Raw genomic sequence first — 50,785 nt, 5'->3', positions numbered from 1 at the left:
TAAAAAGGCCGACAGGATATATCGCATCAACAACGATATCAAGTTTGGCGGCAACGATCAGTCGTACGCCAGTTCGCCCGCGCCGCTGGCGGCAGCTTTAGTGGCCGATTTGCCCGAAGTAGAGAAAACCGTGCGGCTAATAAACAGGGGAGGCTACAATGTAAAGAAAGGCATCCAGAATATTAAGGAAAACCAGATGCTGTTTGCCGATGCCACACTTTTTGATGTGTTTACATTCCCGATGATGGCCGGCGACCCGCATAAGGCTTTGGTCGACCCGCATACCGTGGTAATTAATGAAACCGTTGCCAGGCGTTATTTTAATGATCCGTTACTGGCGGTTGGCAAAACGCTTACGTTTAACGAGAGCATACTTTATAAAGTAACCGGGGTTATAAAAGATATTCCGAAGCAGTCGCACTTTAATTTCGGTTTCTTTTTATCAATGAGCACCCTTACCGAAAGTAAGGATGATGCCTGGTTCAGCAATAATTTTAACACCTACGTTTTATTGCGTGACGGGGCCGATCCGCAGAAATTTAAAGCCAAACTGCCATTGCTCATGCGTAAGTATGCCGGTCCGCAGTTACAAAGCATATTGCATATTACATTCGACCAGTTTGAAAAAGCCGGTAATAAGTACCAGCTTAATTTAATTGCATTAAAAGACATTCACCTAAAATCAAACGCAGTATCAGAACTTGCACCCAATGGCAATATACTGTACGTATACATTTTTACAGCAGTGGCTATTTTTATATTGCTGATAGCCTGTGTAAACTTTATGAACCTATCTACTGCCCGCTCATCAAACCGGGCGCGCGAGGTTGGGGTACGTAAAGTGCTGGGCTCGCCACGTAAATACCTTATTTTTCAGTTTTTGGCCGAGTCGGTGATGGTTACGTTTATAGCGGCGGTGCTGGCTATAATTACGGCTTATTTATTTATGCCCGTGTTTAACAACATGGCCGATAAATCATTTAGCTTCAATATCAGCGCATTAAGCTGGCTGTTGCCGGGCATGCTGGCGGCAGTATTAATTATTGGCTGTTTGGCCGGTTTTTATCCGGCTTTTTTCCTTTCGGCATTTCAGCCTATCGAGGTATTAAAAGGTAAGCTGGCTAATGGTTTTAAAGGCGGCTGGTTAAGAAGTTTCCTGGTAGTGTTCCAGTTTTCAATATCTATTTTCCTGATTATTGGCACCCTGGTTATTTATAACCAGTTAAAATATATCCAAAGTAAAGATCTGGGCTATAGCCGTAACCAGGTATTGATTATACATGGTATTTATGAAATGGGCGCACAGGCCGCCACATTTAAAAACGAAGTAAAGCAGTTGCCGGGCGTAACTAACGCCACCATGACCGGCTTTTTGCCAACTATGGACTACCGTAACAGCAGCAGCGTTTTCCCTGATCGTAACCTGGACCAAAAGAAGGCAGTGCTGGCGCAAACCTGGACCGTTGACGAAGAATACATAGGCACACTTGGTTTGAAACTGGTAAAGGGCCGCAATTTTAATAAGCAAATGGGCACAGATACGGCATCGATGATCATCAACGAGACGACGGCAAAACTGATGGATGTGGCCGATCCGGTTAACAAGATGCTGTACGTTCCGCAGGATAATATGGCCAAGGTTTGGAAGGGATACCGGATAGTTGGGGTGATAAAAGATTTTAACTTCAATTCATTAAAAACCAACATCAGCCCGGTAGTATTGATGTACGGCGAAGACAGAGGGGCCTTAAGCCTGAAAGTAAATACGGCCAACATTACAACACTGATGGGTCTTGTCAAAAGCAAATGGAAATCTGTTGCGCCCAACCGGGAGTTTAACTACTCCTTTATGGACGATGACTTTGATGCCACTTACCGCGCCGAGCAGCGCATGGGCACCATAGCCATTGTGTTTACCACGCTGGCCATTATTATTGCCTGCCTTGGTCTGTTTGGCCTTGCTGCCTATGCTGCTGAACAGCGCAGCAAAGAAATAGGCATCCGCAAAGTATTGGGTGCCGAAGTAAGTACCATTGTAGCTATGCTGAGCAAAGATTTTATTAAACTGGTACTGATAGCCATTTTGGTGGCAACGCCCTTAGCCTGGCTGGCTATGCACTGGTGGCTGCAAGGCTTTGCCTACCGCCAAAACATACAATGGTGGGTAATTGCGGTATCGGCTTTCCTGGCTGTTTTTATAGCTTTTGCTACTATCAGTTTTCAATCCATCAAAGCGGCTTTGAGTAACCCTGTGAAGAGCCTTCGTAGTGAGTAATGAGTGGGCAGTTGTGAGTTTGCAGTAAGCAGCGGGGAGCTCACTACAAAGTTATGAAGCGATAAGTACCAATGAACTAATGAACCAGTGAACTAATGAACAAATAAAATGATACGTAATTATTTAAAAATAGCCTGGCGAAACCTTTATAAGCAAAAGGTTTTTTCGCTGATCCATATCCTGGGGTTAACCATGGGCATTACGGTGTGCCTCATGATTTTCCTGTATATTATGAATGAGTTTAGTGTAGATAAATTTCATAAGCAGGGCAAAAATATTTACCGGGTAATGCGTGGCTTCGATCCGGCGAAACCGAGGGTTCCATACCTGTCGGGCCCGTATGCGCCGGCGTTGCTGAACGATTATCCGCAGGATATTAAGATGGCAGTGCGGGTATCGCCGCAAAATAACCTGGTATCTTTTGGCGAAAAAGCTTTTAATGAAAAGAAGGTGTATGCCGTAGATGCCGGCTTTTTTAAGCTGTTTACTTTCCCGCTTCTTAAAGGTGATGCCGCCACAGCGCTTGATAATCCCAATAGCGTGGTACTTACCGAGACTACTGCCAAAAAATACTTCGGCTCGGCCGATAATGCCATGGGTAAGGTAGTGCAGTTTGATAAGCAGCTGAACCTGAAAGTTACGGGCGTTGCCAAGGACGTGCCGTCAAACTCGCACCTTGATTTTGATTTGGTGATGCCGATAGCAAATTATACTAAAAACCAAGGTTTTAATGTGTGGATTAATAACGGACTGTTTGTATATGTGCTTTTGAACGAGCATACCAGCAAAACAGCGCTCGAGAGCCAGTTTAAGCAGTTCATGGATAAATATATGGGCAAGGATATGCAAAAATTCGGCGCCAAATTCGACCTGGGTTTAACCCCGCTCAACGACATTTACTTTGAGCAATATTCGGCCTTTGACAATGTTAAGCATGGCGATAAAACGGTAGTATTCATCTTTATATCTATAGCGGCACTTATTATGCTTATTGCCTGTATCAACTTCATGAACCTGGCCACCATAAGGGCGGTTGAGCGTTCAAAAGAGGTTGGTATGCGCAAGGTAATGGGGGCGTTGCGTAACCATTTAATCTGGCAGTTTATTGGCGAGTCGTTGATGTTGGCGCTCATTTCGTGCGCATTGTCAATCGGTTTATTGTTACTGCTTATGCCTTTTTACAATCAATTGTTAGGCTATTCCTTAACCGTGTCATGGAATAGCGCACCTATCTGGCTGTTCCTGTTTGGAGTTATCTTGATAGTGGGCGTTTTAGCGGGAAGTTATCCGGCCATATTTATGTCGGCGTTTTCGCCTATCCAGGCTTTAAAAGGTAAATTGAAGCTGGGCAAAGGCGGCAGCATTTTCAGGCAGGGATTGGTGGTGCTGCAATTCAGTATTTCGGTGATGCTTATCATCGGTACTATTGTTATTGTAAACCAGATGCGGTATATCAAAAGCAAATCATTAGGGTATGATAAGGAACAAACGCTGGTGATAAAAATTGATAACAACGATATTTATGATCACCGCAAAGCCTTTAAGGATGAATTGCAAAATTCGGGTGCTGTATCATCAGTGTCCCTGATGTCGGGCGAGCCAGGTGGGTTTTATGATGTGCACGCCTTTGATGCTGAAGGGCAACAGTCCGTTTTTAAATCGCGCACCGAATTTGCCGATTTTGAATACGTAAAAACTTTAGGTTTAAAGGTAATTGCCGGCCGCGACTTTTCGCCGGAATTTGCTACAGATACTACTAACTCGGTGCTCATTAACCGCACCTGTGCCAAGGACTTGGGTTTCTCGCCACAGCAGGCTATAGGCAAGTGGATAAAAAACAGGGGCAGGGATGATAAAAAGCGTAATGTAGTGGGCGTGGTTGAGGATTTTAATTACCTTTCCCTTAAAGAAAACATGGATGCGCTCGTCATTGCGCCAAATGACGACAGGAGGGTAATTGTTATCAAACTAAAACCAGGCAATATACCCGCATCGGTGGCGGCTGTGAAAAATATTTATACCAAAGTGGCGCCGGTTTACCCTTTTGAATACACTTTTTTGGATCAGAAGTTTGATACCACATATAAAACAGACATCAGGCAGCAAACCATGCTGACTATCTTTTCGGGCCTGGCTATTTTTATTGCCTGCCTTGGTTTATTTGGCCTGGCTTCGTTTACTGCCACAAAACGCACCAAAGAAATTGGTGTACGCAAAGTATTAGGATCATCGGTGCAAAACATCCTTATTCTAATCTCGAAAGACCTGCTTAAACCGGTATTACTGGCAACAGTTATTGCAATGCCAATTGGTTATTATTGCATGAGTAAATGGCTGCAAACCTTTGCTTACAAAACCCCGCTTCACTGGTGGATATTTGTGCTGGCTGCATTTTTAACTTTTGTTATCGCCCTTGTTACCATTAGTTTTCAATCGCTTAAAGCAGCGTTGATGAACCCGGTAAAGAGTTTGAGGAGCGAATAATTAGTTTATTGGTTCACTGGTTCATTAGTTTATTGGTGAAAAGTTCGAAAACTTGAAATTTAGAGTTTAGGATTTTTCTTTTTAGAGTTTAGAAATTAGAATTTAGAGTTTAACCGTTATCATTTAGAATTTTAGCAAATATGAATACCAAATTAGCGTGGCGTAATTTAAAAAAGAACAAGTTGTATGCGTTCATCAACATACTGGGTTTAACGGTGGGGATTGCCAGTTGCCTGCTTATAGGCATCTACATTAAGCACGAAACAAGTTACGATAAGTTTCACGTTAACGCCGATAGGATAGTGCGGGCAACTATGGAATATAACACGGCTGATGGGCCACAAAGCATAGCCGTAAGTGGTACTAAAGCTGGTCCGGAATTTAAGCGGGTGTTGCCGGGCGTGAAGGACTATGTACGAACGTTTAAATCAAACAGGGTAATTGGTTATAATAACCAGGTATTCGACGAAAAAAGCATTTTGTATGCTGATCCAAATTTCTTCAAAGTATTTTCATTTAATTTAGTTAAAGGCGATATCTCATCGGCTTTAAGTGCTCCGGATAAAATTGTGATCACTCAAAAATCGGCTGCGAAATATTTTGGCAACCATGATGTATTGGGCAAAGTATTGAAAGTTGGCTCAAAAAACTTCACTGTGTCGGCAATAGCAGAAAATGTGCCCAGTAATTCGCAAATACAGTTTGATTTTGTACTGCCATTTAGTCTTTATATGGATATGAACGGGCCGGAGCAATGGTGGACAGCCAATAACATGACTTATTTGCTGCTTAACGATAAAGCTTCACCTGCTGAATTGCAAAAACAGGTATCGGCTTACATGGTGAATACGGTAAGCAAAAAAGAACTAAAAATGGATGGCAACCATTATCTTACTTACAATTTGCAGCCTTTAACAGATATACATTTAAAATCAAACCTGGCTGATGAATTTGAGCCGGTTGGCAGCATAACATACATCTACGTTCTTTTAATTGTAGCCTTATTAATATTGATAATAGGTTGTGTAAATTATGTTAACCTTGCTATCGCCCAATCCGCAGGCCGGGGTGCCGAAATTGGTGTACGCAAAGTTATGGGTGCCGGCAATGGCGAATTATTTTGGCAATTCATTGTTGAATCCGTGTTTACAGCGGTTATAGCTGCACTATTGGCCATTGTGCTGGCGGCGTTGATTTTGCCTTTGTTCAACCAAATATCGGGCAAACAACTTGAAGCTGCCACCTTAGTCAACCCCTTCATACTTTTGGGCCTTGTGGCATTAAGTTTATTGGTTGGTTTTGCGGCGGGGGCTTATCCTGCATTGTTATTATCAAATGCTAAGCTGGTAAAAATATTAAAATCGGGGTTCTCATTTACATCCGGTCAAAACGTACGTAAATCGTTAATAGTTTTCCAGTTTGCGATCTCGGTGTTTTTGATCATATCTACCATCGTAATACTGCAGCAATTATCATACATCCGCAATAAGGATATTGGTTACAGCAAAAGCAACATGGTAGTACTGCCTATAGATGCGAAGATGTTACCGCAGCTGGATGCAATAAAAAAAGCGATGAGCGGTATTCCCGGCGTGCAATCAGTAGCTGCTGCTAATGACGAACCTATAAATGTTGGCTGGGGCGATGGTATAAACACCAATGATGGTAAAAATATTTCTGTAAATGCTATCCCTGTTGACGAGGATTTTATAAAAACAATGCAGCTCAAACTAATTTCGGGAAGTGATTATACCCATGCGGATTTGCTATTGCTGGATACGACAAATCAACGTAAAAATTATCATTACACCTTTATGCTGAATGAGTCGGCGGTAAAAGCATTAGGCTGGACTCCAGAGCAGGCTATTGGCAAAACTATATCAAAGGGGGTAACCGGAACAATAAAAGGCGTGATAAAAGACTTTAATTTTAAATCATTCCATGACCAGATCACGCCCCTGATCTTATTCCTGGACAACGAGCAGCTACACCGGATGTTTGTGAAGATAGATGGGAATAGCACAGCCGCAACGTTGGCACAAATTGGTAAGGTATGGAAAGATAGGGTTAGCCACCGCCCGTTTGATTATCGCTTTTTGGATGATGATTATGATGCCCTATACCGCACCGAACAACGTACAGCAGGGGTATTCACTACATTTTCTGCACTGGCCATCATACTGGCCTGCTTAGGCCTATTTGCCATAACAGCCTTTGCCGTAGTGCAGCGCACCAAAGAGATTGGTATTCGTAAAGTACTGGGTGCGGGTGTTGTAAATATTATCATGCTGATTGCTAAAGATTTTTTAACGCTGGTGATTATAGCTACCGTTATCGCATCGCCCATTGCCTGGTACATATCCGGCAAATGGCTGCAGAATTTTGCCTATCGTATTGATATACAATGGTGGGTGTTTATAGTAACAGGTGTTGCAGCCTTATTGGTAGCCGCCGTTACGGTAAGCATACAATCAACCAAAGCCGCATTGGCCAATCCGGTGAAAAGCCTGAAGAGTGAGTAGGCAGTTGTGAGTTGTGAGTTGTGAGTTGTGAGTTGTGAGTTGTGAGTTGTGGGTTGTGGGTAAATTGGTGCTTAAATTAGGATTTAGAGTTTGAATTTTAGGGTTTAGAATTTAGAAATTAGGATTTATGTTGCGTAACCACATTAAGATTGCATTCAGGAGTTTAAGCAGGAATAAGGGGTTCACCTTTATCAATATAACAGGTTTGGCAGTTGGCCTGGCCGTTTGTATCATGATTATGCTGTATGTAACCCATGAAATGAGTTACGATAGTTTCCACAAAAACGGGAAGCGGATCTATAACCTCCGGGCATCTATAAAGATGGGGGGGAATGTCATGAATATGGCCTATATGAGTTACACTGCCGGGCCTATCGTAAAGCAAAACAATCCTGTAGTGGAGGATTACATGCGAACAATGGTTTATTTCAGGCCAATGGTGGTGAGCAATCCTGCATCACCCGAAAATAAGTTCGCAGAAAATAAACTGATCTTCGCGGATGCGGGTTTCTTTAATTTTTATTCTTTTAAGTTGTTGTCAGGAGAAGCATCGGAAGCACTTAAAGCGCCATTCTCTGTTGTAATTTCAAAGGATATCGCAAAAAAATACTTCGGTAACACGAATCCTGTGGGCGAAACACTTATTATAAAAACAGATAGTGCCTATACTTACCACATTACCGGGGTAGCCGAAAATGCCCCGTCAAATTCATCTATCGACTTCAACTTTGTAGCGTCTAACACAAGTTTGCTTTCAATGAAAGAAGCATCAATGTATACAGGTTCGCAAGAGATAAGTTTTGGCTCATTTGGGTTGAATTTGCTTTTAAAACATGCTTCGGACACTGCCGCGTTGAGGCGTAACCTGCAGGCAATGGCCAAAAAAGACAAAAGCCTGGGCGAGATGATTTATACTTTATCGCCAATAACTGATACCCACCTGCACATGAACTTTGGTGATTCATCTAACACCAGGTATTTAAAGATTTTTCCGTTGGTGGCTGTGTTGATATTACTGCTGGCATTGGTTAATTACATGAGCCTTTCTACTGCGAGGGCTACGTTAAGGGCCAAGGAAGTGGGGGTGCGCAAGGTGTCTGGGGCAAGCCGTATTAGTATTGCTATGCAGTTTTATGTAGAGTCTGCCTTGTTTGCGGGCATTTCATTCGTGCTGGGTTATTGCCTCTGTTACCTTTGCAAGCCCTGGTTTTTAAATGTGTTGCAGTTAAAGATCGATAACTCGTTTTTATATAGCCCGGTAGTTTTGGGGCTGTTGTTTGCTCTGCTGGTATTAACTGTGTTAATAGCTGGTAGTTATCCATCGCTGGTTTTGTCGGCATTCAAGCCGGTGGTTACACTCAAAGGCAAAATGAGCAGGCAGGCCGGCGGTACCGCGGTACGCAAAGTATTTACCACTTTGCAATTTGCTATATCGGTAGGGCTGATTATTTGTGGTATTATTATCGACCGGCAACTTTACTATTTCAGGCATGCTGATACTGGTATCAACCGGGATAATATTGTAATGTTGCCCGTAGGTACCAACCTGGTGAAAAATTACCAGGCTTTTAAAAAAGACATTGGTGATTTGGCAGGTGTCGGTGAGGTAGCTACATCACATTATGCCATGTACAAGGGTTATGATATGTTTTTTGCTGCGGGTAAAACCAAAGAAGAGAAAAGTATACCTATAGCCAATTTAGTTGCCGATAATAACTTTATCCCTGTTCTTGGCTTAAAATGGAAATATCCGCCTGCGCCAAATACCGAAATTACCGGCCGCAATAAAGTGGTTATTAACGAACTGGCTATAGGGAAGCTGCATTTACCCGCAAACCCGGTAGGCAGTTTCATTAGTGATGGCAATAACAATCTCCAGGTTATGGGTGTACTTAAAAATTTCAACTTTAGCTCAATGGCAGATGAGTTAAGGCCCTTTGCTTTAATTACACTTCCCGATACCTCATCCTTTTGGAAAAAGACCGGATGCAGCCTTTTCGTCAAAATAAATCCCCATACCAATTTGCCAACCCTGTTAGCCAAAATGCAGGGCATATATAAAAGATATGACCAGGATACGCCTTTTGAATACACTTTCATGGACGATGCCTTTAACCTGCAATACAAGGCCGAGGACAGATTAGCCGCGATTTTTAGTTTATTCACTTACATTACTGTGATATTGGCCACCATGGGCTTGTTTGGGCTTGCTGCGTTCACTATTGAACAGCGCACCAAAGAGATTGGCATCCGCAAAATATTAGGTGCCAGCTTGTCAAAAATAAGTACACTGCTTTCTTTGGATTTTTTAAAACTGGTGCTTTTGTCTGTTATTATAGCTTCGCCGGTAGCCTGGTGGGCAATGCACAACTGGCTGCAGAATTTTGCTAACCGTATCACCATACCCTGGTGGGTATTTACTGCCGCAGGCGGCATTGCTGTATTAGCGGCCATTATTACCGTCAGCTACCATGCAATTAAAGCTGCGCTGGCAAATCCGGTGGATAGTTTGAGATCAGAGTAGGAGCCTCACCCTGCCCTCTCCAAAGGCTACCCCTTACCCAAATTTTAAATAAAGTGGGTTAAAACTGATATTTGGAAAAATAATTCCATGCATCAGGTAAGTATAAAGGATTTCCCAGATTTGGATCTTGGCGATATTCGTCGGAATGAGCGTTTTGTATCTATAATTAATAATTTAAGCAGTAACCCTGGCAGCAGTATTCCAGGGCAGAATGGTGGCTGGTATTCTACGAAGGCTACCTATGAGTTTTACAAGAATGAAGATGTAAGCCTTCAGGCACTTGAGCAAATTATATCAAGTTATGGAAGCAGCCAGGTTGCTGGAACAGATAAAGTATTGGTTGCTCATGATTTTTGCCAGATTAGTTATAATGATAGTGCAGCATCGGGTCTCGGATATCTGGCTAATACGGAGGCAAGGGGCATTATCGCTTACAACAGTATAGCTATCAGCACCACAGGAGTTCCCCTATCATTACTTTATCAGCATAATTTCGTACGTCCATTAGAAGAATTGGGCAAGTCTAAAAAGAGATCATATACACCCTTTGAAGATAAAGAGAGTTATCATTGGTATAAGGGAATAACTACAGTCAACGAGCTTTTAGGGAATACCATACACAAAATACACATCGCAGACAGGGAAGCAGATATCTATGAATTGTTCTTTTGCGCTTATGAAGAAAATACCGATTTACTAATCCGGGCAAAGCATAATCGTAAGCTAAATGATAAAAGCCTGCTTTGGGATGCAGTTGCAGCGGAGCCCTTAGCAGCAAAAACAACATTGAATATCCCGGATAAAACAGGTAAAAAGACAGCTGCAATTGAAGTTGAAATCCGTTATCACCAAATAGAAATACTTCGTCCTCAGGGAAGCAGTAATCAATATGAAAGCGTGTCGATGTCAGCCATTGAACTTAAACAGATTTCAGCAAAGCAGGACTGGCAGGAAGAGGTGCTGTATTGGAAACTATTGACTACTTTACCGGTTAACACCGTAACAGAAGCCCTGCAATGTGTAAAATGGTATTGTTACAGGTGGCTGATAGAGCGTTTTCATTACGTGCTTAAAAGTGGTACACAGGTAGAAGAATTACAGCTAAAGAAAGCCTCTTCTTTGCAAAAAGCGATACACTTATACAGCATATCGGCTATGCGGATGATGCAGTTGGTTTATCAGTCAAGACAAAGCCCAAATGTGAGTTGCGAGCTTGTACTGACTAAAGACCAATGGGTTGTTCTGTACATGCTAATACACAAATCGAATAAAGTGACAAGCCAACCGCCGACATTAGCAGAAGCCGCCGCATGGATAGGTAAACTGGGAGGGCATCTGGGTAGAAAATCTGATGGACCTCCCGGTTTAAAAGCTATATGGACCGGTTACCGACGATTGATCGACGCTGTGAAAACTTATCAAATCTTGAATCAACAAAATTTGGGTAAGGGGTAGCTCCAAAGGAGAGGGTTCTGATTTGCATGCGGGAAATGTTAAATGTAGTTTTTAAGTCCTCTCCTTTGGAGAGGATTTAGGTGAGGCTTTTATTTTCTTTTGCGTGCAACGTATTTCTCCATCCTGTTGTCTTATTAATAAACCAAACTAAAACATTATGAAAAAGCACTTACTGTTATTTTTTGTTGCCTGCCAAAGCTGTGTTGTTTTTGCGCAGGACTCCAAAACCCCATACATGACCAAACCCATTTCCGGAGCTGTTAAAGATGTTTTTGTAAACACATCTGGCGGAAGTATTACCGTAAGCGGTGCCGCCGGCGAGTCGCCGCGCGTTGAAGTTTATATCCAGGGAAACAATAGCATCGGCAATATATCAAAAGAAGAAATTCAAAAGCGTTTGGAAAACTACGAACTAAGCGTTACCGTTACTGGCGGCGAAGTTCACGCGACGGCCAAAAACAAACACAATTTTTCAAACTGGCGAAATTCGTTAAGTATTGGCTTCAAGGTATTTGTACCAAAAAATGTTAACACCAGCCTTAATACCAGCGGTGGCAGCATACATCTGGATAATTTGGATGGTACCGAAAAATTTGAAACAAGCGGTGGCAGTTTGCATGTTGATAAATTAACGGGGATGATTAAAGGCCAAACATCGGGAGGCAGCATTCATGTAAGCAATTCGGGATCGAGCATTGATTTGGAAACAAGCGGTGGCAGTATCGAGGCAAGTAACTGCAATGGTAAAATTCACCTGGAAACTTCAGGCGGCTCATTGCATCTTACCGATTTAAAAGGAACTATTGATGCCAATACCAGCGGTGGCAGCATCAGCGCCAACAATATTGCAGGCGAGTTAAAAACAGGTACATCAGGCGGCAGCATCAACCTTAATGGCCTGGCTTGCGCGTTGGATGCTTCAACCAGTGGCGGCAGCTTTCATGCACAATTTGCCAGTGTGGGCAAATATGTTAAAATTGATGTAAGCTCGGGCCACATTGATATCTCGGTGCCATCAAAATCGGCCCTTGATCTTGATCTGCGTGCCGATAAGGTAGAAGCCAACTTTACTTCAAACTTTAGCGGCACTAAAGAGAAGGAGAGGATAGAAGGCAAATTGAATGGTGGCGGTTCATCCTTCGAGGTAAGAGGCAACAACCGTATCAATCTTAATCTTAACTAAGATCTATATAAAGTAAACGAGTATGCACAAGGGCCTGTTGTTTAACGCGACAGGCCCTTTGTGTGTTAAGTCATAAGCTATAAGTCGTAAGTCCCGAGCCGTAAGTCTTAAGTTTCTAAACCTGAAATGACTTCAGACTTTGGACTTCAGACTAAATACTCCCGGTAACGCTTCTTGAGTAGCTCCATCATCCCTACATTGATACCCCATTGGTTAGCCACCGGCATTTTTGTATACGGTAGCGCAGGCATATAGGGGTGTGGTCCAAACTCGGGGGTAATGGTTAGCAAGTCGGCGCCGCTTTGCAAACGCGAACTTACTATTGCATCCCACCATTGCAAATGGGCTTCGAGCTCTGCATGCCATTCCGGAGCGGCAGGGTCCGAAACCTGGGCCGACTCGGCGTGGCCCACACGGGCGTGAATATGAACAGTGCGGCTAATGGCTATTTTAACAGCCTCTGCCTGTTGTTCCAGCAGGCTTTCAGATACGTTACACCAGTGCGAAAAATCTGCCGTTATCAAAACATTGGGGTTATCTGTAAGTAATTGCCTGGCAACATGAGCAGCGAACAAAGCTTTATTTCGATGGGTTTCGTGGGCAATGGTAATGCCGCTTGCGACGGCAATCTCGTTGGCTATAGCAAAAAGCGCTTTGTTTTGGTCGTTTGTGAAATAATCCTTTCCTGTTTGCGAATCAATTAAAACCGGTCGCGCTTTCACTGTATTTTCCAGGTGCTTGCGGAAGCTGATTTTATGCGCCTCAAAATCTTCTTCGAACGACTGGTAATATTGGCCAATCAATAACAGGTCATGCTTTTTAAGCGCATTTAAAATGATGTCTTTTTCCTGTTCATCAAAAGGTACAGATGCTTCAACACCCTGGTAACCGGCTTCTTTTACTTTAAAACAAAATTCATCCCAGGATAAATGCTCAGAACCCCAGCGCGGGCAAAAAAACTTTAAATTCATTTTATTAATTTATTCAAAGGTAAAATAGGTTTGTCGGGTTAAATAGTTACGATATAAATATATGATTATTTGCCCCACTCGTTACCTTGTAATGCCGGGTCCTCTTCTTTTTTCAAAAAATCAGCTTTAACTTTCTCCTCAGTTTTCCATTCCATAATTGCCTCGTTAGGGACAACCTGTACCGGCGTTTTCCATGAGGTAGATTTTTCATTATAAGCAAGGTTAGTTTGCAGGCTGTAGCAGGATATAATTGACCATCTGGGGTAATCGGATAAATTGGCCTCTGACCGGTGCAATAAATTACTATGGAAAAACAGGGCATCGCCCGGTTCCAGTTCAGCATAAATCAATTCCATTGATTTTAGTGAGTTTTCCACCATTACCATGTCGGCACCAACTTGTTCGCCCGCGTAACCGTGGTTCACTCTGCCCATTTTGTGCGAGCCTTTAATTACCTGCAGACAACCGTTTTCTTTATTGGCAGTGGTAAGTGCAATCATTACGCTAATCAGCTGGTCGGGAAACATAAACTGGTTTTTATACCAATACCCATAATCCTGGTGCCACTCCCAGGCACCGCCAACTTTCGGCTCTTTCTGCATCAGTTTTGAATGGAAATGACATACCTCTGATTGATCGCCAAGCAGTTGTGCAACCGAACCCACCATCTTTTGACTCCTGGTTAAATACCCGAAAACATCATTGCCGGGCGTAAACCATAAAGACAGTTTAGTTTTTTTGCCCGATTGATCGTTCAAATCAAGCGCGTTGTTCAGCATGTTATCGTCGGCGGTTGCGGTTTTGTACATCTTCTCAACCTCCGGTTTACTAAAAAAAACTTTTACTACTACATAGCCATCTTTGTGGTATTGGCTAACTTGTTCTGCCGTTAAATTAATACTTGTCATACAATTGGTTTTAATATCCCAAAGGTCAAAATCTTTGCGGGCGGCCGCCACATCACATCTGTTAAAAACCGGTACTTTTCTGACATGCAGAATGGATAGTTAAGTAAAATAGCTTATTATTGGGTATGAAACCAGTACTCGAATACTTGCCCCGTAACGCAGGCGAATCATTTGTTACCAAATATTTTGATTACAATTTTTTCCCAACGCCCTGGCATTTCCATCCCGAATACGAACTTGTACTGGTTACCGAAAGTGCCGGAAAACGTTTTATCGGCGACCACATCAGCGAATTTGAGCCGGGCGACATGGTGCTTATCGGCCCATATCTGCCGCATACTTACCAAAATGATGCGGCTTACCTGGAAGAACATTCAGTATTAAGAGCTAAATCGATAGTTGTTCATTTCAAGGACGATTCCTTTGGCTACGGCTTTTTTGCATTGCCCGAAGCTCAAAAAATTTCGACTTTACTCCAACGCTCGGTTAAAGGGCTAAGCATTGCAGGTAAAACCAATAGGTTGATAACGGCAAAGCTGGATGCTTTATTAACCGCCGAAGGGTTTACAAAATGGCTGGTATTAGTTGATATATTAAATATCCTATCGGACAGTGACGATTTGCAGGAAATTTGCCATAAAGTGATTACCGGACAAAACCCCGCCGAAACAAAAAGGATGAATGATATATTAAATTTTGTCCTCAATAACTTTAAACGCGAAATTACTATTGCAGAAGTCGCCGGTTTGGCCAACATGGCCGAAAATTCTTTTTCAAGATATTTTAGTAAGCGCACAAGAAAATCATTTACAGCATTCCTGAATGAGGTGAGGCTAAATTACGCTGCCAATCTGTTGATTGAAACCCCGGCCAGTGTAACGGCCATTTGCCTTGATTGTGGCTTTAACAATTTATCCAATTTTAACCGCCAGTTCAGGGCGGTATACCATAACAACCCATTAAACTTTAGGAAGTTATATCAGCGGCAAGCAGTTTAATGATACCTGGTTTAAAAACGCACACCCGTTGTAACGTTTCCGTACGGTTAAAATAATTGCATGTTTTGCAAATTACTGATTATTAAAATATTATATATTTGGCACGTGCTTTTTAGGTATAGTGGCATATTCACATCACCATGATAAAAAATCACTTCAAAATAGCCTGGCGTAATCTTATTAACAAAAAAGGGTTTTCGTTTATTAATATCACCGGGCTTGCCGTGGGTATGGCCGGCGCCATCCTGATTTGGGCCTGGGTGCAAAACGAGTATAGTTTTGAAGACTTCCAAAAAAATAAGAATAACCTTTATAAAGTTTGGAACAGGGGAACCGACGGAACAAACGTTTACACGTTTGATGTTACTTCATCGCCCATGGGCAAAACCTTAAAGCAGGAGTTTCCGGAGGTTAAAAATTACGCGCGGCAATATTGGAGTATCGACCGCCTTTTTAATTTTGGCGATAATTCTATAAAAGCCAAAGGAAACGATGTGGATAAGGGTTTTTTAACGATGTTCAGTTTTTCGTTTTTACAAGGCAGCCCCGAACACGCGTTGGATGGTGTTACCGATATTGTGATAACCAAACACCTGGCTAAGAAGATATTTGGCGATGCCGACCCTATGAATAAGCTGATTAAGCTGGAGAATAAAATAAGCTACAAGGTAACCGGTGTTTTAAACGATTTACCAAACAACACCACTTTCGATTTTGAATACCTGGTTTCGCTGGCCGCAAACGAAAATACCTACACCAATGGATCCTGGGGCGATAACAGCTACAATACATATGTACAGCTACAGCCTAATGTTGATATCAACAAGTTTGCTGATAAGATAAAAAATATTGTAAAAGCACATGACCCGAAGGCATCACTCGAGGTGTTTTTACATCCCATGACCAAATGGCGCTTGTATTCAACCTTCGAAAACGGAAAAATTGTTGGCGGGCGCATCGAGATAGTTCACCTGCTGCTTGGTATTGCCGGTATATTACTGCTTATTGCCTGCATCAATTTTATGAACTTAAGTACCGCCCGAAGCCAGAAACGGGCGAGGGAAGTGGGTGTTAGGAAAGTGATTGGCGCGGGCAGGTTAAGCCTCATAGGTCAGTTTTTAAGCGAATCCATATTGATTACTTTTATAGCCGGGCTTGTATCCTTGGTATTGGTGCAGCTGTGTTTACCGGCATTTAACCAGCTAACCGGCAAAGCATTGATTGTTAATTATATCGATCCGGCATTTTTATTAGCTTTCTTTGGCTTCATCATCGTAACAGGTTTGCTTGCGGGCAGCTATCCGGCATTTTTCCTTTCAGGTTTCAGGCCTGTTAAAGTTTTGAAGGGAACTTTTAAGGATACCCAGAAATTCATTAGCCCGCGTAAGGTGCTGGTTGTATTGCAGTTTACGGTGGCTATTGTATTGGTTGTTGCTACCATTGTGGTTTACAGGCAAATTAAGTTTGCCCAAAACCGCGATATTGGTTACAAGGAAAATAACCTGATAGAAGTGCCTATGGAAGGCGACATCAGTAAAAACTACGACCTGATTAAAAACGACCTGATCAATAGCGGTGCTGTTACCGCCATGAGTAAAACAGGTTATACTGTAACCATAGAAGGCAGCCGTACAGATGGTTTTAAATGGGAGGGCAACGATGCCAACCAGGACAAAATGGGGTTTTCGAGACTGGGTACAGCCGGCGATTTTGTGAAAACAATGGGCCTTAAACTCGTAGCAGGCAGGGATGTTGATTTTAATGCTTTCCCCGGCGATAGCGCATCTGTTATGCTAAATGAAACGGCGGTTAAAGCGATGAACCTAAAAAATCCGGTTGGTAAATTTATTACCAGGGGCAATGAGAAATTGCAGATCATTGGCGTGTTTAAGGATTTTATTATCAGATCGCCCTATGCCAATGTAGATCCAATGATTGTTTTTGCATCCAAATATTGGGCATACAATACAGTTATTCGTTTGAATGAAAAAAATAACATGGCTAAAAATCTTGAATTGGCAGGAGAAATCTTTAAAAAATATAACCCGGCCTATCCGTTCACCTATGAATTTGTCGACCATGAGTTTGGCAAGAAATTTAATGATCAGCAGCAAACCGGCTCCCTGTCTTTTGTTTTTGCCGGGCTTACCATTTTCATATCCTGCCTTGGTTTATTCGGACTGGCAGCTTATATGGCCGAAAACCGCGCCAAGGAGATAGGTATTCGCAAGGTGTTAGGCGCAAGTGTAGCCAGCATTACCCAAATGCTAACAAAGGAATTTGTTGCTTTGGTATTGGTAGCTATAATTATAGCTACTCCATTTGCCTACTATGCCATGAATAAATGGTTACAGGATTTTACTTACCGAATAGATATTGGCTGGTTAACATTTGTACTGGCAGGTTTAGTTGCTATTATAATTGCCGTATTAACGGTAAGCTTTCAATCGGTTAAAGCTGCAATAGCCAACCCGGTTAAAAGTATCCAGGCAGAATAATTTAGTTTTATGCCGGAAGTCGTTAGTTTTAAGTCTTTAGTTCGAAGAAGAAAATGAAGCTTAACGCTTTAACGGCAGACTTAGAACTTCAGACTTTAATAAAAATCTTCCAAACCTGAGAAATTTGGATTTAGTTGATTAGTAATATGCGTTCCGGGATGAGATCCGGGACGCACTTTTTTTAGGGCTGACTTCTTTCGGGCACGATAACAATATCCAGATCTGTTATCTTTTTTACATACAGCTCATCAACCAAAATCATCACAATAGCAAGTAAAGGCACGGCCAGTATAATACCTAAAACGCCCGATAATGTACCCATTAATACCTGCGCCAATATGGTTAAAGCGGGTGGTATGTTAATCATCTTGTTTTGAATAATGGGGGTTACAATGTTGCTTACTATAGTTTGTATAACTATGTACATTAATGCTACTATGATAGCCGTGTTTGTGCTGATGGTTAAAGCCAGCAACACACCGGGTATCATGGCTGCCAATGATCCAAAGTTGGGGATTAACTTCAGTAGGCCCGTAAGCAGGGCAAGTACCAAAGCCACAGGGATGCTCATAATGCCCAACCCGATGGATAGTAAAATAAATACCAGCACCATGGATAACATCATTCCTTTCAGCCACCCCTTAAGCGCGAAACTAATCCTGTCAATCACCTGGTGCGCGAGTGGTTTTCGGGTCTCGGGCACCAATTTTATCACGCCATCCTTATACATATTTGGATTACTGGTGAAAAATATGGCCAGGAAAAGGATAATATAAATATTACCCAGCACACCAAAGCTGGTGCTAAAGAATGATTTGGCAGTTGTCATCAAAGCATCCGAGTTGTCGTCTGCCAGGTATTCCAATATCTTCCTGCCGATAGGGGTTTCGTTCATCTTTACTTTGGCGTTGCTGATGGTGTGTGGCAAAGTATCGCTCAATACAGCTACCTGGTTAGATATTTTAGATCCCATAAACCAAAACAAAACCCCAAGCAGCACAAATGTTCCGCCAATAGAAATAACCATGCAAATCCGGCGTCGCCATTGAGTTTTGCGTTGTATCATATCGCCCAGACCATGAAAATAAACTGATATCAATACACCGGCCAGCACCATTAGTAGTACGTTAAACGCCACGCGGGCAATCAATATGGTTACTACCAATAAAGCTACGATGGCTACAGTATGCCATACTTTTTGAATATAGGTGAGCTCCGTTTGGATTATTTTATTGGTGTATTTATCATCAATTGGGGGCATACGGTATTGATTGAAATGGGTTCAGATAAGGTGACAATAAATACACTTAAAAGTTTTAACAATTTGATAATACTGTATTAATTTAGGTTGGGTAATGGATTATATAAGCGCAGGATCTCCGGAAGCGGCGCCTCCTTTTATGTGGAATGCCGAGTTGGAGAGGTAAAGTAATAGCGACATAGGTAGTCGCAAAAGAATTACGCTAATATATTACCAAAGTAGAAATTGAGCGAGCGGGAAGCACGACCTGCGATTTAAAGCTTCCCCTGGAAAATTGCATGTTCTTGTCCTTGTCGCCCGTGGTTAAATAGGTATCCAGTGTTTTGTATGCCCTTTTGTTATTACTTAAGCCAAGTTTTACAGATGTATCCGTGGCGCCGCGGTTAATGGCTACTATTACCAATTTATTGTTTTTATCCTTCCAGGCCGATATCAGTACCTTATTATCTGTATTATCTGTCGAATGTTCGACGCCGGTATATACACGAACCATTCCCGGGCGAACGAATAAGCTGTAATGCCCCAAAGCCCAAAGGTTTTTGGTTACCGTAAATTCGCCATCTTTATAATCGGGTTGTGGCTTTAAGGCGATAAGGTAGTAGCGGGTATTAAATTCGGCGCTGCCTGGCTCGTAGGAGTTCCAGAATTGCCAGGCGGTGGCGTTGCCTGCGGTAAGGTCGGCATGAATAACTTTGGCCAGGAACAGCGCGCAGTCCATCGCGCTTCTGTCGCCTTTTGCACCTTCTTTAAAACCATCTGCCAGCATGCTATACTCAGATTCCCAATAGCTCACGTTATACTTTTTGGCAGTATCGGCCAGGTGGATACGGGTTGCAATCAGTGTGCTGTCGTTACCTTCGGTAAAGTAGCTGTGGCCGGCAATTATCGGCGGTACATGGTTCAGTGCTTTAACAGATAATGAACTGCCGGGGCCGAAGAAATGTTGGATCTGGCTTGAGGAATTGCCCTTGCCCGAATACAGGTAATTGAGCATGCCGGCTTCGCTTATCAATATTTTGGTATCCAGCTTTTCCTTGTTCAGTGTGCCGTTGAGTTCTTTAACTACATGGTAAATTTCGTCGTTTTTCCATGCCGAACCTTCCTGGTCGGCTTGTTTGTAAGGATGCGACCAATCCCACTGCGGCTCATTAACCGGGCTTATGTAGCTGAAATGAAGGCCCTGCTGATCAAAATGACGTATCACTTTGGCCAAAAAATCAACATAGGAGTTGTACGCATCGGCTTTTAAATTACTGGTATAATCCTTTTCTGTTTTGTAACCCAGCCCATTCCGGGTAAATTGTACTGGCGGGCTGTTTGAAAAAGCTATCAGGGTTTCCACCCCATAGTCATGTGCTTTTTTTAAAAAGAATTGATACCCCGCCTGCTTGCTCCAATCATAGCTGCCATTGGGATTTAAAAAGCATTCCGTTCTTTTTCTGAAATCCTTAATGCCGCTACTGTCGCCCTGTTCAGTTGTGCCGGCGCCTATGTTAAAGCGCCATGCTGATAGGCCTATCCCCACGGGGTTGCCTTGCTTATCTTTTTCTTTGCTGAATAATAAACGCGCGATAGCTTCCCTTTTTTCGGCAGGCCAGTATTTGCCTATCCCTTCAGAAAACCAACAGCCCGATGCACCTATATTTTCAATTACCTGCGCGGTATTGTTTAAATCGATGTGTATTGTTATGGTGGTATCGGTAGTTTGGGCAATTACCGGGTAGCTAAAAGTAGTTGTTAATAGCAATGCAATGCTTATCCGTTTTAAAAAGCTTTTGGTTGGTTTCATTTCCACAAATATAAACGCCAACTTACATTATAGCTATTTCATTGCCTCGAAATAATAAAAAAACGTCGATAACTAACAAGTTGCAGTTTTAAACCAGCTGCTTATACATGTCATATTATTCCTTTAATTTGTAACCAATTAATTACCCCTTTAGGATGAACCGTATTTGCCTTGTTGAAGATGAAGAAAAAGTAGCCGCCTTTATTTCAAAAGGATTGCAGGAACATGATTATGAGGTAACACATGCTATTGACGGCTTTACGGCGATTGACCTGTTGGCCGGGCATTCTTTTGATCTTATAATCCTTGATTTGATGCTGCCTGATATTAATGGTATCGACCTTTGTCGCCGCATCCGCAGAGATAATAAACAGCTGCCCATATTAATGCTTACTGCGCTGGATAGAGTAGACGACAAGGTAAACGGCCTGCAGGCAGGTGCTGATGATTACCTGGTAAAACCGTTTCATTTTAACGAGCTTTTGGCGCGGATAAGCGCCCTGCTAAGGCGTTCACGACAGGAAATGCCCCAGGAAAAAGGTTTATTAACCTTTAGCGACCTGAAACTAAACACCTTTACTAAAACTGCCGAGCGCGCAGGTACCGAAATTACCCTGACCACCAAGGAGTACCATTTGCTGGAATTGTTTTTGCGTAACCCCAACAAAACATTATCAAGGGATTATATTGCCGAAAAGGTTTGGGATATCCAGTTTGATACGGGCACCAACTTTATTGATGTATACGTAAATTACCTGCGCAAAAAAATAGAGAAAGGTGCACAACCTAAGCTTATTCATACAGTAATAGGTATGGGGTATATTTTAAAGGAAAAATAAGGCTGTATGAAAATTAAAAACCGGCTTGCCTTGAATTTTACGATCCTCAGCTCGGCCATGCTGCTGGTTATTATGGCGAGCATGTACCTGGCATTTGCCGATTTTTTCAGAACAGATTTCTATGGGCATTTAAAAGACAGGGCAAAAGTTGCCGCGCAGCTATACCTCGAAGCCGACGAAATATCGTCCGACTCCTTAAACCACGTTCGTGAACGCATGCTGGAGCAACTGCCCAACGAGGTGATCAGGGTTTACAATGCCAACAACATAGCCTCGTTTATAAAAGATAAGGCGCAATATTGGAGTTTTAATACTATTGAAGAAGTCCGCTCAAAAAAATACATCAGTTTTAGGGAGGGCGAACGCCAAACAATAGGTATTTACTATCATGATAACCAGGGGAATTTCGTGATCCTGGCCTCCGCGTATGACCAGCAGGCGAAGGTGCGCCTATCAGGTATCATCCGCATTATGATCATTATTTTAATAGTGGTAAACAGCGTTTTGTTTTTTATAGGCAGGTGGTTTGCAAAGCGATCATTGATGCCCATTGATGGCCTTATCAAACAAATGAAGCAAATTAATGCCAGCAGTTTACATGTAAGGGTTGATGAAGGAAAAGGTAAGGACGAAATAAGTGCCCTTGCGCTTAATTTTAACCGCCTGCTTAGTCATCTTCAAAATTCGTTTGAGTTACAGCAAACCTTTGTTGCCAATGCATCGCATGAGTTGCGCACCCCCGTTACAAGTATTATTGGCGAAGTTGAGGTTGCCCTGAACAAACAACGCAGTATTGTAGATTATGAACAACTGCTAAATTCGGTATTAAACGATGCCGGGCGGCTTAGTGATACCATCGGCAGCCTGATGGAACTGGCGCAAACGGATATGGAATATACCCGCGCAAAACTGGAACCCATCCAGATTGATGAACAAATATGGGAGTTGCAGCATCATTGGGCTATGTCGGCCGGGCACCCCCAACTGCAGGTGCAAATTGATCATTTGCCCGACGATCAGCAGGCACTTTTTATTAATGCCAATCCCACGTTGCTTAAAATAGCCTTTAATAATATCATTGGCAATGCGTTCAAATTCTCGCGCAGTCAACCCGTTATCTGCCGTTTAAATGCCGATGATCAATCCATAGTGATTACAATTGTTGATAAGGGCATCGGCATCCCGCCTGACGACCAGGAAAAAATATTTACCCCGTTTTACCGCAGCGCAAACGGGCGCTTATTTGATGGCAATGGGGTAGGGTTGTATGTAGCTTTTAAAATTATCCAGCTGTTTAATGGCACCATCAGTATACAATCGGTAGTTGGGCAGGGCACAACTTTTACCATTAGTTTCGTTCCTTTTTTCTAATCTCTTTCTAATCTCGCTTTAATGCTGGTCTAATTTGGGTGGTATAGTTTTGCGCCAAACAAATAAACTATGCACCGAAAATTTGTTATCGTTCTTTTTTCAATTCAACTATTACTATGGTGTATAGCTGTCGGGGGCCCGGTTTACGGGCAACCCTCCGGCGGCGATACCCTCAGGATGTCATTGAAAGAGACAGAAGCCCAATTCTTAAAAAATAATCTCGACCTCATTATTCAGCATTATAGCGTTGACCAGGCGCAGGCGCAAATAATTACTGCACGCTTGTTCAATAATCCCGATTTTAGTTTTGCCAATGTTTTATACAACCCGCAAACCAAACGCTTTTTTGATACCAGCCATGATGGCGGCGAATATTCGGCCCAGCTATCGCAGCTTATCCAAACCGCGGGCAAGCGTAATAAAAATATCCAGCTGGCGCAGATAAGTGCACAGCAGGCACAGTATCAGCTTTTTGACTTGTTACGAACGCTAAGGTATACGCTCAGGAACGACTTTTATAAGATTTATTTCCAGGAGCAGTCGGCACAGGTTTACCAGGAAGAGATTAATTCGCTGGCGAAAACGCTTAAGGCTTTCCAGGAACAATATACCAAAGGCAATATCGCCCAAAAGGAAGTGCTGCGCATCCAGTCGCAGTTGTACTCGCTGCAATCGGAACTAAATGACCTGATGGACAGCATTGATGATACCCAAAGCGAGTTGAAACTGATGATCCGCGCCAAACCGGCAAGCTTCGTGTTGCCCCAGGTTGATATTAACCTGGAAGGAAAAAATATGGTGTCAGAGGTACTTTACCAGCGCCTTATAGATTCTGCCAATGCCAACCGTTACGATCTTAAAGTTGCCCGTTCGGTTGTTGATTATAATAATATTAACCTGAAGCTGCAAAAGGCGACAGCAATACCCGATGTTACCCTTTCATTGGCCTATGATAAGCAGGGTAGTTATATCCGCGATTATTCAAGTGCGGGCATAGCGTTTTCGCTACCATTTTTTAACCGCAACCAGGGCGGCATAAAGCAGGCGCGTATTGCGGTTGATGCCAGTAAGGTGCAATTGCAAAGCCAGCAGGACCAGCTGGAAAGCGAACTGGCTAATGACTATAAAGGCGCTTTACGCCTCGAAAATCTGTACAATAGCTTCGATCCTAAGTTTAAGCAGGATTTTAACCACCTGATACAGGAAGTGTTTAAAAACTACCAGAAACACAACATCGGCCTGTTGGAGTTTCTTGATTTTTATGATTCATATAAAACCAATACGCTGCAGTTAAATAACCTGCAACTCAATCGCATCAGCTCGTTAGAGCAATTGAATTTTGCTACCGGCACACCATTCTTTAATCAATAAAATAACACACAGATCATGTATCGCCCATATAAAATAGTTGTTTTTAGTATTATTCCGGCCCTCATGTTATCCATATCGGCCTGTTCGCATCACCCGGACGAAGCTGCAAAGGATACCCGTTTCGAAGTAACGGATACCTTGTTGCGCAGCCTGGTTATTGATACCGTGAAGGCCGAAAACGCAGTGTCGGAAATTACGCTGACCGGCAGCATAGCACCGGATGAAAGCAAAATGGTGAAAATTTTCCCGATGGTGAGCGGTATAGCGCAGTCGGTGCATGTGCAGTTGGGCGATGTGGTTAAAAAAGGCCAGGTGCTTACTACCATGAAAAGCGCCGAGATTGCCGGCTTCAGCCGCGATTTGATTTCGGCACAGGCCGATCTGCGGAATGCCAAACGCCAGCTGGAAACCACGCAAGACCTTTATAAAAGCGGCCTGTCATCCGAGAAAGACCTGGAGCAGGCAAAATCAGATTATCAAAAGGCTACTGCCGAAAACAGTAGGGCCGGTTCTATCATGTCTATCAATAAAAGCAACGGCAAGGGTTATGAAATCCAGGCGCCGCTAAGTGGTTACATTATCGAAAAAAATGTGACAGACGACATGCAGGTACGCGCGGATAATAACCAAAACCTGTTTACCATTGCCGATTTGTCGTCGGTATTTGTGCTCATTAACATGTATGAGTCGGACATTGCCAGTGTAAAAGTTGGCGATGCAGTACAAATAACCACGCTGGCTTATCCGGATAAAGTATTCACCGGCAAAATTGATAAGCTTTTTGACGTGCTCGATCCGGATAATAAAGTAATGCGTGCCAGGGTGATGATCAGCAACCCGGATAATATGCTTAAACCGGGCATGTTTACCAATGTAAAAATCCAGGCCAAATCGGGCATGAACCTGCCGGCTATTAAAACAGATGCCATTGTGTTTGATAATAATAAAAATTATGTAGTTGTTGTAGATGGGCCAGCCAAAGTACATATCCAGCCTGTTGAAATAGCCAAACGGGTAGAAGATGTGGCCTACATCAGCAAAGGGTTAAAGCCGGGGCAGCGTGTGGTTGCTTCAAGGCAGGTTTACCTGTACGAATCGTTAAAGGAGTAAAGAACCTCACCCTGCCCTCTCCAAAGGAGAAGGTTCTGATTGGCATGGGGCAACCTTAACCAACATTCTAATAATAGAGTCTGGAAAATAAAAAAACACGCAAATCAAAAGTCCTCTCTTTTAGGAGAGGATTTAGGTGAGGCTTTTAAAACGAACAGATGAACAAGTTCATAAAAGGAGTGCTGTCTTTTGCACTTAAAAATAAGATTTTTATATTTTTTGTTACCCTGCTTATGGCGGTGGCCGGCTATATCAGCTTTAAAACCATCGCTATAGATGCCTTTCCGGATGTAACCAATACATCGGTAACTATTATAACCCAGTGGCCCGGCCGCAGCGCCGAGGAAGTGGAGAAGTTTGTAACCCGCCCCATAGAACTGGCCATGAACCCGGCCGAGAAAAAGACCAGTGTGCGCTCGTCGTCGTTGTTTGGCCTGTCGGTAGTAAAAATTACATTTGATGATGATGTAGACTATGCGTTTGCCCGTTTACAGATCAACAACCACCTTGACGAGGCCAATTTGCCAGATGGCATTACCCCCGAAATTGAGCCCCCTTACGGACCGACAGGCGAAATTTACCGTTACACCTTAACCAGTAATAAACGGTCGGTACGCGAATTGAAAACCATACAGGATTGGGTGGTAAGCCGCGAGATAAGGGCTGTGCCGGGCGTAGCCGATGTAAACAGCTTTGGCGGCGAGGTAAAAACCTACCAGATAACCATAAACCCCGAAAAGGCGGTTCAGTACGATATTACCCCCTTGCAGTTATTTGACGCTGTCTCCAAAAGCAACGTAAACGTAGGCGGCGATGTGATACAGCAAAGCGGGCAGGCCTACGTGGTGCGCGGCATAGGGTTGCTCAACAACATTAGCGAGATAAAGAACATCGTGGTTAATAACGTAAAAGGCACGCCTATTTACGTAAAGACAATTGCCGAAGTAACCGAATCGTCATTGCCCAGGCTGGGCCAGGTGGGCCGCGATGTTGACCCGGATGTTGTAGAAGGTATAGTGGTGATGCGCAAAGGCGAGAACCCCAGTGTTGTTATTGCCGGCCTTAAAGATAAGATCAAAGAACTGAACGGTACGATACTGCCTGAGGATGTTAAGATCAATACCTTTTACGACCGCGAAAACCTGGTTGATTTTGCAACACATACCGTGTTGCACAACATGGCCGAGGGGATCATATTTGTAACAGTGATTGTATTACTGTTTATGGCCGATTGGCGCACCACGGTTATTGTTGCTATTATTATCCCGTTGGCTTTGCTGTTTGCATTCATGTGCCTGAAGTTAAAAGGTATGTCGGCCAATTTGCTCTCGATGGGCGCTATCGACTTTGGTATCATCATAGATGGGGCCGTGGTAATGGTAGAGGGGATTTTTGTACTGCTTGACCATAAGGCCAAGGAAATGGGGATGGAGAATTTTAACAAACTCAGCAAGCTTGGGTTAATCCGCCAGGCCAGTTTGGTAAACGGTAAGGGCATCTTTTTTGCCAAAGCCATTATCATTACCGGTTTGTTACCCATCTTCAGCTTTCAAAAGGTAGAGGGAAAAATGTTTTCGCCCCTGGCCTGGACGTTGAGCTTCGCGCTTTTGGGTGCCTTGTTGTTAACTTTTACATTGGTGCCTGCACTGTGCAGCATCCTGTTACGTAAAAATGTAAAGGAACGTCATAACATATTTGTTGAGTTTATCACCAAAAATGCACTTCGCTTTTATACCCGGTGTTTTAAACGCCGCAAAATAGTTTTCCCGATAGCAGTTACTGCATTGGTTATTAGTTTAGGCTGTTTTACATTATTAGGTACCGAGTTTTTACCGGAATTAAACGAAGGATCGATATATGTGCGGGCAACGGGCCCGTTAAGTACCTCGCTGGAAGAATCGGTTAAGCTATCCAACGAGATGCGCCGGATTTTCCTGAGTTTTGACGAGGTTAAGCAGGTGATATCGCAAACCGGCAGGCCAAATGATGGTACCGATGCTACCGGCTTTTACAACATTGAGTTTCATGTTGATATTTATCCGCAGGATGAATGGAAACGTAAAGAAACCAAAGAAGAGCTCATTGCCCGGATGCAGGATAAGCTGAAGTTTTATCCCGGTGTCGACCTCAACTTCTCGCAACCTATATCAGATAACGTGGAAGAAGCGGTATCGGGGGTAAAGGGTTCTATCGTGGTAAAAATGTTTGGCGATAATTATCCTTATATCGAGAGCAGGGAAGAGCAGATTTACAAGATTCTGAAAGGTGTACGCGGTATCGAAGATTTGGGCATCTTACGCAACATGGGCCAGCCCGAGTTACAGATAAACCTTAACCAGGATAAAATGGCCCAATACGGTGTTACAGCTGCCGACGCTAACGCGGTAATAGAAACCGCAATTGGCGGGCGCGCTGCAACCCAGATTTACGAAGGTGAAAAGAAATTCGACCTCCGCATCCGTTACCCGGAGGATTTCAGGAACAATGCAACCGCCATAGGCGATTTGCGTGTACCTACTTTAAATGGCGGTAAAGTTCCGCTAAGGGAGATAGCCGATATTGGTAAAATAACGGGCATCAGTATGATATACCGCGATAAAAACAGTCGGTACGGCGCTATCAAGTTCTCTATCCGCGGCAGGGATATGGGCAGCACCATTGCCGAAGCACAGGCTAAGGTAAATGAGCAAATTAAGCTGCCTAAAGATTATCGCCTGGAATGGGCCGGTGATTTTGAAAACCAGCAACGTGCTACGCAAAGGTTATCGCAGGCGGTGCCGGTAAGCTTGCTTATTATCTTCTTTATCCTGTTTATCCTTTTCGGCAACTTCAGGGATTCGCTGCTGGTATTAAACAACGTGCCCTTTGCTATTATGGGTGGCATCCTGGCTTTGTTGATTACCGGGGTTAACTTTAATATATCGGCAGGGATAGGGTTTATAGCATTGTTTGGTATCTGCGTGCAGAATGGCGTCATCCTGATCTCGAAATTTAAATCGAACATTAAGGAGCTGCGCCATCATCAATTTACCGATTTTACCGAGGCTTTGAAAAACGGCGTTGCCGATAGGATGCGCCCGGTTATCATGACGGCCATGATGGCTGCCATTGGTTTGCTGCCGGCTGCATTGTCCGCAGGCATCGGTTCCGAGGCTTCAAAACCATTGGCGATAGTGGTAATTGGCGGCTTAATTACCAATACCATTTTTAACCTGTTTGTATTCCCCATCGTGTTTTACTGGACTTACCGTAAACGCGTAGAAAGCGGAGACACCGGAAGATTATAACAAGGAACTTTCCCCAATTTCTCTATATAACCGAGCTCCCGTTGTAATGACGGGGGCTTTTTTAACAGGGTAAACACGTCTAAAGTGGGTTAACATAACTTAACACATTTCAGATATATTTTTTGTAAATATTTGATATACAATATATTGTATATAATTATGGTTAATACTAAACTGATCGCGCAATTTTGGCGCATCCAATATTTGTGCCTTTTGTTGGCCAATTCAGGTACCGAAGGGGCCTGGCTCTTTTAATCAGTTTGCCCTGCTTTTTAACCACGAGGTTCCCGCAGCATTACCCAATAAGTGGCATTGGTAACCGGCTCTAAAAAGGATGCGCTTTCTTTATATCCCAGCCTGTTATAAAATGATATGTTCCTGGGCGTAAAAGTTTCCAGGTAGGTGGGCAAACCCAATTTGTCGGTTTCTGCCAATACATCAGTGATTAGGCCGGCACCTAAACCTTTACCCTGGAATTCCGGTTTGATGCCAACGATGGAAAGGTACCATGATTCTGGTGCAATTAAACCCTCCAATTGCGCCGACATAAAATCTACCATCTGCACGTAGGCATCAAGCACGCCATCACCTAAACTGGTTTTCAGGAATGTCTTCTTTTCGCGGCCTTTTTCTGATTCCGTCTCTGCTGCTAATGGCTTGCTCCATACAGACGCGCCATACCTGTGTTGGCCGGGAATAAACAGCAGGCCGTATTTTTCGGCCTCGTACATCGAATAATCGAGATAGCTTATTAAAGCCTCCCGTTTCTGCTTATCGCCGGGGATTGATTGTAATAACCTGATATAAAATGGATCGGGCTGTAATGCCTGGTATAAGGCCTCAGAAAATTCCTGGTATTTAAGCGTGTACATGGCCGGTAAATATCGGAAATTATGCGGCGTGCTAACAGATAAAAATTGATTTATGGTTGAATAGCCCCCCGGTGTCCACAAATCAAAAACAGCCCGAAGATTTTGTCCCCGGGCTGTTCTTTTATGGCTTTCAGCCTACTTCTTCATTACCTTATTTACAATATCATTTCCAAAAACAAATACCATCAGCGTAACCAGTATTACAAAACCAACAATTTGAGCGCGCTCCAGGAACTTATCGCTCAGTGGCTTACCTTTTATCATTTCCACTATCAGGAACACAGCATGCCCACCGTCAAGTGCCGGGATAGGCAACAGGTTCATCAGCGCCAATACCATTGATAAAAAGCCAACCAGGCTCCAAAAGTGCACCCAGTCAATAGTACCGCCAAACAGGTTTGCTATAGCAACTGGCCCGCTTACCGCTTTGTTAAACTTAACATCGCCTTTAAATATTTTACCCAGTCCTTTGGCGTTGTCAGTAAATGTACTGATAGCTCTTGCCGCACCGATAGGGAAAGATTGAAAGAAACCGTATTTTATGGTTTTTACTTCCGGGAAATCGCTTTTGGGCCTTGCAAAACCAATAGTGCCATCGGCAGTTACCTGGGCTTTTATTGGCAAAATTGCGCTATTGCGTTTTACGCTCAGGTCAACCATCTTGCCTTTGTTTGCCGCAAGCTGGCTTTGGATCTCGTCAAAAAATACCACAGGCTGGCCGTTTACTGCCACCACGCTATCGCCTTTTTTTAGGCCTGCTTTTTTAGCATTGCCGTAAACCGAATCGACAGAAAACTTGGTACGTGGTACGCGGCTTATAAATTCTTCGATACCATGATCGGCCAAATCATTTAATATGGTATGTGGCACTGTAATGCTTAATGTTTGGGCACCGCGCACAACGGTAAATACCGTGTTTTCGAGCAATACTTTTGGGCTTGTTAAATCGTCAAAACGTACAATTTCTTTACCATTAACAGCGGTAATTTTATCGCCCGGCAATAAGCCTATCTTTTTTCCAACTACGCCGGGTACAATCCCAAATTTGGCGCTGGCATTAGGGATATAGCTTTCGCCAAAACGGATGGTCAGGATCCAAAATATAACGATACCTAAAACAATGTTAACCGTAACACCGCCCAGCATTACAATTAAACGCTGCCAGGCTGGTTTTGAGCGGAACTCCCAGGGTTGCGGCGGACCGGCCATCTGGTCGGTATCCATCGATTCATCTATCATACCGGCAATTTTAACATAGCCGCCTAAAGGCAGCCAGCCAATGCCATATTCAACACCTTTATATGTAAACTTAAACAGGCTGATATTCCACGCGTCAAAAAACAGGTAAAATTTATCTACTTTAATTCCGAAAGCCCGGGCCGTTAAAAAGTGCCCCAGTTCGTGCAGGATGATTAAAATTGAAAGGCCCAGTACAAGCTGGCCTACCATGATCACTATACTCATTCGTTATATTTATCTATTAATAGTTTATTGCCTTTAACGGCAGTTTTTGTATAAAATTTTGCGCAAAGATGCGTGTTTCTTTGTCGGTATTCAAATAATCGGTTATGGTTGGTTGCGATACGTAGGCGATTTGCTGCATACACTCTTCAATCAAATCGCTCATGGCCAGGAAACCGATGCTGTTGTTTAAAAAACCCGCAACGGCAATCTCGTTGGCTGCATTAATAATACAAGGCATGTTACCTCCCTGTTTTAACGCAGCATAAGCTAAACCAAGATTACGAAAAGTTTCCAGGTCTGGTTTTTCGAAAGTCAGGTTAGGGTAGGCGGTAAAATCAAAGCGCTTAAAATCGTTTTGAACGCGGTTAGGGTAGGTAAGGGCGTACTGGATAGGTAGTTTCATATCAGGCAAACCCATTTGGGCTTTGATTGATCCGTCCCTGAATTGCACCATCGAGTGGATGATGGATTGCGGGTGAACCACCACGTCAATTTGATCTGCATCTACATCAAAGAGCCATTTTGCCTCAATCACCTCCAGGCCCTTATTCATGAGCGATGCCGAATCGATGGTGATTTTGGCGCCCATTACCCAGTTGGGGTGTTTTAACGCGTCTTCGCGGCTTACACCGGTCAAGAAATCAAGGCTGCGGCCACGGAAAGGCCCGCCCGATGCGGTGATGATCAGTTTTTCTACCGGGTTATTTTCCTCGCCTGTAAGGCATTGGAATATGGCTGAGTGTTCAGAATCTACCGGCAGGATATTAACCCCATGCTGTTTGGCTAAGGTGGTTACAATTTCACCGGCTACAACTAAAGTTTCTTTATTAGCCAGGGCGATATCTTTACCCGCTTTTATAGCCGCAATCGTCGGCTCCAAACCTGCAAAGCCAACCATTGCTGTGAGTACAACATCAATATCAGGATGAGTAACGGTATCAATAATAGCCTGGTGGCCTGCAAGTACCTCGATAGGCAGATGCGCCAGGGCCTCCTTAACCTGCAGGTATTTGCCGGCATCGCATATAATGGCATACGCCGGCACAAACTCGATAGCCTGGCTAATTAATAGCCCGGCGTTGGAGTGCGCTGTAAGTAAAAAAGCCCTGAACAGGTTACTGTTACCCTTTATCACCTCAAGTGTTTGGGTACCTATGCTGCCTGTTGAGCCTAAAATGGCAATGTTTTTTATCTGGTTACTCAATTACGTTTTTATATTTAAAATCGTCATTGCTTCATTTCTTATAATGACGTATTTGTAAGTTATTGACTATCAATATTAAATATCCGTCATTGCGAGGTACGAAGCAATCCCCGACATGCTAAGTCCCAAATAGTTCGGGATTGCTTCGTACCTCGCAATGACGTTAGTTCAGAACACTCGTTTAACTATATTCGTTGCACATCATAACGATTTTTCTTCAGGTTTTGCCTGATTGATCCTCGCAATGACGGCCGGTACTTTTTTATTTGCTAATATACGCTTTTAAGCCATCTGCTATCTTCCTGTCGTTTGATAGCCTTGGCACTTTATTTTGTCCTCCCAGTTTTCCTTCCGATCGCATGTAATTTATAAACGCGTTTTTTTGTAGGCCTTGGATGATCAAAGGTTGCAAAATGTTACCTTCAATCAGGTCAAAATAGTAAATATTTTTCTTTTGCAGGGCTTTATCCACTTTTATGGCAAAAGCCTGAAGGTCGGCCGGCGGTGTTCCAAACTCAACAAACCATTCGTGGTAGGGGAGCTGCCCGGCCGGCGGGTTAACCTGCGGGGCTACGGTAAATTCAATTACATCAACACCCTCGGCCTTTGCTACGCTCATTAAAGCATGTTCCACTTCTTCGCCAATAACATGTTCGCCAAAGGCTGATATATAGTGTTTAATACGGCCGGTTACAATGATCTTATACGGGTTTTTAGATATGAATTTAATGGTATCCCCTAAGCTATAACCCCACAAGCCGGCGCTGGTGTTCATGATGAGCGCGTAGTTTTTCTCCAGTTCCACATCTTTGATATTGATACGGGTTGGATGCTCGTTAAAATATTCTTCGGATGGGATGAATTCATAAAACACTCCTGAGTCAACCAATAGCAATAGCCCGTTCTCCTTTTGCGAATCCTGGAAAGCGATAAAGCCCTCTGATGCGGGATAAGTTTCAATAGAATCAATTTTGAAACCAATACTTTCTTCCATCCGGGCGCGGTAAGGTTCGTAGTTTACGCCCCCATGCACGTACAATTTGAAGTTGGGGAAAATATCTTTCACCTTTTTGCCGCCGGCCTTTGCCGAAAGCCTGTCGAAATACATCTGGCACCAGGGTGGGATGCCGCTGATGAGGCGCATATCCTCATTAAAAGTTTCGTCAACTATGGCGTCAACCTTTTGCTCCCAATCTTCAATGCAATTGGTTTCGTAGCTTGGCAGCCTGTTTTTTTGAAGGTAAGCGGGCACATGGTGTGCCACTATGCCCGAAAGCCTCCCGGTTGATACGCCATTCTTTTCGGCTAAAACCGGGCTTCCCTGCAGGAATATCATTTTACCATCAACAAAATCGGCGTTGCCGGTTTCATGAATATAGGCAAGCAAGGCATTGCGGGCAGCTTTAATATGCTGGGGCATGCTTTCTTTTGATATCGGGATATATTTTACACCCGATGTAGTGCCCGATGTTTTGGCCAGGTACTTTGGCTTGCCCGGCCATAACACATTATCTTCGCCTTTTACAACCCGGTCTATATAGGGGCGCAGGTCTTCATAATCGTGGATAGGTACATTTCGTTTAAAATCTTCGTAGCTATTGATTTGTGAAAAATTATGCGCTTTACCAAAGGCGGTATCCTTAGCCTGGTGGATAAGACTACTAAATGTATTTTGTTGCAGTGCAAGGGCGTTTTTACGCAGCTGATTAAGCTCCCTGTTTACCAGGGCTGCAAAAACTTTGCTTAATACAGATTTAAGGCCCATTGGTTAATTGGTTTCGGACAGGTCATCGTCTACATCCAGGTGGCTGTAAACCAATTTACGGTAGGTTGCTATCAGAATGATATTCACAAAAGGGATCACAAATAAAATACCGAGAATGGTTAAGGATCCAACGAATATTAAAGCCTCTATGATGATAAATATTAAAAAGTATTTTAAGAAATTCCCTCGTATCAGGTGAAAGCTTTGCACCACTGATTCAATAGGGCCCGAAGCGTCATCAACTATAAAGCAAGTACAGATCGGGAAATAGAAAAGGAAAAAAAATTGGACAAAAATACCAATGGCTACGCCAAATACATCCTTGGTATAACCTTTGGCAACGCTTTCTATTAAATGGGTAACAAGTACGGCCAGCGTACTAACCAATACTAATAAAGCCAGGTAGCTTGCCAACATTTTAATTGTAGGCACAACTTCGCTAAAATCAAAATCATAGTATTCTTTATCAATCAGTCTGAAAACTAATTTATTGAAGGCCAGAAAAATAAAGCTTATTTCGGTAAGCAAAATGAAAAAGCCTCCCAGTCCGAATACGGCGCCATCGTCAAAAAAATAATATACGGCAAAACCTGATATAATAACGACCAGGAACCCGACAACAGAGAATACAGAAATTGTGGCGAAATTTCGTTTGAAAATATTCCATGCAGTTCTAAATGTTTCTGCAACAGAAAAGGCGTGGTACATAGGTTATTATGATCTGTTAAAAATTACCCGCTTCCAAAAATCCTGCATAAATCCTATCCCGTAGGCTGTTAGTTGAGTGAAGGCAGCTATAATGCTCAAAAATGCGATTTTTGCTGATTTATTTTTCCACCAAGCATGAAAAAATATTAACAAAATGAGAAACAACACCATATAATTCCCCAGTTTGGCAATCTGCCAGCTCAATAGGTTGAAAATGAGCGTAAAAAGCAGGAACAGTGTGAACGCCGCCGGGAAAAAGTGCACCGCCTTTAATTCCCCCGGGAAAAACTTATAAATGTTAATGCGTGCCCTGCCAAAAAAGTGCAGCTGCTTAAAAAACTGTACAAAATTGGTACGACGTTTATGAAAAACGATAGCGTCGGGTATCAGCCCGATTTTAAAACCCATGGAATGGATGCGGATGCTGTATTCAATATCCTCGCCCAGGCGGGTGATAATAAAGCCGCCTGCTTTTTCCCATACCTGCCTTGATACACCCATGTTAAAACTGCGTGGATGAAACTGCCCAATCCCTTTTTTATTACCGCGGATGCCGCCGGTTGTAAAAGGGGAGGTCATGCTATAGCTGATGGCCTTTTGCGTAGGCGTAAATGAAGCGTGTGCTCCGTCGGGGCCGCCGTAGGCATCAAGGTAATTTGCGGTTAACGAATTATTCACAATCTGCAGGTAATCTGCAGGGATCAAACAATCCGAATCGAATATGATAAAGTAGTCGCCCCTGGCGCGCTCAAATCCAAAATTGCGTGTAAAACCCTGCCCTTCGTTTGCTTTTTTAAAATAGCGGACATCCAACTGTCCAACAAAGCTGCTTACGATAGCTTCGGCGTCATTAACCGATCCATCTTCAATCACCAAAACCTCAAAATTCCGGTACGTTTGCAGCACCAGGGTCTCCAGTAATTCTTTGATCTCCTGCGGGCGGTTGTATAAAGGAATGATGATGGAAAAAAACATAGTTTTCAGATGTGAGATATGAGATATGAGATATGAGACAAAGATTGTTTAATCGATAGCTCAAATTTCATATCCCATATCCGGTTTTGTATGTAGTGATATCAGATAGCGACCGGCTTAGTCTCAAATCTCATATCTCACGTCTCATATCTATTTAAATTACTTCCTCTACCTGGTAATGGTTACGTTCGCTTGAGCTACGCGAAACCAACTCGGCAACAAAGCCGGTTAAAAATAGCTGCGAGCCTAAAATGATGGCCACAATGGCTATATAAAACCAGGGGTTATCTGTCGGCTGCCTTTCTTTAATATGATGCGAGAGGTTATAAAGCTTGTCGGCCATTATCCATATCGCTATTACCAATCCTGTAAAAAAGCTTAATGTGCCCATTGTGCCAAAAAAGTGCATGGGGCGCTTGCCAAACTTGCCTACAAAAAATATCGAGAGCAAATCAAGAAAGCCATTTACAAAGCGGCTCATACCAAATTTGGTTTTTCCGTATTTGCGGGCGCGGTGCTCAACTACCTGCTCGCCAATTTTGGTGAAACCAGCCCATTTGGCCAGCACGGGTATGTAGCGGTGCATTTCGCCATAAACCTCTATATTTTTCACCACAGCGCCGCGGTATGCTTTAAGGCCGCAATTAAAATCGTGCAGGTTATCTATACCGCTCATTTTACGGGTGGCATAATTAAATAGCTTGGTAGGTATGGTTTTACTCAACGGATCATACCGTTTGGCTTTCCAGCCCGATATCAGGTCGAATTTTTCTTCGGTTATGCGGCGGTAAAGTTTGGGGATTTCATCCGGGCTATCCTGTAAGTCGGCATCCATGGTTATTACCACATCGCCCCTGGTAGCGGCAAAGCCGGTATTAAGCGCTGCCGATTTGCCATAGTTACGCCTGAATTTGATACCTTTAATGAAAGGATTATCGAAGCTTAGCTTCCTGATCACCTCCCATGAACCGTCCTTGCTGCCATCATCAACCAATATGATCTCATAAGTAAAACGATTTTCGGCCATTACGCGGCTTATCCATGAGGTAAGCTCGGGCAATGATTCTATTTCGTCATAAAGCGGTACTACAACTGATATATCCATTTATAAGGAATGTGATGCCTGGCTATAAAAGTTCTGCCCGCAATCATCCGCAAAAATATAAAAAATAGGGAATGGTTGGTATAATGATTTTGGCCTCACCTAAATCTCCCCGGGTAATAAGCCCCACCTAAATCCTCCCCGGTAGGGAGGACTTAAAAAAGCAGTTAAAGTTTCCCCTACCGGGGGAGATTTAGAGGAGGCTAATTTAGGTGAGGCTGTGCAATATGTAAAGCCTCTATTACGTTAAAAGCACTTGGAAATATTTGCATAACTTGCCTGTCATTATAAATAAAGCCTTCATGAAATTTTGTAAAGCAATTCTTTTTGTTTTTCTGTGTGTTTTTTCCACATTAAGCTACGCTCAAACCGACGATCAACAGGGCGCAAAATACGATCAGCATAAAGTTTTCAATCCATTATTTTACCCCGAAAAAGGCAACGAATACAGGAATGCCGGTGGCGCTCCCGGCTCAAAATACTGGCAAAACCGGGCCGATTACAAGCTTGACGTTACTTTGGATACCGCCAAACACCGGATTGACGGCACTGCGTTAATTACTTATACCAACAACAGCCCCGATGCTTTAACATTTTTATGGCTACAGGACGATCAGAATATTTATCGCGAGGATTCGCGCTCCGAAGCTGCCAGCTCGGTTACAGGGGGGCGTTTTACCAACCGCAGCTATACCAAAGGCGATGAAATAAAAGCTATTTACATCATTAAAAACGGTAAGACTACCAAAGCCGATTACCTGGTTACCGATACCCGCCTGCAAATAAAGCTTAAAGATTCGTTAAAGGCTGCGGGTGGCAAACTACAGATTAAAGTTGAGTATGGCTTCGAGATACCTAAGTACGGTACCGACCGTATGGGCCGCCTGGAAACTAAAAATGGCTGGATATACGAAATAGCCCAATGGTACCCCCGCATGGAGGTTTATGACGATGTAACCGGGTGGAATGTGTTGCCCTATCTTGGCGCCGGCGAGTTTTACCTGGAGTATGGTAACTTTGATTATACCATTACAGCACCTTCAAATTTGGTAGTAACCGGCTCTGGCGAGCTGCTTAACCCAGCCGAGGTTTACACGCCAACTACCATGAGCCGCCTGGCCGCAGCCCGGGTAAGTGATAAAACAGTGATGATAAAGGATGAGGCTGAAGTTTTGAGCGGTAACGATCACCCTAAAAAAACAATGCTTACCTGGCACTTTGCCTGTAAAAATGCCCGTGATGTAGCCTGGTCGGCGTCAAAAGCATTTGTATGGGATGCAGCGCGGATTAATTTGCCCAGCGGTAAAAAAGCTTTGGCACAATCGGTTTACCCGGCCGAGGTAAAAGGTAACGAAGCCTGGGGTCGGTCGACAGAGTATGTAAAGGCTGCCATTGAACTTTATTCGGATAAATGGTTTGAGTATACATACCCCGTAGCAACCAATGTGGCCGGTACGGTGGGAGGGATGGAGTATCCCGGGATTGTTTTTTGCGGATGGGAAAGTAAAGCCGGCGGCCTTTGGGAAGTTACAAACCATGAGTTTGGCCATAACTGGTTCCCGATGATAGTAGGCTCAAACGAGCGTAAGTATGCGTGGATGGATGAAGGTTTTAATACCTTTTTAAACAACGTAGATACCCGCGTATTTAATATGGGCGAATATTATGAGCCGATAGATGAACAAAAAGCCGCATCGGGTTTGTTTAGTGCCGATGCAGAACCAATCATGACCATTCCGGATGTAATACAGGAAAGCTTTTTGGGCAACGCGGCCTATGATAAGCCGGCCCTTGGTCTTGCCATTTTACGCGAGCAGATTTTGGGCGAACAGCGTTTTGATTACGCGTTTCGCACCTATATTAAACGCTGGGCATTTAAACATCCAACGCCCTGGGATTTTTTCCACACCATGGATAACGCCGCCGGCGAAGACCTGAGCTGGTTTTGGAACGAATGGTTTTTTACCACCTGGAAGCTTGACCAAAGCATAAGCGGTATTGCCTACCAGGACGGCGACCCGGCCAAGGGCGCGCTGATTACCATAGAGAACCTGGAAGAGATGGCCCTGCCGGTAACCATCAGCATTAAAGAAGAAAATGGCAAAACAGGCATTGTAAAACTGCCTGCCGAAATATGGCAACGCGGTGGTACCTGGACTTTTCCTTATAAATCCATATCCAAAATAGCCCTGGCCGTTATCGACCCTGACCACAAATTGCCGGATGTAAACGCCGAAAATAACTCGTTCAGCGGCTTGCCGGTGCCAACTGGTGTAACTGCCGGCAGTGTAATTAAAACCTATCTTGATGCTATTGGCGGGGTTGATAAGCTGAAAAACATCAAAGACCTGCAGGTTTCGGCAGCGGCCAGCGTGCAGGGCTCCGAGGTGCAGATGGTTTCGAGGTACCGCATGCCCGGAATGTATTTTCAGCAAATTACTGTGCCATCATATAACAACCTGGTATTAAGCCATATTTTGGTTAATAATGATAATATAAGTATACAGCAGGTAAACCATGAAATGCCTTTAGATGACGTGGCCAAAAGAGTGCTTAAAGAAAAAAGCAAAGCTTTCCCCGAGCTTGATTACGAAAAACTGGGAAACGCGGTGTCACTTGATTCAACAATGAAAGTGGTAAACGGCGATATGGCTTATGAAGTTGATGTTCGTGTTGTGGATGGTGCTGTAATTAAAAACTATTACAGCCAAAAAACGGGCCTTAAAATAAAACAGTTGATTGATGGTACCGCAAGTTCGGTAACCGAGTTTGGAAATTACGAGGGAATAAATGGTGGCGTTAAAATTCCGTTTTTAATTAAAACCGTTATTCTTGGCCACCCGGCCGATTTTAAGGTTAAAGAGACAGCTGTAAACAGCAATATGCCGGCGGTATCGTTTCAATAGTTTTTAATCAATATTTTTTATATTTAGGGTATTGATATTTAAATATCAGCGCCCTTTTAATTTATATGAAGAAACTTATACTCGCCTCAATAATAACAACATGTGTTACCGATAGCCTGTTTGCTTATGATAATTAATATAGCACCTAAACAATCATCTCTAAGTTTAAAATAGTTATTGCATTTATGAGCAAAGTACTTTACTTGTCTGTTTTAATAATTACATCCTGTATTGGCCAGGCAAAAGCCCAGCGCGATACCATCTTTGTGTACATGCGCAATCCTTATTTTGACGCTGAACCGGTAACGGGCGTACCGGTAAGCACCAAGGATAGCGCTCAATTTGTACGTACTGTAATGTCGCCAGATAGCAGTGTAGACAAAACCCTTTTTCCCGTGGCTGATTTTTACCTTGATGGAAGAAAAAAAATGGTAGCCACATCAAACTCAGGATCGGCATTTGTTAATTTACAAGGCAGCGCTATAGAGTTTTATCCGAATGGGAAGAAGAAAATTATCTGTAATTATAAACATGGCAAACTAGATGGCGATATGATTGAAATGTATCCAAACGGAAAAATATACCTTTCTGGAACGTATGAACAAGGCAAATTAAAATTAGTTACTTGTAATGATTCCACCGGGAAGGCTTTGGCCGATAACGGTAGTGGTACATGGATAAAATACAGCAGTGACTTCAAATCGATTGCAGAACAGGGCGATGTGGATGGTGGATATGAAAAAGGGGAGTGGAAGGGTATATTAAGCGATTCTGTTTACTTCGTTCGCAATTACAACCGCGGTGTTATAACATCAGCAGCTTGCTACGATAATAAAGGGCACCAGTATCCCTTTACCTATGCAGATAACATTCCAGAATTTAAAGGAGGCACGGATGGGTTTATGCAATTTCTGATACACACCGTACGTTATCCTGCCGATGCCCGCCAGGATGGGGAACAGGGTAGAGTTATATTAACCTTTTGTGTAGAGAATGATGGAAGCCTGACCGATATTGAAGTTTTGAAAAGTGCCGGTAAAAGCCTTGATAAAGAAGCGATACGTGTTATGAAGCTATCGCCAATATGGACACCCGCCCACAAAGGTGGTATACCTGTTGGTTGTCAATATTCAGTGCCTTTAAGTTTTACTCTGGATGGCCGTTAATCCAGCCCCAAAACTTTACTGGTCCGCTCGCGCGTAGCAACGCTCAAAGCCTCATTATTTGATAATGATTGTCCGTATGATGGGATCATCTGTTTTAGCTTTTCCTGCCATTCGGTGGTTTTAACGTGCGTTTTAAAGCAACGTTCAATCAGCTGTACCATAATAGGTACCGATGTGGAAGCACCCGGCGACGCGCCTAACAGGGCCGAAATACTGCCATCTGCCGATGTTACTACCTCGGTGCCAAATTCCAGTACACCGGTGTGTTTGGCGTCCTTCTTAATCACCTGTACGCGCTGGCCGGCTATGTCCAATGTCCAGTCTTCGGCTTTGGCGGTTGGCAGGTACTCCTGTAGGGCCTTAAGCCTGTCGGTGGGCGATTGCATTACCTGGCTGATCAAATATTTGGTTAGCGGCCAGTTATCGCGGCCTACGGCAAGCAGCGGTAATATGTTGTTGGGTTTTATTGAGCAAAACAGATCGAGTAAAGACCCTTTCTTTAAAAAGCGGGTTGAGAAACCAGCGTACGGGCCAAACAGTAATTCACGTTTACCATCAATCATCCGGGTATCCAGGTGCGGTACCGACATGGGCGGCGAACCTACCGATGCTTTACCATAAACTTTAGCTTCGTGACGTTTAATTACATCGGGATTAGTACAAACCAGCCATTGCCCGCTCACAGGGAAACCGCCAAAACCTTTACTCTCTTTAATGCCCGATTTTTGTAATAATGGCAAAGCGCCGCCTCCGGCGCCAACAAATACAAATTTGCTGGTCAGCTTTCTTTTTGTACCGCTTGTTTTATCTTTTACAGTAACAAGCCAACTGCCATCGTTATTGCGTTTAAGACCGGTAACATCGTGGTTAAGGCTTACGTTAACACCCGGTTTTTGCTTCAGGTTATCAATTAAGCTACTGGTAAGGCTACCAAAATTCACATCGGTACCAATATCCATAAATGTAGCAGCTACCGTCTCATTTTCATCGCGACCTTCCATTACCAGCGGAATCCATTTTTTAATCTGTGCTTTATCTTCAGAGTATTCCATCCCTTTAAAAAAGTGATGTTTAGTGAGGGCCTGCTGGCGTTTCTTCAGGTAATTTACATTATCGGCTCCCCAAACAAAGCTCATGTGTGGCACTTTGCGGATAAAGCTTTCGGACGATGGGATATATTTTTTATCGATAAGATAAGTCCAGAATTCTTTGCTTATCTCGAATTGTTCGGCAATTTTGATGGCTTTTTTTATTTCTACGGTACCGTCCGGCAATTCGGTTGTGTAGTTTAGTTCGCAGAAAGCGGAGTGACCCGTACCCGCATTATTCATGGGGGCCGAACTTTCTGAAGCGATGACATCCAGGCGCTCAAAAATTTCGATAGTTAAGTCGGGCTGCAATTCTTTTAGCATTACTCCCAAAGTAGCGCTCATAATACCCGCGCCTATTAAAACCACATCAACCGTTGTTCCCGAAACTTTATCGCTGTTAGCCATCTTAGTATGATACCCTGCAAGAGGTATTTTGAAATTAATTACACCAGGTATAACCCGGTTTTTGCAAAATTGTTATGCTTATTTAACCCCCGATAGCTGATTGAAGCAGGCTGGAATTAAATCTGACAATTTTAAGGATTTTTTACAGAAAATCTGTCTTCATCTGTCCATTAATTGCAATAAAAACAAGGTTTAAATTTAGATAGCCACGTTTTTGAACAAATTACCGTTGTTGTATTTATAATAAATTAACACAAAATGCATAATAGGCTGTATATATTACACCACCATTATAAAGTAAATTATGATACTCAATAAGTTAAACGTCGTTTTTTTAACAATACTTACAACGATATTAATAAGTGCCTGCAATCAGCAAAAGGCTAAACCACAGGCGGTATCGGCGGATAGTTCAAAAAGCACAGTCCAGGTAAATGGGAAAAAGGATAGCGTACTGAATAATCCCCAAAAGAAATACGGAATAGCCACCGCCAGCGATCCCTGTGTAAAATGCCTGCTGCAGGTAATACAGGAAAGCAAAAGCTTTAAGGCCAACACCGCCAGCCTATCGCCACAAGATATTAACTACACGGTTAACTGGGTAAAAGCTGCCGACCCGGCCCTAAGGCCAGATACGAGCAACAAAACCAATGCTGTGCGTGTTGATGTTAAAAAAATAGAAGATGGTGAAGATAAAGTGCTATGCTCCTATGTGTATAATAATGTAAATGGCACCATGTACCTCATCAATAACCAAAACAAGCTGGAGCATGCCGTATCCAGCATTACACCAGAGTTACTCAAAAAGATACGCAATAGTTGTTATTGGGGAGTAGCGTCGGGGAAGTAGGGTAGATGTGCAGATTTTAGATTACAGATGTGCAGATGATGGGATTATTTGAGGATTTGAAAATTTGAAGATTTGAAAATGATCTATTTTCATGCGGACAAAATCCTGCATAATCCGAGAAATCTGTTTAATCCCGGTTCAGAAACAAAAAAGCGATGAGTAAACCCCATCGCTAAATATTTTGCTGCAAACTGCTAACTCAAAACTGCCAACTGCTTAAGTGGTATAGCCCAGTATCTTCAATACCTGTTTGCTGTTTTGCTCTTCGCCAAATACTTCAAAGTTGAATGTCTCGTCGCGGTTGCGGCGGATGATGACGTGTTTTGGTGATGGTAATAAACAGTGGTGGATACCGCCGTAGCCGCTTAGTACTTCCTGGTAGGCGCCGGTATTAAAAAAGCCCAGGTATTGTACCTTACGGGTTTTTGGCATAAATACGCTGTTCATGTGCGCTTCCTGGTTGTAATAGTCCTGGCCGTCGCAGGTGATGCCGCCAAGGTTTACGCGCTCGTATTCGCTATCCCAGTTGTTTACAGGTAACAGGATGTATTTTTGGTTAAGCGCCCAAACGTCGGGCAGGTTGGTGATGAATGAACCATCCAGCATCAACCAGCGCTCACGGTCGTTTTGTTGTTTACGGCCCAATACTTTATACAGAATGCCCGATGCTTCGGCAACGGTATATTTACCAAATTCGGTAATAATATCGGGTTCCATAGTGTCATGCTCGGCGCAGATCTCCTTAATACGGCTCACAATCTCGTTAATCATGTACTCGTAATCAAAATCAAACACCAGCGAATCTTTAAACGGCATCCCGCCGCCAATATCAAGCGTATCCAGGTGCGGATTGATTTTTTTGAATTTGCAATAAAGCGTTACGTATTTCTCCAGCTCGTTCCAATAATAAGGGGTATCCGAAATACCAGAGTTGATGAAGAAGTGCAATAATTTAACCTGGAAGTTAGGGTTATCTTCAATTTTGTTGTGGTAAAAATCAATGATATCCTCCATACGCACCCCTAAGCGGGAAGTATAAAACTGAGAATCGGGCTGCTCTTCGGCCGCTATACGAATGCCCAGGTTACATGGGGTATCCATCTCAATTTCATCGTCGTAAAGGTTAAACTCTTCCTTATTATCCAACACCGGGATGATGTTTTTAAAGCCATCATGCAGCATATCAATAATATACGTTTTGTATTGGAAGGTTTTAAAACCATTACATATTACGGTAATATCTTTATTAACAGCACCTTTTTTCTCCAGGGCATCAATCATTGGCATATCAAAAGCCGATGAGGTTTCCAGGTGGATCTCGTTTTTAAGCGCCTCTTCAACAATGTGCTTAAAATGTGAGCTTTTGGTACAATAACAATATTTATAGCTACCGCGATAGTTGTTTTTGATAATAGCCTGCTGAAACAACAGCTTGGCCTGCTGGATCTTTTTTGAGATCTGGGGCAGATAAGTAAAGCGTAGGGGGGTACCATACGTTTCAATCATCTCCATTAAATTAAGGTCCTGAAAGTATAGTTCGTCGTCGATGATCTCAAAACCATCTTGCGGGAAGCCAACACTTAAATCAAGAAATTCCTGGTAACTCTGCATCCTTAAAAAATTTGGGGCAAAAATGTGATTTTAAAACGGAATAATTGGCTATTTGTTGGGATAAAATTTATGGTTTGAATGTAATTTGTTTGTGTAGGTGGGGCAGTATTAATAAATTGTAAACTTAATGCTGGTAATAAAAAAATATTTAGGGCATAAGTTGTTAATAGCCAGGTATGATATGGGCTTTATAATACAAGGATGTATTTTTTGAGTTGTTATAACCGTTAAACAGCACCGGCAACTGATTAAGGCCGGGTAAAGGGCAACTCCAGGGTAAATACCGTGCCCTCGTTTAACCGGCTTTGCACGCTGATGGTTCCGCCAAGCCGTTCAACCTGCATTTTTACCATATATAGGCCCATGCCCTTACCTTCTACGCTGGTATCAAAACGTTTGTATAGGCCAAACAGTTTTTGGCCGTTACTGTCCAGATCGATACCCTTGCCATTGTCGGTAAATGAAATGATTATCGTGTTTTGGCTTGCGGAGCCATTGATGTAAATAACAGGATCGACTGTGGGCTTACGATATTTAATGCTGTTGATAATCAGGTTTTGGAAAATGCTATACAGGTAACTTTTAATAATACTTATCTCGGTTATATCGCCGAAATTATAGTGTATCTGGGCGTTGTTGTTTATCATAAGCAGGCGCGCTTCTGATTTGATATCTTCTACGAGCATAGGCAAAGATACTGCTACAAGCATATCGTTTGATGCGCTGCTTACCTCAAGGATGTGGTTAAGGTCGATGATCACATTATCCAGGTTATTTACTGATTTTGATAACGCTACAATAACCTGCTGCCCTTCATTCCCCTCATTGGTAAGTATATTGTACACTATATCTGCCAGCCCTTTAATGTTTGCCACTGGCGCCCTCAGGTTATGCGATATGATGTAAGTAAATTGTTCCAGGTCTTTATTCCGCTGAACAAGGTCGGCAGTAACCCGGTCGCGCTCCAGTTCGTATTGTTTTTTTTCGGATATATTTTTCAGCGTCAGGATTATTCCTGTAGGTTCATTTTTCTGATTCGTTACGCTATCCCACCTTACATCATACCATTGTATCGTATCATCGGGCAGCGGGTATGATATTTCATAACATATGGGCGATTGCTGTTTTATCTGTTGCAGAATAGCAGTTATTTGTGGCCTTCGTTTTTCTGCACTATAATCAAACGCAGTAAGCCCAATTTCCATCGGCCTATTAAAGTAGTTTAACGCCAGGGCGTTAGCATTTTGGTTAAAAGAGCAAATAGTGCCGTTCAGATCAAATAAAGTAATGGCCCGGTCGGTATTTTCAAATATCGACCGCAGGTTTGATTCGGACTCAAGCAATGCTATTTCGGCTTGTTTGCGTTCGGTTATATCTCTTATAAAAACGGATAGTCCATCCGGGTGCGGATAAATATGATTTTCCTGCCAAAGGTGTAATGGCGGGTAATAATCCTCATTGCATATGTAATGCTGCTCATTTACCGCTTTGTACATGGCATTGTAAGTAGCCGAGTTTACTGCGTCAGGAAAAACCTCCCACACATTTTTGCCAATAAGTGATGCAGGCGAACGACCCACCATTTCGCCTATTTTATTATTGGCAAATGTGTAGCAAAAGTTTTTATCAAGTGCAATAAAACCATCTGTTATACTTTGCAGTATGTTTTCAATCTGTTTGTTTTTATCTCTGAGTTGTAATTCGGTATTTATTCGTTCGGTTACGTCCCTGAAATTACATACAATGGCATTTATATCAACATCGTTAAGTTTGTTGGTTAAAAGACACTCTACCCAAATGTAATGACCCAATTTATGTTTGGAACGATGAGTGACTATCAGTGGCCGTTTAGGCTTTGCTATTACATTGGCAAATACCGCTTTTACCATGGCCAAATCATCCGGGTGTACCAGCGAATCTATGTCCTGAATAAATCTTTCGGCATTATTCCATCCGTTAATACGCTGGGCCGAGCGGCTTCGGTAAAAAACATTTAAATTTTTATCAAACAATGAAATACCATCATAGCTGTTTTCAATTAGTTTGCGAAAACGTCGCTCGGTCGACAGATGTTGTTTCTGGTTATAAGCTTTTACCTGGCTTTCTATGCTGACGTTTGCCGGTATTTTGGCGTCTTCATTTTGTTCACAACCATTAATTTCATGGATTACAATGGCAAAACCCACCAGTTGGCTTTTGTCGTGATAAAGGGCGGTAAATGTGGTGCTTGCCAAAAACAAACATCCGTTTTTTTTTACCCTCCATCTTTCGGCGTTATATGTGTTGCTTTTTAGCGCCTCGTCAAGGTTTTCGCGGGGGTGGCCTTTTTGGCGGTCATCGTCGGTGTAAAAAATTGAAATATGCCTGCCAATAACCTCCTCAGCCTGGTAACCGGTAATATTTGTGGCTCCCTGGTTCCAGTTCAGGATATACCCGTTGGCATCTGCCATAAAAATAGCATAACATTCAATATTTGAGATTAATAACTTTGAATGTGTCGGGTCGGTAGCCCCCGGGGCTAAAGCAGATTTGGTGTTATACAGGGTTGACACTGCCGGTTATTGATTAAATGAGCAAATAAAAATTTAATACTTAACTCTTAAACAAAATTAAATTTATTTAAGAGTCAATTTATATCTAAATAACTACGGCAGACTTGCTGTAATGCGAAAAGCGAACAGCTTGATTCAGAAAATATTAAACAAATATTAACATTAAATATCGAATTGTGAAACTATCATTGATGTTTTTTATCAGCCGGACATGAACGGTGTACGCTTATTAGCTATAAATAGTCTTGCTAAATTCCGGGCAAATGCACCTCAGCCATCATGCATCTGGCACTACCGCCGCCATTGGTTTCAATAGTATTTATATCAGCGTAAATTATTTTTCCATACTTTTCTAAATTGGCCCGTTGTATATTGTGTAAGGCCTCATAAGCGTTTTTCGACATTACAATTAAAGTTTCGCCTTTATTATTCTTTACCTCGAGCATATTGCCTGCAAAACGATTCATCTGCTCAAAGCTGATGGTGATAACCTCTTTTTGAGTTGATTTAAGAGATTCTAAAACAACTATACGCTCGTGAGGATTAGGGATGCTATCCGCGCAAATAACCGCGAATTTGCTGCCCACGCACATCAATACATTGGTATGATAAATGGCTTTGCCATGCTCATCGGCCGCGTCAAAGCTGATGGCTTTGTAGCTGGCCTGCTCGCAAAACAAATCCAACACTTGTTTATCAGTCCGTGGTGATAAGCAAGCATATACAATTTTGTTTTCCCTGTCCAGCACCATACTGCCTGTACCTTCTAAAAAGCGGTCATCAGCCTCAAAACGGCTCAGGTCAATAATATGACCGACTTTAAATTTATCTTCCAATCCGGTTATAATATCTTCCCGGCGTTCCAGCCTGCGGTTTTCGGCCTGCATGGGGTAAAGGAAAATTGTACCATCAGCATGAAATGATACCCAGTTATTCGGAAAAATAGAATCGGGCGTATGGGGCTGTGGTGTGTCGTTTACCACGGTTACCTGAACACCTGCGTGCTCTAAAGTTTTTACAAAATGATCAAACTCGGCCAAAGCTTTATCCTGCACAGCTTGCTGGTCGGCATCACGATTTTGGAACGCATTACTTTCGGCAGTTTGCTCATTAAAGCCGAAACTTACCGGGCGGATCATTAATATGTTTGATGTTGATTGGTTCATTTTTATTAGTCATTAGTTTTTTATCTGAACCGGGATTAAGCGGATTAAAGGAATTACAGGATTTTTTTCCTGTTTGGCATGTTGCAAATCAAATCCAATAATCTGATAAATCCGCTTAATCCAGGTTCAGACAATTAAATCACTTTATCACGTAATAAAGGCATACTCATACAATGAAAACCGCCACGGGCACGGGAAAGTTCGGCCGATGGCATTAAAATTAACGTGTCTGTTAAAGTCTTTGGATCAAGTTCGCCCGATTCAAATTTTTGCAGCAGGTCGTTCACCTTTATTACATCAAAGCCGCTTTGTTTAAATGCTTCAACGGTTTTGTCGTTACGGTCATACCCTAAAACTACGCCTTCTTTTAAGGCCAGTAGGTTGCATGAATCTGTCCACTGCTCGCGCGAGTCAAACGGGAATATGTTGTTACCCGAATAGATGAACCGGGTTTTATCTTCGCTTTGCAAGTCTTTTTCGCTAATGCTGGATAATAAGTCTTCAAGGCAATTGAACACTTTGGGTTTCTTGTCCTTCCTGAACTGTACAATCTCGGTCTTGTCCTTTGATTTTTTATCGGCAAACCAAGCCATAGGCTCCTGTTCTTCCAGCGGCGTTTCGGCGACAGCCAAGGAGCGCAGTAACACCCAGGTATTGCGCTTTACCTGGGTAAATACGGTATCAATGTGCATATAGTCGCGCTTGTGCGGTATTTTTACAATGGTTACCTTTTTTACCACATCGTTATCAAACAGTAGTTTAATAGCCTCATTGGCGCCGCTGATAGAGGTGCGCTCGCTGCAACCAATCAGCAAATGCTGCGGGCTCACCATCATTACATCGCCACCTTCCAGGGTGGTTTTTTCCTGGTTATCCTCGCCGGGGCGCAAAAAATGCTGCGCTGTTTCCGGAATCTCTAATATGTTATTCTGATAGGATGCAAACAACGGGTGGTTAAAAAATATATACCGCATCAGCAAAGTTTCGCGAAAACGGGCTTTTTTGGCAGGCTTATTCAGCAGCATGTGGTTGTTTATCGCTATTCCCAAATCGCGCGAAAAAATAAGGTTGGGAATAGGGGCGAAGATCATTTCGTCATCATTTAATGAACCCGAAATGAAGATCTTGGCCAGCTCAACAGGGTCTGTATCTATTAATTGTTGCTGCAACCGGTAATTACAACTTTCGATGGCACAAACAGAAGCCACCAGTTTTTTACGGATATCCGGCTGTTGTAAAATATCGGCCAGCAGGGTTTGTATCTCGATAACGTTGTTTGAGGCATGAAAATTGGTATTATCGGGCTTGAAAAACTCACGTTCGTAGTCGCTTTCTACCTGTTGCAGTTTGCCCTTTATTTTATCCGGATCTAAAAAATAGAGTAATAGTTTCACATAATAATCATACTCGTTACGGCGCATGGTATCCAGGTGTACAATGTCTTCAAAAAGCCAATCCTGTGCTTTGGAAGGCACAACTTTACCAAGGCCGCTATCGGGGCTGTGAATGAGCAGGGTACGCAGGGTACCAATTTCGGAGGTTACATCTATTTTAAAATCGGAGTTTTTAACTGTCATAAATCGGAATGATGGAACACAAATCTATCAGAAAATAACTTAGAAAATGATTAGTCAAAAGAAAATTGTGACCATGCTTGCTAAGTTGAATGAGAATATTTAATAGGTTTGGATATAAAACTATGTCACAAGAAATAACAAGATTCTGGAATTGGTTTAAGGAGGGTAGCAAACAATTGGCTGACTTAAACAGACCTGGTATTACTGATGATGAAAAGGAAGAGTTGTTTGATGCCGTATTATACGCTTTACACCAATATTGCGATCAGCTGTTTTTTGATATTGGCGGACTATACGGCGAAGAGCAGGAGTTTGTAGTGACCGCTGAAGGGAATGTTGATTATTTTAGCAAGGTAGAAGAGTTAATTGACGATGCTCCCGAAATGGAAGGCTGGTCATTTACTGCGTTTATGCCGCCGCGCGATTTGGAATATACCAGCATTTTCGAAGATGTGGAATTGAAGCCGCTTGAAATGTGGTTTTTACCTCTGAATAACACCAAGGAGCCAAAATCAATAGGCCTAA

At 42.9% G+C, this 50,785-nt stretch carries 33 protein-coding genes (1 of these 33 running past the window's edge); 17 read left to right on the top strand and 16 right to left on the bottom strand.

All coding sequences use genetic code 11. The features are described 5' to 3' along the window. From AC1RM2_RS33660 to AC1RM2_RS33635, 6 genes are all read left to right on the top strand, one after another. Positions 1-2,275, top strand: a 2,275-nt coding sequence (locus AC1RM2_RS33660; RefSeq protein ID WP_492989505.1) for an ABC transporter permease, incomplete at its 5' end; no start/stop codon positions are given. Between the two features lie 108 nt (positions 2,276-2,383). Then, the gene (locus AC1RM2_RS33655) at positions 2,384-4,759 is read left to right on the top strand and encodes an ABC transporter permease (protein ID WP_492989504.1); all 2,376 of its coding nucleotides are present in this window, start codon (positions 2,384-2,386) and stop codon (positions 4,757-4,759) included. 140 nt (positions 4,760-4,899) lie between these two features. Next, positions 4,900-7,281: an ABC transporter permease gene (locus AC1RM2_RS33650; RefSeq protein ID WP_492989503.1), complete on the top strand. Its 2,382-nt coding sequence runs from the start codon at positions 4,900-4,902 to the stop codon at positions 7,279-7,281. Between the two features lie 127 nt (positions 7,282-7,408). After that, on the top strand, positions 7,409-9,805 hold the full coding sequence (locus AC1RM2_RS33645) for an ABC transporter permease (protein WP_492989502.1): 2,397 nt from the start codon (positions 7,409-7,411) through the stop codon (positions 9,803-9,805). 87 nt (positions 9,806-9,892) lie between these two features. Then, entirely contained in the window at positions 9,893-11,260 is a 1,368-nt protein-coding gene (locus AC1RM2_RS33640) for an IS4 family transposase (protein WP_492985013.1), read from the top strand. Between the two features lie 157 nt (positions 11,261-11,417). Next, a complete protein-coding gene (locus AC1RM2_RS33635; RefSeq protein WP_492989501.1) occupies positions 11,418-12,443 on the top strand; it encodes a DUF4097 family beta strand repeat-containing protein in 1,026 nt (341 codons plus the stop codon). Between the two features lie 146 nt (positions 12,444-12,589). On the opposite strand, the gene AC1RM2_RS33630 is transcribed toward AC1RM2_RS33635, so the two are convergent. Continuing rightward, positions 12,590-13,414: a sugar phosphate isomerase/epimerase family protein gene (locus AC1RM2_RS33630; protein ID WP_492989500.1), complete on the bottom strand. Its 825-nt coding sequence runs from the start codon at positions 13,412-13,414 to the stop codon at positions 12,590-12,592. A 65-nt stretch (positions 13,415-13,479) separates the two neighbouring features. Continuing rightward, a complete protein-coding gene (locus tag AC1RM2_RS33625) occupies positions 13,480-14,322 on the bottom strand; it encodes a phytanoyl-CoA dioxygenase family protein (protein ID WP_492989499.1) in 843 nt (280 codons plus the stop codon). Between the two features lie 125 nt (positions 14,323-14,447). Between AC1RM2_RS33625 and AC1RM2_RS33620 the strand changes: the two genes are divergently transcribed. After that, a complete protein-coding gene (locus AC1RM2_RS33620; protein WP_492989498.1) occupies positions 14,448-15,320 on the top strand; it encodes an AraC family transcriptional regulator in 873 nt (290 codons plus the stop codon). Positions 15,321-15,460: 140 nt separating this feature from the next. After that, entirely contained in the window at positions 15,461-17,818 is a 2,358-nt protein-coding gene (locus tag AC1RM2_RS33615; protein ID WP_492989497.1) for an ABC transporter permease, read from the top strand. Positions 17,819-17,999: 181 nt separating this feature from the next. On the opposite strand, the gene AC1RM2_RS33610 is transcribed toward AC1RM2_RS33615, so the two are convergent. Together AC1RM2_RS33610 and AC1RM2_RS33605 are read right to left on the bottom strand one after the other, a co-directional pair. Continuing rightward, the gene (locus AC1RM2_RS33610) at positions 18,000-19,079 is read right to left on the bottom strand and encodes an AI-2E family transporter (protein ID WP_492989496.1); all 1,080 of its coding nucleotides are present in this window, start codon (positions 19,077-19,079) and stop codon (positions 18,000-18,002) included. A 202-nt stretch (positions 19,080-19,281) separates the two neighbouring features. Further along, positions 19,282-20,868 (bottom strand): glycoside hydrolase, encoded by a 1,587-nt coding sequence (locus AC1RM2_RS33605; RefSeq protein WP_492989495.1) that lies wholly within the window; start codon positions 20,866-20,868, stop codon positions 19,282-19,284. A gap of 155 nt (positions 20,869-21,023) precedes the next feature. Here AC1RM2_RS33605 and AC1RM2_RS33600 point away from each other — a divergent pair, with 155 nt between their 5' ends. From AC1RM2_RS33600 to AC1RM2_RS33580, 5 genes are all read left to right on the top strand, one after another. Then, a complete protein-coding gene (locus tag AC1RM2_RS33600) occupies positions 21,024-21,707 on the top strand; it encodes a response regulator transcription factor (RefSeq protein ID WP_492989494.1) in 684 nt (227 codons plus the stop codon). Between the two features lie 6 nt (positions 21,708-21,713). Then, entirely contained in the window at positions 21,714-23,078 is a 1,365-nt protein-coding gene (locus AC1RM2_RS33595) for a sensor histidine kinase (RefSeq protein ID WP_492989493.1), read from the top strand. Positions 23,079-23,147: 69 nt separating this feature from the next. After that, complete coding sequence (locus AC1RM2_RS33590) at positions 23,148-24,449, top strand: TolC family protein (protein WP_492989492.1); 1,302 nt, start codon at positions 23,148-23,150, stop codon at positions 24,447-24,449. Positions 24,450-24,464: 15 nt separating this feature from the next. After that, complete coding sequence (locus tag AC1RM2_RS33585; protein ID WP_492989491.1) at positions 24,465-25,559, top strand: efflux RND transporter periplasmic adaptor subunit; 1,095 nt, start codon at positions 24,465-24,467, stop codon at positions 25,557-25,559. A 158-nt stretch (positions 25,560-25,717) separates the two neighbouring features. Then, positions 25,718-28,846, top strand: coding sequence for an efflux RND transporter permease subunit (locus AC1RM2_RS33580; protein WP_492989490.1), 3,129 nt, complete (start codon positions 25,718-25,720; stop codon positions 28,844-28,846). A 272-nt stretch (positions 28,847-29,118) separates the two neighbouring features. On the opposite strand, the gene AC1RM2_RS33575 is transcribed toward AC1RM2_RS33580, so the two are convergent. The 7 genes from AC1RM2_RS33575 to AC1RM2_RS33545 all read right to left on the bottom strand — a co-directional run bounded on the left by AC1RM2_RS33575 (position 29,119) and on the right by AC1RM2_RS33545 (position 36,939). After that, entirely contained in the window at positions 29,119-29,718 is a 600-nt protein-coding gene (locus tag AC1RM2_RS33575; RefSeq protein WP_492989489.1) for a GNAT family N-acetyltransferase, read from the bottom strand. Positions 29,719-29,853: 135 nt separating this feature from the next. Next, the gene (rseP, locus tag AC1RM2_RS33570; RefSeq protein WP_492989488.1) at positions 29,854-31,182 is read right to left on the bottom strand and encodes an RIP metalloprotease RseP; all 1,329 of its coding nucleotides are present in this window, start codon (positions 31,180-31,182) and stop codon (positions 29,854-29,856) included. A gap of 16 nt (positions 31,183-31,198) precedes the next feature. After that, positions 31,199-32,386 carry a 1-deoxy-D-xylulose-5-phosphate reductoisomerase gene (locus tag AC1RM2_RS33565; protein ID WP_492989487.1) on the bottom strand — a complete coding sequence of 396 codons (1,188 nt, stop codon included), beginning with the start codon at positions 32,384-32,386 and terminating at the stop codon, positions 31,199-31,201. A 262-nt stretch (positions 32,387-32,648) separates the two neighbouring features. Next, complete coding sequence (locus tag AC1RM2_RS33560) at positions 32,649-34,151, bottom strand: GH3 auxin-responsive promoter family protein (RefSeq protein WP_492989486.1); 1,503 nt, start codon at positions 34,149-34,151, stop codon at positions 32,649-32,651. A gap of 3 nt (positions 34,152-34,154) precedes the next feature. Then, positions 34,155-34,859 carry a hypothetical protein gene (locus AC1RM2_RS33555; RefSeq protein ID WP_492989485.1) on the bottom strand — a complete coding sequence of 235 codons (705 nt, stop codon included), beginning with the start codon at positions 34,857-34,859 and terminating at the stop codon, positions 34,155-34,157. 6 nt (positions 34,860-34,865) lie between these two features. After that, a complete protein-coding gene (locus AC1RM2_RS33550) occupies positions 34,866-35,834 on the bottom strand; it encodes a glycosyltransferase family 2 protein (RefSeq protein WP_492989484.1) in 969 nt (322 codons plus the stop codon). A 154-nt stretch (positions 35,835-35,988) separates the two neighbouring features. Continuing rightward, positions 35,989-36,939: a glycosyltransferase family 2 protein gene (locus tag AC1RM2_RS33545; protein ID WP_492989483.1), complete on the bottom strand. Its 951-nt coding sequence runs from the start codon at positions 36,937-36,939 to the stop codon at positions 35,989-35,991. A 299-nt stretch (positions 36,940-37,238) separates the two neighbouring features. Here AC1RM2_RS33545 and AC1RM2_RS33540 point away from each other — a divergent pair, with 299 nt between their 5' ends. Continuing rightward, the gene (locus AC1RM2_RS33540) at positions 37,239-39,842 is read left to right on the top strand and encodes a M1 family metallopeptidase (RefSeq protein WP_492989482.1); all 2,604 of its coding nucleotides are present in this window, start codon (positions 37,239-37,241) and stop codon (positions 39,840-39,842) included. A gap of 185 nt (positions 39,843-40,027) precedes the next feature. Beyond that, a complete protein-coding gene (locus AC1RM2_RS33535; protein ID WP_492989481.1) occupies positions 40,028-41,008 on the top strand; it encodes a TonB family protein in 981 nt (326 codons plus the stop codon). On the opposite strand, the gene AC1RM2_RS33530 is transcribed toward AC1RM2_RS33535, so the two are convergent. Then, a complete protein-coding gene (locus AC1RM2_RS33530) occupies positions 41,005-42,504 on the bottom strand; it encodes a malate:quinone oxidoreductase (RefSeq protein ID WP_492989480.1) in 1,500 nt (499 codons plus the stop codon). The two genes, AC1RM2_RS33535 and AC1RM2_RS33530, sit on opposite strands and share 4 nt — an antisense overlap. A gap of 304 nt (positions 42,505-42,808) precedes the next feature. On the opposite strand from AC1RM2_RS33530, the gene AC1RM2_RS33525 reads away from it, so the two are divergent. Beyond that, positions 42,809-43,354: a hypothetical protein gene (locus AC1RM2_RS33525; RefSeq protein ID WP_492989479.1), complete on the top strand. Its 546-nt coding sequence runs from the start codon at positions 42,809-42,811 to the stop codon at positions 43,352-43,354. Positions 43,355-43,570: 216 nt separating this feature from the next. Here the strand turns inward: AC1RM2_RS33525 and AC1RM2_RS33520 are convergent, their stop codons facing one another. The 4 genes from AC1RM2_RS33520 to AC1RM2_RS33505 all read right to left on the bottom strand — a co-directional run bounded on the left by AC1RM2_RS33520 (position 43,571) and on the right by AC1RM2_RS33505 (position 50,260). Beyond that, entirely contained in the window at positions 43,571-44,965 is a 1,395-nt protein-coding gene (locus tag AC1RM2_RS33520) for an arginine decarboxylase (protein ID WP_090650569.1), read from the bottom strand. A 248-nt stretch (positions 44,966-45,213) separates the two neighbouring features. Further along, positions 45,214-47,415: a PAS domain S-box protein gene (locus AC1RM2_RS33515; RefSeq protein ID WP_492989478.1), complete on the bottom strand. Its 2,202-nt coding sequence runs from the start codon at positions 47,413-47,415 to the stop codon at positions 45,214-45,216. A 350-nt stretch (positions 47,416-47,765) separates the two neighbouring features. Further along, positions 47,766-48,683 carry a citrulline utilization hydrolase CtlX gene (gene ctlX, locus AC1RM2_RS33510; protein WP_492989477.1) on the bottom strand — a complete coding sequence of 306 codons (918 nt, stop codon included), beginning with the start codon at positions 48,681-48,683 and terminating at the stop codon, positions 47,766-47,768. 134 nt (positions 48,684-48,817) lie between these two features. After that, positions 48,818-50,260, bottom strand: coding sequence for an arginine deiminase family protein (locus AC1RM2_RS33505; RefSeq protein WP_492989476.1), 1,443 nt, complete (start codon positions 50,258-50,260; stop codon positions 48,818-48,820). A 122-nt stretch (positions 50,261-50,382) separates the two neighbouring features. Between AC1RM2_RS33505 and AC1RM2_RS33500 the strand changes: the two genes are divergently transcribed. Beyond that, on the top strand, positions 50,383-50,785 hold the 5' portion of the coding sequence (locus AC1RM2_RS33500) for a hypothetical protein (protein ID WP_492989475.1). The gene runs 227 nt beyond the window's last position; only the first 403 of its 630 coding nucleotides appear in the window; it begins with the start codon at positions 50,383-50,385; the stop codon falls past the right edge of the window.

Source organism: Mucilaginibacter sp. GW822-FHT03E02 (genome assembly GCF_058801545.1).
The sequence above is the reverse complement of the archived record's forward strand: the minus strand, read 5'-3'. Positions and strand labels throughout refer to the sequence as shown.

Coding starts and splice junctions, on each gene's coding strand:
- AC1RM2_RS33655 (WP_492989504.1), top strand. CDS start 2,384: ATGATACGTAATTATTTAAAAATAGCCTGGCGAAACCTTTATAAGCAA.
- AC1RM2_RS33650 (WP_492989503.1), top strand. CDS start 4,900: ATGAATACCAAATTAGCGTGGCGTAATTTAAAAAAGAACAAGTTGTAT.
- AC1RM2_RS33645 (WP_492989502.1), top strand. CDS start 7,409: ATGTTGCGTAACCACATTAAGATTGCATTCAGGAGTTTAAGCAGGAAT.
- AC1RM2_RS33640 (WP_492985013.1), top strand. CDS start 9,893: ATGCATCAGGTAAGTATAAAGGATTTCCCAGATTTGGATCTTGGCGAT.
- AC1RM2_RS33635 (WP_492989501.1), top strand. CDS start 11,418: ATGAAAAAGCACTTACTGTTATTTTTTGTTGCCTGCCAAAGCTGTGTT.
- AC1RM2_RS33630 (WP_492989500.1), bottom strand. CDS start 13,414: ATGAATTTAAAGTTTTTTTGCCCGCGCTGGGGTTCTGAGCATTTATCC.
- AC1RM2_RS33625 (WP_492989499.1), bottom strand. CDS start 14,322: ATGACAAGTATTAATTTAACGGCAGAACAAGTTAGCCAATACCACAAA.
- AC1RM2_RS33620 (WP_492989498.1), top strand. CDS start 14,448: ATGAAACCAGTACTCGAATACTTGCCCCGTAACGCAGGCGAATCATTT.
- AC1RM2_RS33615 (WP_492989497.1), top strand. CDS start 15,461: ATGATAAAAAATCACTTCAAAATAGCCTGGCGTAATCTTATTAACAAA.
- AC1RM2_RS33610 (WP_492989496.1), bottom strand. CDS start 19,079: ATGCCCCCAATTGATGATAAATACACCAATAAAATAATCCAAACGGAG.
- AC1RM2_RS33605 (WP_492989495.1), bottom strand. CDS start 20,868: ATGAAACCAACCAAAAGCTTTTTAAAACGGATAAGCATTGCATTGCTA.
- AC1RM2_RS33600 (WP_492989494.1), top strand. CDS start 21,024: ATGAACCGTATTTGCCTTGTTGAAGATGAAGAAAAAGTAGCCGCCTTT.
- AC1RM2_RS33595 (WP_492989493.1), top strand. CDS start 21,714: ATGAAAATTAAAAACCGGCTTGCCTTGAATTTTACGATCCTCAGCTCG.
- AC1RM2_RS33590 (WP_492989492.1), top strand. CDS start 23,148: ATGCACCGAAAATTTGTTATCGTTCTTTTTTCAATTCAACTATTACTA.
- AC1RM2_RS33585 (WP_492989491.1), top strand. CDS start 24,465: ATGTATCGCCCATATAAAATAGTTGTTTTTAGTATTATTCCGGCCCTC.
- AC1RM2_RS33580 (WP_492989490.1), top strand. CDS start 25,718: ATGAACAAGTTCATAAAAGGAGTGCTGTCTTTTGCACTTAAAAATAAG.
- AC1RM2_RS33575 (WP_492989489.1), bottom strand. CDS start 29,718: ATGTACACGCTTAAATACCAGGAATTTTCTGAGGCCTTATACCAGGCA.
- rseP (WP_492989488.1), bottom strand. CDS start 31,182: ATGAGTATAGTGATCATGGTAGGCCAGCTTGTACTGGGCCTTTCAATT.
- AC1RM2_RS33560 (WP_492989486.1), bottom strand. CDS start 34,151: ATGGGCCTTAAATCTGTATTAAGCAAAGTTTTTGCAGCCCTGGTAAAC.
- AC1RM2_RS33555 (WP_492989485.1), bottom strand. CDS start 34,859: ATGTACCACGCCTTTTCTGTTGCAGAAACATTTAGAACTGCATGGAAT.
- AC1RM2_RS33550 (WP_492989484.1), bottom strand. CDS start 35,834: ATGTTTTTTTCCATCATCATTCCTTTATACAACCGCCCGCAGGAGATC.
- AC1RM2_RS33545 (WP_492989483.1), bottom strand. CDS start 36,939: ATGGATATATCAGTTGTAGTACCGCTTTATGACGAAATAGAATCATTG.
- AC1RM2_RS33540 (WP_492989482.1), top strand. CDS start 37,239: ATGAAATTTTGTAAAGCAATTCTTTTTGTTTTTCTGTGTGTTTTTTCC.
- AC1RM2_RS33535 (WP_492989481.1), top strand. CDS start 40,028: ATGAGCAAAGTACTTTACTTGTCTGTTTTAATAATTACATCCTGTATT.
- AC1RM2_RS33530 (WP_492989480.1), bottom strand. CDS start 42,504: ATGGCTAACAGCGATAAAGTTTCGGGAACAACGGTTGATGTGGTTTTA.
- AC1RM2_RS33525 (WP_492989479.1), top strand. CDS start 42,809: ATGATACTCAATAAGTTAAACGTCGTTTTTTTAACAATACTTACAACG.
- AC1RM2_RS33520 (WP_090650569.1), bottom strand. CDS start 44,965: ATGCAGAGTTACCAGGAATTTCTTGATTTAAGTGTTGGCTTCCCGCAA.
- AC1RM2_RS33515 (WP_492989478.1), bottom strand. CDS start 47,415: ATGGCAGATGCCAACGGGTATATCCTGAACTGGAACCAGGGAGCCACA.
- ctlX (WP_492989477.1), bottom strand. CDS start 48,683: ATGAACCAATCAACATCAAACATATTAATGATCCGCCCGGTAAGTTTC.
- AC1RM2_RS33505 (WP_492989476.1), bottom strand. CDS start 50,260: ATGACAGTTAAAAACTCCGATTTTAAAATAGATGTAACCTCCGAAATT.